Annotated in this window: 51 protein-coding genes (1 of these 51 only partly in view); 32 read left to right on the top strand and 19 right to left on the bottom strand. The window is 69.8% G+C overall.

Translation table 11 applies throughout. The features are described from left to right. Positions 1 to 984, bottom strand: partial view of a LacI family DNA-binding transcriptional regulator gene (locus SSMG_RS13880; protein WP_009076729.1) — the 5' portion only. 42 nt of this gene lie to the left of the window's left edge; only the first 984 of its 1,026 coding nucleotides appear in the window; it begins with the start codon at positions 982 to 984; the stop codon falls past the left edge of the window. A gap of 118 nt (positions 985 to 1,102) precedes the next feature. Here SSMG_RS13880 and SSMG_RS13875 point away from each other — a divergent pair, with 118 nt between their 5' ends. The 3 genes from SSMG_RS13875 (at position 1,103) to SSMG_RS13865 (ending at position 5,117) form a co-directional block, all read left to right on the top strand. Further along, on the top strand, positions 1,103 to 2,539 hold the full coding sequence (locus SSMG_RS13875) for a cytosine permease (RefSeq protein WP_050788176.1): 1,437 nt from the start codon (positions 1,103 to 1,105) through the stop codon (positions 2,537 to 2,539). 95 nt (positions 2,540 to 2,634) lie between these two features. Next, positions 2,635 to 4,227: an amidohydrolase gene (locus SSMG_RS13870; RefSeq protein ID WP_009076723.1), complete on the top strand. Its 1,593-nt coding sequence runs from the start codon at positions 2,635 to 2,637 to the stop codon at positions 4,225 to 4,227. Between the two features lie 32 nt (positions 4,228 to 4,259). Beyond that, on the top strand, positions 4,260 to 5,117 hold the full coding sequence (locus SSMG_RS13865; RefSeq protein WP_037717125.1) for an LLM class flavin-dependent oxidoreductase: 858 nt from the start codon (positions 4,260 to 4,262) through the stop codon (positions 5,115 to 5,117). Between the two features lie 358 nt (positions 5,118 to 5,475). On the opposite strand, the gene SSMG_RS13860 is transcribed toward SSMG_RS13865, so the two are convergent. The 6 genes from SSMG_RS13860 to SSMG_RS13835 form a co-directional block, all read right to left on the bottom strand. Beyond that, on the bottom strand, positions 5,476 to 5,934 hold the full coding sequence (locus SSMG_RS13860; RefSeq protein ID WP_009076720.1) for a MarR family winged helix-turn-helix transcriptional regulator: 459 nt from the start codon (positions 5,932 to 5,934) through the stop codon (positions 5,476 to 5,478). Continuing rightward, the gene (locus SSMG_RS13855; RefSeq protein ID WP_009076718.1) at positions 5,931 to 7,289 is read right to left on the bottom strand and encodes an MFS transporter; all 1,359 of its coding nucleotides are present in this window, start codon (positions 7,287 to 7,289) and stop codon (positions 5,931 to 5,933) included. Before SSMG_RS13855 ends, SSMG_RS13860 begins: the two co-directional genes overlap by 4 nt. 120 nt (positions 7,290 to 7,409) lie before the next feature. Continuing rightward, the gene (locus SSMG_RS13850; protein WP_009076716.1) at positions 7,410 to 7,661 is read right to left on the bottom strand and encodes a hypothetical protein; all 252 of its coding nucleotides are present in this window, start codon (positions 7,659 to 7,661) and stop codon (positions 7,410 to 7,412) included. A gap of 227 nt (positions 7,662 to 7,888) precedes the next feature. After that, positions 7,889 to 9,202 (bottom strand): M14 family zinc carboxypeptidase, encoded by a 1,314-nt coding sequence (locus SSMG_RS13845; RefSeq protein ID WP_009076714.1) that lies wholly within the window; start codon positions 9,200 to 9,202, stop codon positions 7,889 to 7,891. Positions 9,203 to 9,312: 110 nt separating this feature from the next. Beyond that, entirely contained in the window at positions 9,313 to 9,957 is a 645-nt protein-coding gene (locus tag SSMG_RS13840; RefSeq protein WP_037713600.1) for a hypothetical protein, read from the bottom strand. Positions 9,958 to 10,107: 150 nt separating this feature from the next. Beyond that, on the bottom strand, positions 10,108 to 10,965 hold the full coding sequence (locus SSMG_RS13835) for an NAD(+)/NADH kinase (RefSeq protein WP_009076711.1): 858 nt from the start codon (positions 10,963 to 10,965) through the stop codon (positions 10,108 to 10,110). A 65-nt stretch (positions 10,966 to 11,030) separates the two neighbouring features. On the opposite strand from SSMG_RS13835, the gene SSMG_RS13830 reads away from it, so the two are divergent. The 4 genes from SSMG_RS13830 (at position 11,031) to SSMG_RS13815 (ending at position 15,160) form a co-directional block, all read left to right on the top strand. Further along, positions 11,031 to 12,266, top strand: coding sequence for an FAD-binding protein (locus SSMG_RS13830; RefSeq protein WP_009076709.1), 1,236 nt, complete (start codon positions 11,031 to 11,033; stop codon positions 12,264 to 12,266). 223 nt (positions 12,267 to 12,489) lie between these two features. Continuing rightward, on the top strand, positions 12,490 to 13,392 hold the full coding sequence (locus tag SSMG_RS13825) for an amino acid ABC transporter permease (RefSeq protein ID WP_286157047.1): 903 nt from the start codon (positions 12,490 to 12,492) through the stop codon (positions 13,390 to 13,392). Then, positions 13,389 to 14,174 carry an amino acid ABC transporter ATP-binding protein gene (locus tag SSMG_RS13820; RefSeq protein ID WP_009076705.1) on the top strand — a complete coding sequence of 262 codons (786 nt, stop codon included), beginning with the start codon at positions 13,389 to 13,391 and terminating at the stop codon, positions 14,172 to 14,174. The genes SSMG_RS13825 and SSMG_RS13820 overlap by 4 nt, the downstream gene beginning before the upstream one ends. Next, positions 14,171 to 15,160: a transporter substrate-binding domain-containing protein gene (locus SSMG_RS13815; RefSeq protein ID WP_009076703.1), complete on the top strand. Its 990-nt coding sequence runs from the start codon at positions 14,171 to 14,173 to the stop codon at positions 15,158 to 15,160. Before SSMG_RS13820 ends, SSMG_RS13815 begins: the two co-directional genes overlap by 4 nt. Before the next feature lie 46 nt (positions 15,161 to 15,206). Here SSMG_RS13815 and SSMG_RS13810 read toward each other — a convergent pair whose 3' ends face one another. Together SSMG_RS13810 and SSMG_RS13805 are read right to left on the bottom strand one after the other, a co-directional pair. Next, positions 15,207 to 15,914, bottom strand: a complete 708-nt coding sequence (locus SSMG_RS13810; RefSeq protein WP_009076700.1) for a GNAT family N-acetyltransferase — start codon at positions 15,912 to 15,914, stop codon at positions 15,207 to 15,209. Beyond that, positions 15,914 to 17,263 carry an aminotransferase class I/II-fold pyridoxal phosphate-dependent enzyme gene (locus SSMG_RS13805; RefSeq protein ID WP_009076699.1) on the bottom strand — a complete coding sequence of 450 codons (1,350 nt, stop codon included), beginning with the start codon at positions 17,261 to 17,263 and terminating at the stop codon, positions 15,914 to 15,916. The genes SSMG_RS13810 and SSMG_RS13805 overlap by 1 nt, the downstream gene beginning before the upstream one ends. A 188-nt stretch (positions 17,264 to 17,451) precedes the next feature. Here SSMG_RS13805 and SSMG_RS13800 point away from each other — a divergent pair, with 188 nt between their 5' ends. The 4 genes from SSMG_RS13800 to SSMG_RS13785 all read left to right on the top strand — a co-directional run bounded on the left by SSMG_RS13800 (position 17,452) and on the right by SSMG_RS13785 (position 22,736). Beyond that, positions 17,452 to 18,282 (top strand): ABC transporter ATP-binding protein, encoded by an 831-nt coding sequence (locus tag SSMG_RS13800; RefSeq protein WP_037713598.1) that lies wholly within the window; start codon positions 17,452 to 17,454, stop codon positions 18,280 to 18,282. A 31-nt stretch (positions 18,283 to 18,313) separates the two neighbouring features. After that, complete coding sequence (locus tag SSMG_RS13795) at positions 18,314 to 19,318, top strand: ABC transporter substrate-binding protein (protein ID WP_100266783.1); 1,005 nt, start codon at positions 18,314 to 18,316, stop codon at positions 19,316 to 19,318. A 4-nt stretch (positions 19,319 to 19,322) separates the two neighbouring features. Next, positions 19,323 to 21,395 carry an iron ABC transporter permease gene (locus tag SSMG_RS13790; RefSeq protein ID WP_009076692.1) on the top strand — a complete coding sequence of 691 codons (2,073 nt, stop codon included), beginning with the start codon at positions 19,323 to 19,325 and terminating at the stop codon, positions 21,393 to 21,395. A gap of 147 nt (positions 21,396 to 21,542) precedes the next feature. After that, entirely contained in the window at positions 21,543 to 22,736 is a 1,194-nt protein-coding gene (locus SSMG_RS13785) for an NAD(P)/FAD-dependent oxidoreductase (RefSeq protein ID WP_037713596.1), read from the top strand. Between the two features lie 153 nt (positions 22,737 to 22,889). On the opposite strand, the gene SSMG_RS46875 is transcribed toward SSMG_RS13785, so the two are convergent. Then, positions 22,890 to 24,536: a choice-of-anchor A family protein gene (locus SSMG_RS46875; protein WP_037717121.1), complete on the bottom strand. Its 1,647-nt coding sequence runs from the start codon at positions 24,534 to 24,536 to the stop codon at positions 22,890 to 22,892. A gap of 187 nt (positions 24,537 to 24,723) precedes the next feature. Between SSMG_RS46875 and SSMG_RS13775 the strand changes: the two genes are divergently transcribed. Then, positions 24,724 to 25,395 carry a FadR/GntR family transcriptional regulator gene (locus SSMG_RS13775; protein ID WP_009076684.1) on the top strand — a complete coding sequence of 224 codons (672 nt, stop codon included), beginning with the start codon at positions 24,724 to 24,726 and terminating at the stop codon, positions 25,393 to 25,395. After that, positions 25,392 to 26,198: an ABC transporter ATP-binding protein gene (locus SSMG_RS13770; RefSeq protein ID WP_009076681.1), complete on the top strand. Its 807-nt coding sequence runs from the start codon at positions 25,392 to 25,394 to the stop codon at positions 26,196 to 26,198. Before SSMG_RS13775 ends, SSMG_RS13770 begins: the two co-directional genes overlap by 4 nt. Position 26,199: 1 nt before the next feature. Here the strand turns inward: SSMG_RS13770 and SSMG_RS13765 are convergent, their stop codons facing one another. Beyond that, positions 26,200 to 27,423 (bottom strand): MFS transporter, encoded by a 1,224-nt coding sequence (locus SSMG_RS13765; protein ID WP_009076679.1) that lies wholly within the window; start codon positions 27,421 to 27,423, stop codon positions 26,200 to 26,202. Between the two features lie 107 nt (positions 27,424 to 27,530). Here SSMG_RS13765 and SSMG_RS13760 point away from each other — a divergent pair, with 107 nt between their 5' ends. From SSMG_RS13760 to SSMG_RS13750, 3 genes are all read left to right on the top strand, one after another. Next, a complete protein-coding gene (locus tag SSMG_RS13760; protein WP_009076677.1) occupies positions 27,531 to 28,436 on the top strand; it encodes a LysR family transcriptional regulator in 906 nt (301 codons plus the stop codon). An 80-nt stretch (positions 28,437 to 28,516) separates the two neighbouring features. Next, positions 28,517 to 29,014 carry a peptide-methionine (S)-S-oxide reductase MsrA gene (gene msrA, locus SSMG_RS13755; RefSeq protein ID WP_009076675.1) on the top strand — a complete coding sequence of 166 codons (498 nt, stop codon included), beginning with the start codon at positions 28,517 to 28,519 and terminating at the stop codon, positions 29,012 to 29,014. A gap of 3 nt (positions 29,015 to 29,017) precedes the next feature. After that, positions 29,018 to 29,752 (top strand): DUF427 domain-containing protein, encoded by a 735-nt coding sequence (locus SSMG_RS13750; protein ID WP_009076673.1) that lies wholly within the window; start codon positions 29,018 to 29,020, stop codon positions 29,750 to 29,752. On the opposite strand, the gene SSMG_RS13745 is transcribed toward SSMG_RS13750, so the two are convergent. Continuing rightward, a complete protein-coding gene (locus SSMG_RS13745; RefSeq protein WP_009076671.1) occupies positions 29,753 to 32,587 on the bottom strand; it encodes a WS/DGAT domain-containing protein in 2,835 nt (944 codons plus the stop codon). Positions 32,588 to 32,612: 25 nt separating this feature from the next. Continuing rightward, complete coding sequence (locus tag SSMG_RS13740) at positions 32,613 to 33,596, bottom strand: DMT family transporter (protein WP_199785904.1); 984 nt, start codon at positions 33,594 to 33,596, stop codon at positions 32,613 to 32,615. Between the two features lie 98 nt (positions 33,597 to 33,694). Here SSMG_RS13740 and SSMG_RS13735 point away from each other — a divergent pair, with 98 nt between their 5' ends. Then, on the top strand, positions 33,695 to 34,360 hold the full coding sequence (locus SSMG_RS13735; protein ID WP_009076667.1) for a VC0807 family protein: 666 nt from the start codon (positions 33,695 to 33,697) through the stop codon (positions 34,358 to 34,360). Beyond that, on the top strand, positions 34,360 to 35,109 hold the full coding sequence (locus SSMG_RS13730) for an SDR family oxidoreductase (protein ID WP_037713590.1): 750 nt from the start codon (positions 34,360 to 34,362) through the stop codon (positions 35,107 to 35,109). Before SSMG_RS13735 ends, SSMG_RS13730 begins: the two co-directional genes overlap by 1 nt. Positions 35,110 to 35,222: 113 nt before the next feature. On the opposite strand, the gene SSMG_RS13725 is transcribed toward SSMG_RS13730, so the two are convergent. Next, a complete protein-coding gene (locus SSMG_RS13725) occupies positions 35,223 to 36,419 on the bottom strand; it encodes a CdaR family transcriptional regulator (RefSeq protein WP_050788174.1) in 1,197 nt (398 codons plus the stop codon). Here SSMG_RS13725 and hpnC point away from each other — a divergent pair. From hpnC to SSMG_RS45340, 8 genes are all read left to right on the top strand, one after another. Then, positions 36,315 to 37,436: a squalene synthase HpnC gene (gene hpnC / locus SSMG_RS13720; protein ID WP_353611754.1), complete on the top strand. Its 1,122-nt coding sequence runs from the start codon at positions 36,315 to 36,317 to the stop codon at positions 37,434 to 37,436. The genes SSMG_RS13725 and hpnC overlap by 105 nt on opposite strands. After that, on the top strand, positions 37,433 to 38,302 hold the full coding sequence (gene hpnD, locus SSMG_RS13715) for a presqualene diphosphate synthase HpnD (RefSeq protein WP_037713587.1): 870 nt from the start codon (positions 37,433 to 37,435) through the stop codon (positions 38,300 to 38,302). The genes hpnC and hpnD overlap by 4 nt, the downstream gene beginning before the upstream one ends. Continuing rightward, positions 38,299 to 39,636 (top strand): hydroxysqualene dehydroxylase HpnE, encoded by a 1,338-nt coding sequence (gene hpnE, locus SSMG_RS13710; protein WP_009076662.1) that lies wholly within the window; start codon positions 38,299 to 38,301, stop codon positions 39,634 to 39,636. The genes hpnD and hpnE overlap by 4 nt, the downstream gene beginning before the upstream one ends. Continuing rightward, a complete protein-coding gene (locus SSMG_RS13705; RefSeq protein ID WP_009076661.1) occupies positions 39,633 to 40,664 on the top strand; it encodes a polyprenyl synthetase family protein in 1,032 nt (343 codons plus the stop codon). The genes hpnE and SSMG_RS13705 overlap by 4 nt, the downstream gene beginning before the upstream one ends. Then, a complete protein-coding gene (shc, locus tag SSMG_RS13700; protein WP_037713585.1) occupies positions 40,664 to 42,574 on the top strand; it encodes a squalene--hopene cyclase in 1,911 nt (636 codons plus the stop codon). The genes SSMG_RS13705 and shc overlap by 1 nt, the downstream gene beginning before the upstream one ends. Continuing rightward, on the top strand, positions 42,571 to 44,034 hold the full coding sequence (ispH, locus tag SSMG_RS13695) for a 4-hydroxy-3-methylbut-2-enyl diphosphate reductase (protein ID WP_009076659.1): 1,464 nt from the start codon (positions 42,571 to 42,573) through the stop codon (positions 44,032 to 44,034). The genes shc and ispH overlap by 4 nt, the downstream gene beginning before the upstream one ends. A gap of 3 nt (positions 44,035 to 44,037) precedes the next feature. Beyond that, positions 44,038 to 45,039 (top strand): adenosyl-hopene transferase HpnH, encoded by a 1,002-nt coding sequence (gene hpnH / locus SSMG_RS13690; RefSeq protein ID WP_009076658.1) that lies wholly within the window; start codon positions 44,038 to 44,040, stop codon positions 45,037 to 45,039. A gap of 284 nt (positions 45,040 to 45,323) precedes the next feature. Continuing rightward, positions 45,324 to 45,497, top strand: a complete 174-nt coding sequence (locus tag SSMG_RS45340) for a hypothetical protein (RefSeq protein WP_158688024.1) — start codon at positions 45,324 to 45,326, stop codon at positions 45,495 to 45,497. A 106-nt stretch (positions 45,498 to 45,603) separates the two neighbouring features. Here the strand turns inward: SSMG_RS45340 and SSMG_RS13685 are convergent, their stop codons facing one another. Continuing rightward, positions 45,604 to 46,026: a PPOX class F420-dependent oxidoreductase gene (locus SSMG_RS13685; RefSeq protein ID WP_009076657.1), complete on the bottom strand. Its 423-nt coding sequence runs from the start codon at positions 46,024 to 46,026 to the stop codon at positions 45,604 to 45,606. 228 nt (positions 46,027 to 46,254) lie between these two features. Between SSMG_RS13685 and SSMG_RS13680 the strand changes: the two genes are divergently transcribed. Next, positions 46,255 to 47,466 (top strand): IS110 family transposase, encoded by a 1,212-nt coding sequence (locus tag SSMG_RS13680; RefSeq protein ID WP_009076656.1) that lies wholly within the window; start codon positions 46,255 to 46,257, stop codon positions 47,464 to 47,466. Here SSMG_RS13680 and SSMG_RS13675 read toward each other — a convergent pair. Continuing rightward, entirely contained in the window at positions 47,365 to 48,690 is a 1,326-nt protein-coding gene (locus tag SSMG_RS13675) for an MFS transporter (protein WP_009076654.1), read from the bottom strand. The two genes, SSMG_RS13680 and SSMG_RS13675, sit on opposite strands and share 102 nt — an antisense overlap. A gap of 84 nt (positions 48,691 to 48,774) precedes the next feature. Between SSMG_RS13675 and SSMG_RS13670 the strand changes: the two genes are divergently transcribed. The 3 genes from SSMG_RS13670 (at position 48,775) to SSMG_RS13660 (ending at position 52,400) form a co-directional block, all read left to right on the top strand. Continuing rightward, on the top strand, positions 48,775 to 49,725 hold the full coding sequence (locus SSMG_RS13670; RefSeq protein ID WP_009076653.1) for a LysR family transcriptional regulator: 951 nt from the start codon (positions 48,775 to 48,777) through the stop codon (positions 49,723 to 49,725). A 794-nt stretch (positions 49,726 to 50,519) separates the two neighbouring features. Then, complete coding sequence (locus tag SSMG_RS13665; protein WP_009076652.1) at positions 50,520 to 51,038, top strand: lytic polysaccharide monooxygenase auxiliary activity family 9 protein; 519 nt, start codon at positions 50,520 to 50,522, stop codon at positions 51,036 to 51,038. Between the two features lie 189 nt (positions 51,039 to 51,227). Then, complete coding sequence (locus SSMG_RS13660; RefSeq protein ID WP_009076651.1) at positions 51,228 to 52,400, top strand: glycoside hydrolase family 64 protein; 1,173 nt, start codon at positions 51,228 to 51,230, stop codon at positions 52,398 to 52,400. A 40-nt stretch (positions 52,401 to 52,440) separates the two neighbouring features. Here SSMG_RS13660 and SSMG_RS46870 read toward each other — a convergent pair whose 3' ends face one another. Both SSMG_RS46870 and SSMG_RS13655 read right to left on the bottom strand, forming a co-directional pair. Further along, positions 52,441 to 52,569: a hypothetical protein gene (locus SSMG_RS46870; RefSeq protein ID WP_255409869.1), complete on the bottom strand. Its 129-nt coding sequence runs from the start codon at positions 52,567 to 52,569 to the stop codon at positions 52,441 to 52,443. Further along, entirely contained in the window at positions 52,566 to 53,201 is a 636-nt protein-coding gene (locus tag SSMG_RS13655; RefSeq protein WP_037713580.1) for a TetR/AcrR family transcriptional regulator, read from the bottom strand. The genes SSMG_RS46870 and SSMG_RS13655 overlap by 4 nt, the downstream gene beginning before the upstream one ends. An 80-nt stretch (positions 53,202 to 53,281) precedes the next feature. Here SSMG_RS13655 and SSMG_RS13650 point away from each other — a divergent pair, with 80 nt between their 5' ends. After that, positions 53,282 to 54,175 (top strand): NAD(P)H-binding protein, encoded by an 894-nt coding sequence (locus SSMG_RS13650; protein ID WP_009076649.1) that lies wholly within the window; start codon positions 53,282 to 53,284, stop codon positions 54,173 to 54,175. A gap of 469 nt (positions 54,176 to 54,644) precedes the next feature. Here the strand turns inward: SSMG_RS13650 and SSMG_RS13645 are convergent, their stop codons facing one another. After that, positions 54,645 to 55,382 (bottom strand): TetR family transcriptional regulator, encoded by a 738-nt coding sequence (locus tag SSMG_RS13645; protein WP_037713578.1) that lies wholly within the window; start codon positions 55,380 to 55,382, stop codon positions 54,645 to 54,647. An 88-nt stretch (positions 55,383 to 55,470) separates the two neighbouring features. On the opposite strand from SSMG_RS13645, the gene SSMG_RS13640 reads away from it, so the two are divergent. Continuing rightward, positions 55,471 to 55,926 (top strand): hypothetical protein, encoded by a 456-nt coding sequence (locus SSMG_RS13640; RefSeq protein WP_009076646.1) that lies wholly within the window; start codon positions 55,471 to 55,473, stop codon positions 55,924 to 55,926. Positions 55,927 to 56,686 lie beyond the last annotated feature (760 nt).

Here is a 56,686-nt window from a genome sequence, read left to right as displayed (position 1 = left end):
CGGCCCGGGGATCGGCGGCTCGATTCCTTCGACCCGGTCGGCGAGCACCGCGACCGCGGTCCGGGCCAGCTGCACCGGCCGCAGATCGACCGCGGTGATCGGCGGAACGCTCGACCGCGTGTGCTCGGAATCGGAATCCGCGCCGCACGCGATGCGCACGTCGCCGGGCACCGCCCAACCCCGCGCCAGCGCGGCGGCGAGCACCCCGGCCGCGTGCCGTCCGGTCTGGCAGTACACCGCGTCCGGCGGCGAAGCCAGTCCGAACAATTCTTCTCCCGCCTCGCGGCCGCCCGCCTCCCCCGCGACCTCCGCGCGCCGCACCGCGAGCGGCTCCTGCCCGCGAACGCGAACCCAGTCCAGGTAAGCCTTTTCGGCGTCCAGATTCCATTCGTTGCGATCGGTGCCCAGCACCGCCGCGACCCGCGTTCCGCCCGACTCGGCGAGGTGGTCGAGCACCTCGGCGACGATCCGCCCGGTGCCGAGGTCGAGGTAGTCCGGCGACGCGGGCCGCGCCGGATCCCTTCCGACGCCGAGGAACGGCACGCATTCCCGGTCCAGCATCGTGATCAGCGGGTCGTTCTCGACCGGTTCGGTGATCAGGAACCCGTCGCAGGCGAGCCCGACCGCGGGCGCGTCGGCACGCGTCGGATCCGGCACCAGCATCAGCCCGTACCCGCGTTCCACCGCGGCCAGCGCGGCCGACCCGGCGAACCGCAGGAAGTAGTCGACGCCTTCCAGGAACGCGGTGTCCGACGGGTCGAGCGGCCGCACCACCAGCCCGAGCACCCCGAGCCGGCTCGACCGCAGCCCGCGCGCGACCGTGTCCGGCCGGTAGCCCAGCTCGCGCGCCGCCTCCCGCACCCGCTCCGCGGTCTCGGCCGCGACCGTCCCGTTCCCGCTGAAGGCGTGCGACACCGTCGTCGGCGAAACCCCCGCGCGGCGGGCGACGTCCTTGATGGTCGCGCGCGTCCTTTTCCCGGCCATAGCGCAGCAGCCTAACCTCGCCCAAATCGTTTTGGCACGGACTGCGGCGAGAGGATTGCCCAAATCGATTTGGGTCCTTACCGTGGCCCGAGTCGCTTCCCCGGTCCGGAGGTACGCCATGACCGCTCCCGCCACCCCGCCCGTGTCGCCCGGCACGTCCGCGCCGCCCCCTGCCCGGCCCGGGCGCGGCCCCCGCGTGGAAGCCCACGGCATCGACGTCATCGGCGACCACGAACGGCACGGCCGCGCCCGCGACCTGTTCGGGGTGTGGGCGGCGCCCAGCGTCAGCTACCTCAGCCTGGTCGTCGGCGGCGCGCTGGTGCTCAGCGGATTGAGCCTGCCGCAGGCGCTCGCGGTGATCGTCGTGGGCAACCTGTTCTGGGCGCTGGTCGGCCTCGTCGCGGTCAGCGGCCCGGCGGCGGGCGCGCCGAGCGAGGTCATCATGCGGGCCATGTTCGGCACGCGCGGCAACCGGTTCGTGATCGGCCTGAACGGCTGGCTCGTTTCGGTCTGCTACGTGGCGCTGAGCTGGTCCGCGGCCTCGGTGACCGCCTTCAGCCTGTGCGCGCGGCTCGGCATCGGGCTGAACACCCTGGGCAAGGTCCTCGTGATCGTCGCGATCGCCGCCGCGACGCTGGTGATCAGCGTCTACGGCCACTCCGTGATCGTGCGCCTGTACCTTCCGCTGGCCATCGTGACGACCGCGGTTTTCCTGGTGCTGGGCGGATTCCTGATCCGGCACACCGCATGGAGCTACCAGCCCCCGGCACCGCTGCACGGAGTCGCGCTGTGGGCGGCGCTGGCCGGTGGCGTAGCGCTGGTCGCGTCGGCTTCCCTGTCCTACAACAACAGTGCGGACTTCGCGCGCTATCTGCCGCGCGACACCAAACCGTTCGCCGTCGCCGCCTGGACCACCGCTGGAGCGTTCCTGCCGAGCATCGTGTTCACCGCACTCGGCGCGTTCGCGGCGACCACTTTGGACATGAGCGATCCGCAAGCCGCGCTGGAATCCGTTCTGCCGCCGTGGTTTACGCCGATCTTCCTCGTCGCGGTCATCCTCGGCGCGATCGCCAACAACGCGATGACCGTGTACAGCTCGGGCCTCGCGCTGCAGGCGATCGGCGTCCGCCTGCGCCGCTCCCGCAGCGTTCTGCTGGACGGCACCGCCGGGGTCCTGCTCACCCTGTACGCCCTGCTCGTGTCGGACTTTCTCAAGGCAGTCAACGACATGATGCAGCTGATGGTCGTCGTGCTCGCCCCGATGATGGCGATCTACGTGACGGATCTTCTGCTGCGCCGCAACCGCTACGACGGGCACGCACTCGCCGACGAACGCCGCGGCGGCCCGTTCTGGTACGTCGGCGGCGTGCACTGGCCCGGAATCGCCGCCCTCGTCCTCGGCGCGACAGCTTCCGCGTCCTGTCTCGCCGTACCCGGGATGTACACCGGGTTCGTCGCCGGCGCAGCGGGCGGAATCGACTTCTCGCTGCCGGCGGGAATGCTGCTCGCTGCCGGCGTCTACGTACTCACCGGCCGTCCCCGCGCCACTGCCTGACCTCGATCGCAAGGAACAAGCATGCATCTCATAGTCAACGAGCCCGACGCCGCCGCCCGCGAAAAGCGCGGCCTGGCCGAACCGGTGGTGACCCGATGACCCCGGTGCACTACCGCGGCGGCCGGATCTTCACCGCGAGCCCGTCCGGCTGGGCGGAATCCATGGTCGTCCGCGGCGAAACCATCGAATACGTCGGCAGCACCGCGGAGGCCGACCGGCTCGACGCGCGAGCGGTCGAACTGGACGGAGCCTTCGTGCTCCCCGGTTTCGTCGACGCGCACACCCACCTGGTCTCGATGGGCGAAGCCCTGGAGCAGGTCGACCTGTTCTCCGCAACCTCGCCCGAAGACCTCCAGCACCGGCTCGCGCGCGCCGCGGCAGACGATCCGTCCGCGCCGCGAATCCTGGGCCGCAGCTGGCTTTTCGACGCACTCGGCGGCCAAGCACCGCACCGGCAGCTGATCGACGCGGCGGTCCCGGAGCGTCCGGTGTATCTCGCCGCGAACGACCTCCACTCGGCGTGGGTGAACAGCGCCGCGCTGCGCGAACTGGGCATCGACCGCGACACCCCCGACCCGCTCGACGGGCGGATCGGCCGCGACGCTTCCGGCGAACCGGACGGCATGCTCTACGAAACCGCTGCGCTGCAACTGATGCGCCACTTCCTCGAGGATCAGACCAGCGATACCGACCGTGACCGCGCACTGGCCTCCGCGTTCACGCACTACCTCGCGGACGGCGTCACCACTGCGGTCGACATGGCGCTCACCGAGACCGATCTCGCCGCACTGGAACGGGCTCTCGACCACGGTCGGCTTCCCTTGCGCGTCGCCGCGCACTGGCTGATCGAGCGCACCGGAAACACCGAGGACGACCTCCGCCAGGTCGAGCGCGCGGCGGAGTTGAGCGCACGGCTGTCCGGGCCGTGGCTGCGGGTGGCCGGGATCAAAGTGATGGTCGACGGAGTCATCGACACCTGTACTGCGGCCATGAAAAAGCCCTTCGCGGACGGCAGCCACCCCGGACCGTTGTGGCCGTTGGACGCACTGGCCCCAGTCGTCGCGGCGGCGGACGCGGCCGGTTTGCAGGTCGCGATGCACGCCATCGGCGACGAAGCGTCGGACATCGCGCTGTCGGCGCTGGAGCACGCGATCGAGGTCAACGGTCCGCGCGATCGGCGGCATCGTCTCGAACACCTGGAGACCGTGACCCCGGAGAACGTCAAGCGGCTGGCGAAACTCGGTGCTGTCGCGTCGATGCAGCCGGTGCACGCGGACCCGGCGATCCAGGACAACTGGCGCGCGATGCTGGGCGACGACCGCGTACAGCGCGGCTACCCGTGGCCGGAAATGACCGCGGCGGGCGCCGTCCTCGCGTTCGGCTCCGACGCCCCGACCGCGCCGCATCCGCCGCTGCCGAACATGTTCATCGCGACGACCCGCCGGTCCGCCCTGAACCCCGAATTGGAACCCAACCTGCCGGAATACGCCCTGCCCTTGGCCGAAGCCCTCGCCCACGGCACTCGCGACGCCGCGTACGCGTGCCGATGGGACGGTCTGACCGGACAGCTCGCGCCGGGCTTGGCGGCGGATTTCGTCGTGCTGGACGTCGATCCGTTCGCCGAAGCACCGGACGCGCTGCTGCGGGCGCGGGTGCGCCAGACTTTCGTGGCAGGCAAATCCGTTTGACGCGTCCGCCGGGGTTGGGCAGGGTGGTGATCATGCGGTTTTCGGTCTGCATCCCCAACTTCGGCGACTTCGCCGACCCGCGCGCGGTCGCCAAGGTCGCCTCGGCGGCGGAAGAGGCGGGCTGGGACGGCCTGTTCGTCTGGGACCACGTGGTGCTGGACAAACGTCCCGGCCGCCCCTTCGGCGATCCGTGGATTCTGCTGGCCGCGGCGGCACTGGCCACCAGCCGGGTCCGGCTGGGCCCGATGGTCACGCCCGTCGCGCGCCGCCGCCCGCAGCAACTGGCGCGTCTGGTGTCCACTTTGGACAATCTGTCCGGCGGCCGGGTGGTGTTCGGCGTCGGGCTGGGCGCGCCGCTCGACGCGGAGTACGCGGACTTCGGCGAATCCGCCGATCCGAAGGCGATCGCCGAGAAGCTGGACGAGGGCGTCGACCTGATCGCCCGCTTCTGGACCGGCGAACCGGTGACGTTCTCCGGCAAGCACTTCACCGCGCGCGACATCACGCTGCTGCCCGCGCCGGTGCAACGCCCGCGCCCGCCGGTCTGGGTGGCGGGCCGATGGCCCAACCGTCGCCCGATGCGCCGCGCGGCCCGCTGGGACGGGGTGGTGCCGATCTTCGAATCCGCCGGTCCCACGGGTTTGCCGGAACTCGCCGAGGTGCGCGACCTCATCGCGTACATCCGGAGCCAGCGGACCGCGGACGCCCCCTTCGACGTGGTGGTCGGCGGAACGAGCCCGAACGACCCGGCGAAGGCGCGCAGCCTGGTCGCACCGCTGGCCGAGGCCGGGGTGACGTGGTGGGAGGAGAGCCTGCCGTTCGGGAGCGCGGACGAGGACAAGCTGGAGCCCGTACTGCGGCGGGTGGAGGCCGGGCCGCCTGTTCTTTAGACCTGCCCTGGCTGTGATCGTGGCCGGATGGTGCCCGGATTCCACGTTGCGGTGCGCGGGCCATCGCTCGACGGCTGGCGGACTGTTGCTGGCCTGGCTGCACTCGCTGGTTCAGCGCGACCGACCACGACTGACTAAGCACGCGGCCTCGATCGAACGCCCGCCAACGCCGCAATGTCAGACCATCGCCGATCAGGCACCCGCCCGAGATCCAACATCGCAGAGCTGGACCCCCCCTCAGCCCGGCACACAGCGCGACCGACCATGGCTACTCGTCAGCGCCGCCGCGATCGAATGCCGCCCCGCACCTTCACAAACCGGATCACCGCAGGCCTGACCAACCGAAACCCCGGCGGCGTCAGTGTGCCTGCCCCGACTCCGCCAGCGCGTCGATCGCCCCCACCAGCTCGTTCAGCGCGGGCACCGCGGCCGCGATCAGATGCCGCCACGCCGGGTGCACCCCGTCCAGCGCCGCGGCCAGGATCGCGGCGTTGTGGCCCTGCCAGCGCTCGACCGCGGCGCGGCCGGTGTCGGTGAGTTCGAGCGCCACCGTCCGGCGGTCGTCCCCGCCGCTCGTGCGGGTGACCAGGTCCCGCGAACGGAGCCCCGTCACCATCGTCGTCACGGAATTCGGCGCGAGCTTCAGCAGCTGCGCGATCCGGCTCGGCCGCGCGCCCGGGTTTTCGAAGAGGCAGGACAGCAGTTCCAGCTGCGCGACCGACAACGTGTTGTCCGGGTCGGCGGTGCGCGCGGCCCGCCGCATGGCGCGGCGGAGGCGGGCGACGACGTCGGCGAGGGCGGGTTCGGGCGCGGTCACCGGGCCCGCTCCGGGCGTGCGGCCAGCCCGGTCGCCGCGGCCAGTACGCCCGCTCCGGCCAGCACCGCCAGCGCGGCCGGTTCCCCGCCGGTGTGCAGGCACAGTGTCACCAGCGCCACGCCGAGCGCCGTCCCCAGTCCGCGCGCCATGTTCACCAGTCCTCCTCCGGTGGCCGACATCCGCGCCGGGATCGCGCTCATGACAGCCGAGTTGTTGGCTGGAATGAACACTCCCAGACCGAGCCCGGCCACCACCAGCGACACGCCCACCTCCCAAGGAGCGGACGCCGGCCCCAGCGCCGCGCATCCGGCCGCCGCGACGAGCGCGCCCAGCACGGTGCGCCCGCGGGAGCCGAGCCGCTTCGGCAGCACTCGGTCGGCCAGCACCGCGGCCACCGCGAACCCGGCGGGAAGACACGTCAGCACCGCGCCGGTCCCGCCCGCCGTGCCGAGGACCTGCGGCAGCAACGTCAGCGGCCCGAACAGCACGAGGTATCCGCACAGCGCCCCGGCCAGCCCCAGCGACACCACCGGCGGCCGCAGCACCGACAGCTGCAGGATCGGGCTGCTCGCCGCCTTTTCCCGCAGCACGAACCCGATCGCCGCGCAGACCGTCGCCCCGGCCAGCGCGACCAGCAGCCACGTCGGCATGTCCAGGCCGGACACCCCGGAGATCACCAGCAGCAACGCCGTCGAGGCGGTCGCGAGGAGTCCGACGCCAGCGCCGTCGAACCGGCCCAGCGGTGTGCGCTCGCGAGTACGCGGCAGCAGGTAGCGTCCGGCGATCAGCCCGGCCAGCCCGACCGGCGCGTTGACGAGAAAGACCCACCGCCAGCCGACAGTGTCGACCAGCAATCCACCCACCGCGGGCCCAAGCGCGAGCCCCAAGGCCTGCGCCGCCGCCTGCACCCCGAGCGCGGCGCGCGCCCGGTCCTCGCGCACGCTGCGCACGACCAGCGCGACGCTGTTGGCCTGCAACATCGCTGCCCCGATCGCCTGCACGACCCGGAACGCGACCAGCCACCCCAGCGTCGGCGCCAGCCCGCACGCGACGGACGCGACGGTGAACACGCCGAACCCCTGCACGTACGTGAGCTTCCGCCCGACCGCATCGGCCACCCGTCCGACCGCGGCCAGCAATCCCACGAGCGCGAGCAGATATGCCAACGACACCCACTGCACGGCGGCCAGCGGAGCCCCGTACTCGCGCTGCAGCGCGGGAAAGGTGAGCGTGACGATGCTGGCGTCGAGCTGCCCCATGAAGGCCCCGAAACACACCGCGCCGACCGCGAACCACCCAGCCTTCGGATGCTCCCGCACCGCCGCCGGACGAGCCCGCTCCAGGCCGATCGTCACTGCCGCCTCCCGGTCGATTAGTTCTGTTACAGAACTACTGTACGGGATGTACGTACATATGGCAGCCCCGGGATGGTGACGTTTACCTGAGCGGAGGGGTGAGATAGGTCGCCTGCCGAGTTAAGCGAAGGTGACGACGCTTGACCTGACGGGGAGTTCTTCCTCGTCTTCGCTGCTGAAGGCTTGGGCGATGCGCAGCAACCGGTCCAGGAAATCCGGGATGTCCTTCGCGATCTCGCCCGGCCTGATCGACTCGATCGAGCCGTCGTAGACCTGGTTCGCGACGCCGCGCCCGCCGCCGTCCGAGGCGAAGACTGCCAGCCGCTCAGCGGCGACTTCGGGTGCCCAGGCGAGAGTGTCGGAGCGGTGCATAGGCGTTGTGCAGGTTCGCGAGGCTGGCTCCCCTGATGAACGCGTATAGGTCGAGCAGCGACTGCGACCGCCCGTCACTGTGTCCGGCTCAAGGCGGCCTCAACGGCCGAAGATGGCCTGGATGCGAGGCAGATAGCCGTCGATCGCTCAGCGCATGTCGTCAACTCCGCACACGCTACGGTGCACCCAGGCGTCACCGCCCTGAGTGCACCGCCCTCAACCGCACCTCACTGCTGATACGGAGCCGCCGCCGACTGGGCCGCCGTGATCAGCGCGCCCTTGTTCTTCGGCCAGAACGTGCTGTCCACGCACGAATACCGCGGCAAGAACCCGCCGCAGCTGCCGCTTTGCCCGCCGACCTCGAACGTGAAGCTCGCGACTCCCAGTGCGCCGTACGTGAAGTCGTCCGTCGTGCCGCTCGTCGAATAACCCACGGTTTCCGTGTTCGTCCCCACCAGATACCCGTTCGAAGCGCTGAACTTCTCCCCCAGCTTCCGCAGCGCGGCGTCATTCGGCGCGGGGTCCGACGTGAAGCCCCACGGGACAATGATGTCGTTCCCGTAGCTGTGCAGCGTGATCATCGTGCCGCGCGCGGTGTCCGGAGCCGGGTCGTTGTCGTCGCTGCCGCGCTGTTCCGGGTAGATCGCGCGGAAAAACTGCTCCAGCGCCTGCACTTCCGGTTCCGACGCGGCATCCGTGCCCTGGTACGTCTCCGCGCACGGCGAGTTCGAGTCCGCGCCCCAATGGAAGGACGAGTTGCGGTTCAGGTCGATGCCGATGTTCGTCCCGCTGCAATTGCCCCGGCTGGTGTTCGCGTTCTTGCGCTGCAGTTTCGGCGAATTCCCGCCGGACGCGACGATGTCGACGCCGTCCGGGTTCGAGATCGGCACCACCCAGACCTCGGTGGTGTCCAAAATGGACTTGGCGGTGGCGTCGGTGCCGTATCCGTCGGCGAGGTAGTCGATCCAGCGCCAGGCGAGTTCTCCGGTCGAGATCTCCCGCGCGTGAATCTGCGCCATCAGCACGAATTTCGGCTTCGGAGACTTCGCGGACAGCGTGCAGTCGCCGTCCTGTTTCTTGGTCAGGCAGATCGCCTTGATGTCGTGGCCGCCCTTGCCCTGGGTCTTCCGCCACGACTGGCCGAGCGTGTACTCCGTCGCGAGATCCGGATGCGCCGCGGCGACTTTCGCGAGATGTGCTTCCTGCGCCGCCACGGTGCGATAGCCGCCGTAGAACGTGTCGGCCGCAGCCCGCGTCGACACTCCCTTGTAGACAGTGTCGAAGAATTCCGGCGAGTAGCCGCGGTGCCGCAATTGCCCGGCGACCGCCTGGTTGCCGATCACGTAGGCCACGCCGGGACTGGTCCCGGCGACGTCGAACCCGGCGCGCGCCAAGGAAGCCGCCTCGGCGGGCGTCGCGGGTACGCGCCACGAAACCGGATCGTCCGGTGCCGCGGCGGCGGTGGCGGTCGTCGTGCCGCCGAGTGCGGCCAGCACTCCGACGACGCTGAGAGTGAGCCGGATCGAGAACTTGCCCGCCATCGGAGCTCCTCACGCAGCGAAGGAAAGGTCACCACGCGCGGACGGTGACCACTCGGCAGCGCACAGTGTGCCCTTCGGGACGAATCCGGCCCACCTCCGAAAGTCGGGTGTCAGCAGGTGACCGAAACCTTCGCGCCGCGCTCGAACGAAACGTGGACGTGGTCGTAGTGGTTCGCGGTCTCGCCGCCGCGGTCCTCCATCGCCGACCAGCCGCTGCCGTCGTTGTAGCGCTGCTGCCAGATCACGTATTTCGCGCCCAGCTCGTCCTGGTGCGCGAGAACATAAGCCGCCAAAGCACTTCCGGTCTTCGTGTCGACCATGAAGTCCAGCGCGAGACCGGCCGGATGGTCGCTCGCGCCGGACCGTCCGGCCCGTCCGCCGACCGTATCCACCGAAAACTTCTGCTTGAGGAAATTGCCCGCCTGGGCCACCGCGGGCTGCGCACCGGCCAAAGTGGACGAACACGCTTTCGCCGTCGGGGTTTCCGGAGTGCGAGAAGTCGTTTTACTGGCCGAAGAAGGCGTCGGCACCGCACTGGAAGACGTCGTGGGCGGCGTCGAAGTGGTCGACGGAACGGTGCTCGACGGCCGCGGCGCGCTGAACGCGTGCATCTCCGCGGCCGCGGCCGGGAACTGCTGCGGTTCGACCGAACCGGCGGTCAGCCACACCGGCACCGCCAGCGCGCCGACCGCCAGCGCCCCCGCCGCGGTCGGCAGCCGCCACGATTTCGATCCGTCCCGATGTCTACCGGACACCTCGCACCACCATCTCCTCGTTCGGGTCCGCAAAGCCGCCACGACATTACGAACAGGACACGGCAATGTCACCGACAAGTGACAGCGGGCACAGCCCGAACAGCCTAACCGCAGGTCAGGGCGCGATTACCAGGCGAACGCGCGACCTGCTCAGGACAGCGGGATCTCCGCCGAATCGGTGAGCCGCAGCTTGCGCCGGGCGCGCTGGTAGAAGGTCGTCATGCCGAGCCGGACCACGCGGGCCGCGTTCGGCCGGGCGTGCAGGTCGATCGTTTCGCCCGGCCCGACATACCCCGCCACCTGGCCGTCGACCTCCACCGCGAGCCGCCCGCTCGACGGCAGCACCTCCAGCGTCACGGTGTCGTGCACCGACAGCACGACGCCGCGGCTGTACGCCGAGTGCGGCGCGGCGGGCGTGACCAGCAGCGCTTCCACCGCCGGGCTCGTGATCGGCCCTCCTGCGGAGAAGCTGTACGCGGTGGAGCCGGTCGGCGTGGCGACCACGACGGCGTCCGCGGCGTAGCTCACGAACTGTTCGCCGTTCACCAGCACCGCGACCACCGCACTGCCGTCCCCGGGCACGCGCACCACCGCGACGTCGTTGAACGCGGTCTCGATCCGGCCGCCGAAGCGCGCGTCCACCGCCAGCCGCGGCTCGACGGTGAACTCCTCGCGGTCGATCGCGGACAGCGCCAGCGGCAGGTCCGGCACGTCGACCTCGGCGAGGAAACCGAGCTTCCCGAGGTTGACGCCGAGCACCGGCGCGTGCTGCCCGTCGGCGAGCCGCATCGCGCGCAGCATGGTGCCGTCGCCGCCGAGGCTGACCAGCAAATCCGACCGTTTGCCCAGCTCAGCGGGCGGCACCCCGGTCGCCGCGCAATCGACGCGGGCGATCTCGTCGACGATGCCGAGGATCTCGATCCCGCGCCCGGCGGCCCAGCCGAGCACCGCGTCGACGGCGGCTTTCGAATCGCGGCGCGGGTGCAGCACGAGTCCAGCGGAATGCATGTCGGGTCTCCTCGCCTCGGCCTGTCCCCAGTCTGCCGCGCCCGGGCCGGTTAGGCTCGGCGCTCGTGATCGAAAACTGGGCGGGCAATCTCACCTACCGGGCGCGCGAGGTCGTCACCCCGCGCACTCTTTCCGAAGCGCGCGACGTCGTCGCCAGCGCGAACCGGGTCAAAGCCCTCGGCAGCCGGCACAGCTTCACCACGGTCGCCGACAGCCCGGACGGCGTCCAGCTCGATCTCTCGGCGCTCGGCATCGCGCCGGAAATCAACGGCGCGACGCTCACGATCGGCGGCGCGACCCGCTACGGCGACGTGGTCGCGCAGGTCCACGAAGCCGGGTACGCGCTGGCCAACCTGGCATCACTCCCCCACATCACCGTCGCCGGAAGCGTCGCCACCGGCACGCACGGCTCCGGACAGCGCCTGCCCGGCCTGGCCTCGGCAGTATCCGCGGTCGAACTCCTCACCGCCGACGGCTCCCTGCGCACCTTCTCCCGCGCCGACGCTGAGTTCCCCGGAGTGGTGGTGAACGTCGGCGCTCTCGGCGTCCTCACCCGGCTCACTCTCGACCTGGAGCCGACCTTCTCGGTCCGCCAAGACGTTTTCGACGCCCTCCCGTGGTCGGCCGCGCTGGAGCACTTCGGCGAAATCCAAGCCGCGGGCTACAGCGTCAGCCTGTTCACGAACTGGGCGCGCGACGTGGTCGACCAGGTGCTGCTCAAGAACCGCGTCCCGGCGGAGATCCCCGGCTCGCTGTTCGGCGCGCTTCCCGCCGACGGTCCGCGCCACCCCGCCCACGCAGCGGGCATTTCGGCGGAAAACACCACCGTGCAGGGCGGAGTTCCCGGACCGTGGTACGCCCGATTGCCGCATTTCCGCCTGGAATTCGCGCCGAGCGTCGGAGCGGAATTGCAGAGCGAGTACTTCGTGCCGCGCGCTCACGCGGCCGCGGCGTTCGAGGCGTTGCGCAGCATCGGCGACCGGATCGCGCCGCTGCTGGTGGTGTCGGAAATCCGCACCGTCGCCGGTGACGAGCACTGGCTGAGCCCGGCATACGGCGGCGACCGGGTGGCGGCGCACTTCACCTGGCAGCAGCGGCAGCCCGAGGTCGAGGCGGTGCTGCCGCTGATCGAGGAGAAGCTGGCTCCGTTCGGGGTTCGTGCGCACTGGGGGAAGCTGTTCCACGGCGCGGCTCTGGACCTGGACCACCAGGGGGTGCGGCAGTTCCGGGAGCTGGCGGCCGAACTGGATCCGGCCGGGAAGTTCCGGAATCCGTTCCTGGACCGGCACCTGCTCCGCTAGTCCACAGTGGACTGTCCGTAACAAAGCCGGTACAAAACCTCCTTCCGTACCAACGCGCTCACCATGTGGGAGTCCCAAGAGGACACTCGACAGCCGGGAACCCAGCGGGTCACAGTGGCCATCGCCCTCTCCGCGATCCCCTGGAGCCACTGTGAGTTCTCCTCCGACGCTGCGCGCCGTGCCGGCGCCGTCCGCAGGTCCCGAGCCGCCCGGCGAAGCGCGGCTGCGCGAGCTGGCCGCGAAGAAAGTCGCCCCGTTGCGCCGTCCCGGGCGCTGGGTCGCGGCGGCGGTCGTGCTCGTGCTGCTCGCCCAATTGGCGCACGCGCTGATCACCAATCCGGTCTTCCAATGGGACGTTTTCGGCTACTGGTTCTTCCGTCCGGTGGTCCTCGACGGACTGCTGCTCACCCTTGAGCTGACCGGCCTCGCCGCGGTGTTCGGGCTCGTCGGCGGCATTGTGCTGGCGTTGCTCCGGCTTTCGAAAAACCCGCTTCTCCAAGCGGTTTCGTGGGCCTACGTGTGGATCTTCCGCTCGATTCCGTTGATCGTTTTGCTGCTGTTCCTCGCCAACGTGACCGCGCTGTACAGCACGCTGAGCCTCGGCATCCCGTTCGGCCCGTCGTTCTTCAGCTTCAGCGCCACCGACGTGCTGAGCTTCTTCGTCGTCGCGGTGCTCGGCCTGAGCTTGAACGAAGCCGCGTACGCCGCGGAAATCGTGCGTGCCGGGGTGCTCTCGGTGGACCAAGGACAGCTCGAAGCGGCGGCCGCGCTGGGGCTTCCGCGTTCCCGGCAATACCGGCGGATCATCCTGCCGCAGGCCACCCGCGCGATCGTGCCCGCCTACGCGAACCAGCTGATCGGTCTGCTCAAGGGCACTTCGGTCGTCTACATCACGTCACTGCTGGAACTGTTCGGCGTGGTCGAAACGCAGGCCAGCACCAACAGCGGGCAGATCATTCCGCTGCTGCTCGTCGGCACGGTCTGGTACATCATTCTCACCAGCGTCCTGTCGGTGATCCAGTATTACGTCGAACGCTTCTTCTCCCGCGGCGCGTTGCGCACCGTTCCGCCGACGCCGTTCCAGCGGTTCCGCGGCCGATTGCGCACGCTGGGGGTGGTCCGATGAGCGCCGAGGTCCGCGTCCGCAGCGCAGTCAAGACCTACGACGGAATCCGCGTGCTCGACGGCATCGACCTCATCGCGCCCGGCGGGCAGGTGACCGTGGTGCTGGGTCCGTCCGGTTCCGGCAAATCGACTTTGTTGCGCACCATCAACCATCTGGAACGCCTTGACAGCGGCTACGTCAGCATCGACGGCGAACTCGTCGGCGTGCGCGTGCACGGCGACCGGTTCAAGGAACTGAGCGAACGCGCCATTCTGCGGCAGCGGTCCCGGATCGGTTTCGTCTTCCAGAATTTCAACCTCTTCCCGCATCTCACCATTCTCGACAACGTCGTGGAAGCGCCGATCGTGACGCAACGGCTGTCGCGTGCCGAGGCGGAGACACGGGCGAGGGAATTGCTCGCCCGCGTCGGTCTCGAAGACAAGGCCGGCGCGTACCCGCGGCAACTGTCCGGCGGCCAGCAGCAGCGCGTCGCCATTGCCCGGGCGCTCGCGCTCGAACCGCGGCTGATCCTGCTGGACGAGCCGACGTCCGCGCTCGACCCGGAACTGGTCGGCGAAGTGCTGGCGGTGATCCGGGAACTGGCCAGTTCCGGCACGACGATGATCGTGGTGACGCACGAGATCGGGTTCGCCCGCGAGATCGCCGACCACGTCGTGTTCCTCGACGAGGGCCGGGTCATCGAAGAAGGACCGCCGTCGGCCGTCCTCGACCGCCCCCGCCACGACCGGACCCGAGCCTTCCTCGGGAAGGTCGCCCGCCTCGAAACCGTGGAGAACGCATGAAAACCCGCAAGCTCTTGCCCTTCGTCGCCGCAGTCGCGCTCCTCGCGGGCGCATGCGGCGGTGCCACCCAAGCGTCGACCAGCGCGAACGGGTCACAGACCATTTCCGTCGCCGCGAACACCGCGGACGCGCACCCGGTTTCGCTGACCGTCCCCGTCGTCGCCGAGATCCGCGCGCAATTGCCGAAGAAGTTTCTCGACCGGGGCAAGCTGACGATCGGCGTCGGCGCGCTGCCGTCCGGATTCCCGCCGCTGGCCTACGTCGGCGCCGACCAGCGCACCCTGACCGGAGCCGAACCCGACCTCGGCCGCCTCGTCGCCGCGGTGCTGGGCCTCGAACCGGACGTGCAGAACGCTTCGTGGCAGAACCTGTTCGTCCGCCTGCAAAGCGGCCAGTTCGACGCCGGGTTCTCGAACATCACGGTGACCGAACAGCGCAAACAGCAGGGCTTCGATTTCGCCGCCTATCGCGAGGACAACCTCGGTTTCGAGACGAACCGCGCGAGCGCGTGGAACTTCGCCGGGGATTACGAGGTGCTGGCGGGCAAAACGGTGGCCGTCGACAGCGGGACCAACCAGGAGAAAATCCTCCGGGAATGGCAGCGGAAGCTGACCGCCGAGGGCAAGAAGCTCGACGTGCGCAATTTCGCGGACAAGAACAGCACGTACCTGGCGCTGGCGTCCGGCCGGATCGACGCGTACTTCGCGCCGAACCCGGGCATCGCCTACCACGTCGCGCAAACGGCGAAAACTCCGAACCCGACCCGCAGCGCGGGCAAGTACTCCGGTGCCGGAGCCACGCTGCAAGGGCTGATCGCCGCGACGACGAAGAAGGACAACGGTCTCGTGAAACCGGTGGCCGCGGCGATCGATTACCTGATCCAGCACGGCCAGTACGCGAAATGGCTTGCCGCGTACGGACTGGAGAACGAAGCGGTGAAGAAGGCGGACATCAATCCGCCGGGTCTTCCGCTGAGCGATTCCTGAACGTGCGTGCCGGTGCCGGTGAGAACCGGCACCGGCACTCGCCAGGTTAAGCCGCCGCCCGCCAGTCCTCCGGAATGCGCACCCGGCCGAACGCCGTCCTCCGCCTCAGCCGGAAGCCCATCCCCTCATACCGCCGGATCGCATTCGCATTCGCCGCCGCCGCGTGCATGAACGGTGTCTCGCCCCGATCGCGAATGCCCGCGGCCACCGCGCGCACCAACCGTCCGGCCAGGCCGCGATCGCGGTAGGCCGGATCCGTGCACACCGCGCTGATCTCCGTCCACCCCGGCGGGTGCAGCCGCTCCCCCGCCATCGCGACCAGCGCACCCTGGTGCCGGATGCCGAGATAGGTCCCGAGCAGCACAGTGCGCGGCAAGAACGGGCCGGGTTTCGTCCGGGCGATCAGGTCCAGCATCTCCGGCACGTCCGCCACCGTCAGCCGAACCGCCTCCGGGTCGGGCGCGGCGTCGACCCCGGCGTCCACCAGCTGGACCCCGGCCATCTCCTCCAGCAGCTCCCAGCCCGCCGGAGGAGGACCAGCCTGCGCGAAGACCGGCACCACCGCACCCGGACCGGCGAGCGCGGCAACGTCGTCCCACACCGTCGCGGACGGTTCGTCGGGCACCGCCATAAAGACCGAAACGTCGACCGGATAGCGCACGGCTTGCCCGGCCCGCTCGGCGAACCCAGCGTGCGGACCAGTCAGCGAAGACCACGCCGCATTGTCCAAAACCGAACTGTCCACATCAGACATCAAGGCCGCCGGGCCGCCCGGGCGATCATCCGGGCCAGATCGGCCACCAACGCCGGGTCGTCCGGCAGCTGCCCGGTCGCCACGCGAATATGCGGCGTCCCCGGGTTGCCCGCCCGCGTGCCGGATCCGGCGGAAACTCCATTGGCGGCCAGCGTCATCAACGTCCGCGACTCCTCCGGGACCGGCACCCACAACGTCAACCCGTCCCGCGCCCGCACCGAGATCCCGTGCTCCCGCAAGGCTTCCGTCAACGCGGTCCGCCGGTGCGCGTACCGGTGCCGCGCCCGGTTCAGCAGTTCCGCACTGCCGGGATCGGTGAGCAGAAACGCCTGCGCGTCCTGAAGAATCCGGCTCGACCACACCGACCCCGGCCCGCGCTGCTGCCGCACCCGCTCCACCAGCACCGCCGAACCGCCGATCACGCAGCTCCGCAGTTCCAGCCCGAACGCCGTGCAATACGACCGCACCAGCAACACCCGGCCGGGCAAGCGCGTGCCGAGGCTCAGCGAAGGAGCCGAAGCCAGCGGCCCGAAGTCGTCGTCCTCGATCACCGCGGTGTCCTCTTCGGACAGTACGGCGGCGAGTTCCGCGAGCCGGTCCGCCGGAACCGAATGCCCGAGCGGCGACTGCGCGCGCGGCTGATAGACAAACGCGACCGGCCGATGTTCCAATGCCGCGGCCAGCGAGGACGGCAACGGCCCGTTCTCGTCGCACCGCACCGGCACCACGTGGATCCGCGACCGGCGCAGCAGCTCGCGCAGCCACGGCATGGTCGGCGCTTCCAGCGCGATCACGTCGCCCGGTCGCGCGACCGCCTGGCAGGCCAGCAACATCCCGTCCTGCCCGCCGGCCGCGACGGTCCAGGACTCGGCGGCGAACGGCCACGTCGGCTTCACCGCGGCGCGCAACTGCGGCGTGATCGAGTTCTTGACCGGACCGCCGAACCGTTCCGTGTGGACACCCGCCGCGACGGCGTCCTCCAGCGGCGGCAGCAACCCGGGATCCGGGAGGCCGTGTTCCAGGTCGACCGTCTGCCAGCCGGAAAACGCGCGCTCCGGCGGCGGGCTCGACGGCGGTTCCAGCACTATCGTGCCGCGCCGCCGTCCGGTGCCGATCAGCCCGGCCGCGCGCAGCTGCGACCACGCTTCCGCGATCGTCGTGGGACTGACCGAAAGCTCCGCGGCCAGCGCCCGCACCGTGGGCAGCCGCGTGCCCGGCGGCACCTCCCCGTCGCGGATCAGGCCGGACACCGTCCCGGCCACGCCCCGCGCCGTGCGCTCGCCGATGCGGGACCCGAGCCAGCCTGCCCCGACCGGCAGCGTCGTCGTCGCGAGTTCGCCCGTGGCCACGCACCGGCTCCCCTCGTCACCCGGAAATCCGAAAACCTCTGACCCGATCAGAAGCTAGAGCGGCAACGGGACGCGGCAAAGGCGTTTCACATCCTGGCGGGCCCGCCCGGTACAAAACGCCCGTGACGTCCGACACCGCCTCGGTGTCCGGTTTCGGAATTTCATTCGATCAGGTTAGGCTAACCTTCATGAGTCACTCCTGGCCGGAAGCACCGGCGCTCGCCGGCACCGGGCTCTCGCTCGGCTACGGCGCGAAGCCGGTGGTCCAGGACGCCGAGATCGTCCTGCGCGCGGGCGCGGTCACCGTCCTGGTCGGCCCCAACGGCTCCGGAAAGTCGACGCTGCTGCGCTCGCTCGCCCGGCTGCATCCGCTGACCGCGGGCGACGTCACCTTGTCCGGCCAAGACGCACTCGCCTTGTCTCCCAAGGAATTCGCCCGGCACGTCACGCTGCTGACCCAGTCGCGCCCCACGCCCGGCGGCGTGCGCGTGCGCGACGTCGTGTCCTACGGCCGCCATCCCTACCGCGGCCGCTTCGGCTCCGGCGACCCCGAGGGACCGGAGCTGGTCGAGCGGGCCATGCGGCACACCGGCGTCGACGGGATGGCCGAACGCCCGGTCGACGAACTGTCCGGCGGCGAACTCCAGCGCGTCTGGCTGGCCACCTGCTTCGCCCAGGACACCGGCGTCGTCCTGCTTGACGAGCCGACCACCTTCCTCGACCTGAGATACCAGATCGAAACGCTCGACCTCGTCCGCGATCTCGCCGACGAGCACGGCGTCGCGGTCGGCGTCGTACTGCACGACCTCGACCAGGCCGCCGCCGTCGCCGACGAGGTCGTGCTGCTGTGCCGCGGCACCGTCCGCGCGACCGGCCGCCCGGCCGACGTGCTGACCGCCAACCTGCTCAGCGACGTCTACGGCCTGCGCATCGACGTGCACGTCGACGACGAAGGGCACGTCCGCACGCGCCCGGTCGGACGGCACACCTCCCGGCCGCGGCCGGTCCGCTCAGCTTGACCTGTCCCCACTAGTTCAAAGGAAAACCCCCGTGTCCAGTGTGTTTCGTCCTGCCCGCAGGCCGTTCCTCGTCGTCGCGGCTGTGCTCGCCACGTTCGCGCTCGCCGCGTGCGGCACCACCGAAGCCCCCGCCGCCGGGGACCCGGCCGCCGCCGCGAAGCCGGCCGGCCCGGTCCACCTGACCGACGAACGCGGCAAGGTCGACCTGCCGGGCCCGGCCGCGAAGGTCGTGTCGCTGGAATGGGGCCTCACCGAAAACCTGCTCGCGCTGGGCGTGAAGCCGATCGGCGCGGCGGACGTCAAGGGCTACAACACTTACGACAAGGTCATGCCGCTCGCTGCGTCCACTCCGGACGTCGGCACGCGCGGCGAGCCGAGCCTCGACGCGATCGCCGCGCTGCACCCGGATCTGGTGGTCACCACCACCGACCTGCCGGAGAACGTGATCGCGCAGCTGTCGAAGCAGGCGAAGGTGCTGACCCTGCGCGGCTCGGATTCGGCCGACCCGATCGGCTACCTGCGCAAGACCGTGACCACGCTGTCCGAGGCGACCGGAACGCAGGAACAGGGCCGCAAACTGCTGGCGGAATTCGACGCCAAGGTCGCCGAAGGCAAGAAGAAGCTGGCCGACGCGGGCAAATCCGGGGCCAAGTTCGTCATGGCCGACGGCTACTCGACCTCCGGCACGGTCACCGTCCGGATGTACGCGAAGGGCTCGTTCCTCGGCAGCGTCGCCGAGCAGCTCGGCGCCGCCAACCAGTGGACCGAGGCGGGCGACAAAGACTACGGCCTCGCGCCCACCGACGTGGAAGGCCTGACCAAGATCACCGATCCGGCCACTTCGTTCGTCTACGCCGCCAACGCCGCCGAATCCGACGTCTTCACCCAGGACCTCGCGGGCAACGCGGTGTGGAAGCAGCTGCCGTTCGTCAAGGCCGGGAAGCTGCACCGGATCCCGGACGGCATCTGGATGTTCGGCGGCCCGAAGTCGGCGAGCGCCTATGTGGACGCGCTCACCGGCGCTCTGACGCGCTGATCCGATGACCGCCCCCGCACCCGCCCGGCCGCGCGTTTCGCGGCTCACCGCGTCCGTCGTCTTCCTGGCCGGAATCGTCGCGCTGCTCGCCCTGTCCGCCGTGCACCTGCTGCAAGGCACGTCGCACGTCGGGCTCGGCGAACTCCTGCGCGCCGTTTTCCCCGGCACGGACGACGACGCGCGCAGCCAGGCGGTGGCCGTGCTCGTGGCCAGCCGGCTCCCCCGGCTGGCCGCGGCGCTGCTCGTGGGGCTGGCGCTCGGATTCGCTGGCTGCGTGCTGCAGTCGGTCGCGCGGAACCCGCTCACTTCGCCGGACACGCTCGCGGTCAACGCCGGCGCGTACGTCTCGGTGGTCGGCGTCGCGGCGTTCGGGATCTCGCTTCCCTTCTACGTCAACGGAATCGTCGCCTTCGTCGGCGGTCTCGCGGCGGCCGGGCTGGTGTTGCTCGTCGCGCGCAGCAGCAGCGGCGGGGCGGCCCGGCTCGTGCTCGCCGGGTCCGCGATCGCGCTGGCGCTGACCGCGCTCACGTCGGTGCTGCTGATGCTGTTCCAGGAGCGGACCGCGGGCCTGTACGGCTGGGGCAGCGGCACGACTGTCCAATCCGGACTGCGGCAGGTTTCCCTTGCCGCACCGGTGATCGCCGTCGGCGTGGTCGCCACCCTCCTGCTCGCGCACCGGCTCGACGTCCTCAGCCTCGGCGACGACCACGCGCGCGTGCTGGGCATCGACGTCCGCCGCACCCGCACCTTCGCCGTCGTCGCGGCGGTGCTGCTTTCAGCGGTCGCGGTGACCGTCGCCGGACCGATCGGGTTCGTCGGCCTGTGCGCGCCGGTAATCGCACGGCTGCTGGCCAGCCGAGTGCCCGGGCTCGGCAAACATCCGCTGCTGCTGCCGCTTTCCGGATTGACCGGGGCGCTGGTCGTCGTCACCGCCGACGTCCTGCTGCGCGCTCTCGTCCCCGCCGGCAAAGCGGTTTCGGTGCCGACCGGCGTCGTGACGACCCTCGCCGGTGCGACCGTACTGGTCTGGCTGGCGCGACGGCAGCCGTCCGGAACCCCGTCCGCGCGCGGCACGCACGGCACCGTCCGGTCCCGCCGCTGGGTGGCCGGGACCGGCGTCGTGCTGGCGGTCGCGCTCGTCGCCGCGGTGATCGCCGCGCTCCTGCTGGGTGACCGGATCGTGTTGCTCGGCGACGTGCTGAACTGGCTGCGCGGGGTGTCCGGCACCGAGGTGTCGTTCGCGCTCGACCTGCGCTGGCCGCGGATGCTCGCCGCACTGCTCGGCGGGGCGGCCCTGGCCGTCGCGGGCGCGCTGGTGCAGGCGATCTGCCGCAACCCGCTGGCCGAACCGAGTCTGCTCGGCGTGACGCCGGGCGCGAGCGTCGGCGCGATCAGCGTCGTGCTTCTGGCGCCCGGCATCGGAATCTGGCCGATGATGGGCGCGGCGACCGTCGCCGCGTTCGCGACGTTCGCCCTCGTGCACTGGCTCGCCACCGGCAGCGGACTGTCGTCGGACCGCCTGGTGCTGGTCGGCATCGGCGTCAGCGCGGGCGCGCAGGCGATCACGACGCTCGTGGTCGTGCTGACCTCGCCGTGGAACGCGCACCTCGCGCTCACCTGGCTAGCCGGATCGACCTACGGCCGGGAGTTCAGCCAGGTCCTGCCCGTGCTGTTGTGCCTGGTCATCGCCCTGCCGATCGCCCTGTCCAGCGCGCGGACGCTCGACCTGGTCTCGCTGGACGAGGACGTGCCGCGCGTACTCGGCGTCCCGCTGGACCGGTCTCGTCTCGGCTTCGCCGCGCTCGCCGCAGTGCTCACCGCCGCAGCCGCGTGCGCGGTCGGTGCGCTGGGATTCGTCGGACTCGTGGCCCCGCACGCCGCACGCGCTTTGGTGGGTTCCCAGCACGCACGCTCGCTGCCGGTGGCGGCCGCGCTGGGAGCGGTGCTGGTGTGCGTCGCGGACACGTTAGGGCGCACGGTCCTCGCGCCGACCCAGATCGCAGCGGGCCTGGTGACCGCACTGATCGGGGCTCCGTACTTCGGTTGGCTGCTGTGGCGGAGCCGCGCGAGCGTCTAGGCGAACCAGGTGTCGAGCGCGACCGGTTTCAGACCGGAGGCAAATCGTCCATCCGAGGTGCAATGACTTACTAAATTGTACTGTTGCACTTTTTGCATGGTTCCACTTATGCTGGGCAGCGACCACACCGGCACGAGAGGGGAAACCATGAACGAGACACTGCGCATCGCGATCGTCGGGGGCGGCCCGGGCGGGCTGCTCGCCGCGCACGTTCTGCACGGCCACGGCCTCGCCGCGGCTGTGTACGACGCCGACGCCGCCGTGAATGCACGAGACCCCGGCGGCACGCTCGACCTGCACGCGGACAGCGGGCAAATCGCCTTGGAAGACGCCGGGCTGCTGGCCGCTTTCCACGAGTTAGCCCGCGTCGAAGGCCAAGCCATGACCAGACGTGACCACCACGGCACCCTGCTGAAGGAGTTCGCCCCCGCCGACGACGACACCGCCGCCCCCGAAATCGACCGCGGCCAGCTGCGCACCATGCTGTACGAACGGCTCACGCCCGGGACTGTCCACTGGGGACACAAGCTCACCGAACTGACGACCGAAAACGGTGTCCACTGCTTGCATTTCTCCAATGGATCCACAGTGGACGCCGACGTCGTGCTCGGCGCGGACGGCACCTGGTCGAAGGTGCGCCGCCGGCTCACCGACGCGAGGCCGGAATACCTCGGAGTGTCCTATCTGGACATCCGATTCGACGACGTCGAGACCCGGCACCCGGAAGTCGCGGCGCTGGTGGGCGACGGACAGCTGTTCACCGCCGACGGTGCCGGTCGGGCAGTGATCCTGCAGCGCAACAGCAACGGCGTGATCCGCGGCTACGTTGCCTTCCGCGCCGAAGAGGACTGGGCTGCGAAGGAAGGCGTCGATCTTGCTGACCGCGCCTCGGTCCGCGAGTTCCTGCTGCGCGAATTCCGCGGCTGGGGCGAGAAAGTGCTTCCGCTGCTGACCGACAACGACGGCGACTACGTGGCGCGCGCGTTCACCGCACTGCCCGCTCCCCTGACGTGGCAACGGGTTCCGGGCATCACGGTGCTCGGCGACGCCGCGCACGCGATGGCCCCGTTCGGCGGGCACGGCGCGAACCTGGCCCTGCTCGACGGCGCGGAAGTGGCGCACGCGCTGCACGAGGAGCCGGACGTCGAAGCCGCGCTGGCCCGCTACGAGACAGCGATGTTCGCCCGCACCGGCCACCTCGCCGCCGACGCGAACGCGGCACTGCGCGGCTTCTTCGCGGACGGCGCCCCGGAGGACGTGCCCGATCGGGAAGAGGAACTCCGCGCTTACGAGGCTCGAGCCGCCGAGTACCGCGCCGCACGCACGGCCGCCGCCCGCTAGCCGAAACCCTCACCGCCCGTCAGCCACGGTCAGGTCCGTGAGGGCCACCTTCAGGGACTCTGAGTCCCTCAGGGTTCCCCTCACGTACATCGCCGCCGCCCCGAGCTGGCTGCCGATGAAGGTCCCCCTTCAGGAGACCTTCATCGGCTTTCGTCAGGAGCGCTTCCGGCGCACCGCCACGGCCGTCACCAGCGCGCCGCCGATGAGCAGCAGTGCACCGCCGCCGATCAGGTAGCCGCGGATGTCCGCGCCGGTCGAGGCGAGCGGGCCCTGGTCGGACGGGCCGGTTCCGGGGGCCACTCCGCCGGAGTGGTCGCTCGTCGTCGTGATCGGGGCCGGGGCTTCCGAAGACGAGCTGGACGTCGTCGGGCTCGTGCTGCTGGCCGAGGACGTCGGCTGCGAACTCGAGGACGTCGCGCTGGACGACGTCTCCGAGGACGACGTCGGCGCGGTCGACGAGGACGTCTCCGATGGGCTGGTCGACGTGGTGGAGCTGGTCGAGGACGTCGTCGAACTCGTGGACGAGGTGGCGCTCGACGACGTCGTGCTGGAGGAAGTCGTACTGGACGACGTCGTGCTCGTGGGCTCGGTCGTCGTGGAAGAAGTCGACGTGGTGGACGAAGTCGACGTGGTGCTCGACGTGGTCGAACTGGTCGGCTCCGTGCTCGTCGTCGTGGTGGTCGAACTGCTCGGCGCGGTCGACGTCGTGGTGCTGGAGCTGGTCGAGGTCGACGTCGTGCTGGTCGGCGTCGTGGACGTCGTCGCCGGGGCGGTGCAGTCCGGCAGGTCGCCGGTGAACGGATAGGCGTGGAACTCCTGTCCGCCCGCCGCGCCGTCGGAGGTGTGCAGCAGGTTGCCCGCGGTGAAGAACCGGCCGTTGGTGCCCGACGCGGTGACCGTCGTGTCGCTGGCCGGGTTGCCGACCAGCACGCTGCCCTGGAACTGCGCCTGTCCGGCGATCTTCACCTTCGACGCGTCCGGGAAGTTCCACAGCAGCTTCTCGCGCAGGTGGTTGATCGGGTCCTGGTCGGCGAGGTCGCCGGTGTAGGTGTTGATCACGCGGGCGCCGCCGACGAGGTTCACCAGGACCGTCGCGCCCGCCGGGATGCCGGTGAACTCCAGGCCCTGCATGCCGCCGCCGGGGCCGGTGAGGTCGAAGTCGACGTTGAACACCTGCAGCGCGGACTTCCCGTCGCCGGTGAACAGCGTGCGGTAGCCCTCGTTCTTCGCCGTCCCGGTCGCCGCGGACTTGCCGTAGCAGGTGCTGGCTTCCTGCAGCTGCGGCCGGAGCTGCCGGTACGGGTCCGCCGCGTTCGGGTCCTGCTTCAGTGTGCCGGCCACCGTCCCGGTGACGGTGCCGCCGTACCGCACGACGCCGCCCTCCGCGAGCAGCCGCTGGTTCGGCGCGATGGTGACGTTCCTGCCGGTGGTGAGGAAGTCGGCCCCGTCCGGCGGGGGCACGCGCGAGCCGACGCCCACGATGCCCACGTTGTAGACCGAGGACGCGCCCGTCCGCTTGGCCATGTCGAAGCCGCCGAGGACGACGACCCGGCCTTCCGCCTCGGCCGCCGCTTCGCGCACGAGGAAATCGCCGCCGGCGAAGACGTTGATGCCGTTGTCCCGTCCGGCGAACGGCCCGTTGTTGACCGGCGGGTACTTGTCCGGGCAGGCGGTGCCGACGCACGGCCCCAGGCCCCCCGGCAACGGAGCGGCGCTCGCGCCGGGACCGGCCACGAACGCCACCGCACACACCGCCGCGGCGATCGCTCCGCCCACGACGGCCATTTTCCTGGCACGCATGCGGCCGATCTTTGCGCGGACCGGGCGAAATCCGGCAGTCGAAACACCGTAACCCACCCGAACGGGTCAGAAAAACGCCATCTCCTCAGACAAGTAGACTAGTGACGCTCCACACTCGACACCCCGCCGGCAGAATGTCCCGCAGTAGCCTCGCTCTCGCCGCCCCGCCCGACCAGAAAGCCTTCCGATGCCCCCTCTCGTGCACCGGCACCCGCTCGCCGCGCAAGCCGCCGAAGTCCTCCTCGGACGCATTCGTGCCGGCGAATGGCCGCTCGGCCACAAATTGCCCGGGGAAACGACTTTGGCCGCGCAACTGGGCGTCGGCCGTTCGACCTTGCGCGAGGCGATCCGCGAATTGGCGGGCAAAGGCGTGCTGGATTCCCGCCAGGGCTCCGGCGTTTTCGTGACCGCGCTGGACGTCGCCGAGGACTGGGACGCGGTGCTGCGCCGCGCCACCATCGGCGCGGTGATCGAGGCGCGCATCGCCATCGAAGCGGAAGCCGCGGCGCTGGCCGCGCATCGGCGGACGCCGACCGACCTGCGCGCGATCCGCCGCGCGCTCGCCGCCCGCGCGGTCGGCGAGCCGGACGTCGAACTGCTGGTGGACACCGACACCGCGTTCCACCGCACGGTGCTCGTCGCCGCGCACAACGACGTGCTGATCGAATTGTTCGACAGCTTCGTCCCCCGGATCCACCGCGCGATGACGGACATGCTGCGCGCGCGGCCGATCACCGCGCCCGAGGAAGACCAGGCCGCGCACCTGGCGCTGGTCGAAGCGATCGCCGACAAAGACGCGTCCGCCGCGGCGGAACTGAGCCGGGCGCACCTGACCGCCTTGAAGGAGGCACTTTCGTGAGCGAGGTCGTGCTGCGGCTGACCGACGTCGTGTTCCGCAGGCAGGGCAAGGAAATCCTGCACGGCGTGAACCTGACCGTGCGAGCGGGCGAACACTGGGCGCTGCTCGGCCCGAACGGCGCCGGGAAAAGCACGATCCTCGGGTTCTGCGGCGCGGTCACGCATCCGACCACCGGCACCGTCGACGTTCTCGGCGGACGGCTCGGCCAGGTCGAACTTCAGGCGCTGCGCCGCAGTATCGGGCACGTCAACCCGCGGCATCCGCTGCGTTCGCCGCTCACCATCCGCGAAGTCGTGCTGACCGGTGTCACCGGAAGCATCGACACTCCGCCGCGCTGGCAGCCGACCGCGTCGCAGATCGAGCAGGCCGACGAACTCATCGGCCTGCTCGGCCTGGAGGGCAAGGCCGCCGAACGCTGGCCGACCCTGTCCCAAGGCGAACGCGGCCGCGCCCTGATCGCCCGCGCCCTGATCAGCGACCCCCGGCTGCTGCTGCTCGACGAACCGTCCACCGGCTTGGACGTCGCGGCACGCGAGCAGCTGCTGGAAACGATCGACCTGCTGACCCGCACGCATCCCCGGCTCGCCTCCATCGTGGTCACCCACCATCTCGAGGAGCTGCCGGAAACGACGACGCACGCGCTGCTGATCGCCGACGGTTCGGTGGTGTCGTCGGGGCCGATCGACCAGGCGGTGACGACGGCCAGCATCAGCCGCGCCTTCGGTCACCCGATCCGCGTGGACCGCCATGACGGACGGTGGAGCGCCCGCGCCGCCCGGACGCGGTCCACCGAGGTCGCCTGAATCAGGCAGTCCGCAGCACCCGCCAGGCCGAGAAGCCGAGCAACACCAGCTCAGCCGCCGAAAACCCGACCAGCGCGACCGGGCTCGGCACCCACAGCAGCGTCATGCCGACCAGCAGCACCGGCACCACCAGCCCGGCGTAAGCCGCGAGGAAAATCCCGGCCAGCACCTCGCCGCGCGACAGCGGATCGGCCAGCGCCGCCACCGTCCCGACCGCCGCGCGGAAGCCGAGACCCATCCCGCTTCCGGCGATCACCGAGCCAGCAAGGAACAGCGCGAGCGACGGCAGCAACGCGGCCACCGAAAGCACCGCCAGTCCGATCGGCATCAGCACGAACCCCAACCGCAGCTGAGACCGCGAAGCCAGCGACGCGAAGACCACCTGCGCCACCGCCGCCGCGCCCAGCATCGAGCCCGCGGTGATCCCAGCGAGCATCCGGCTGTGTTCGTGCAGGCCTTCGGCGAGCAGGGTCGGCGCGAGCGACATGAACAGCCCGGTGATCGCGAACGCGGCGAACACCCCGATCGCCGCGCCGACGAACGCCGGCCGCGCGCCAGCGGGCAGCGACACCCGCTGCGGCCGGTACGCCGGACGCTCCTCGCGCCGTTCGACAGTCTCCGGCACCAGGCACACCGCGAAGGCCGCCACCAGCAGCACGACCAGGAACACGACGAACGTGCTGGTCAGCGGGCTGCCGATGTACTGCGCGAAGACGCCGCCGACGACCGGGCCGAGCCCGAGACCGCCCATGTTCACCACGGTGGCGATCAGGCCGGAGCGGCCGAGGTCCTGGTCCGGGCGGCTCACGGCCCGCAGCTCCGACAGGTGCGCGGTCGCGGTGGCCGTCAGCGCGCCGATGCCGACGCCGCACACGAACCGGGCGAGCAGCAGACCCGGCACCTCCGGCCAGAGCAGGAACAAAACCGCCGACAGGGCCTCGGCGAGCGTCGAAGCCAGGATCACGCGGCGGCGGCCGAGCCAGTCGCTGACGTGCCCGGCGAGGTAGAGGCTGGCCATCACGCCGACCGCGTACGCCGCGAAAATGACGGTGACCAGGAACGTCGCGAACCCGTCCCGCTGCTGGTAGAGCGCGTACAGCGGGGTGGGCACGGTGGAGAACGCGAGGCACGCGGCGAACGCGAACGCGATGACCCGGAATCCCCAGCCGTGGCTGACGCGCCATCCGGCCGGCGCGGTGAAAGCGGGCGGAGCTGTGGTGACCATGTCGACCTTCCGAGCGGGAACCTACCCCCGAAACGATCCCCCGTCCCACTCATCAAGTCCAACGAAAAGTACTGGTCACAGTTATCGGGATCCGCGATAATCGGGGCATGGAGACGCGGCAGCTGGAGCACTTCGTGGCGGTCGCCGAGGAGCTGAGCTTCACGCGGGCGGCACAGCGGCTGTTCGCCACGCAGTCCACGGTCTCGGCGACGATCCGCGCGCTGGAGACCGACCTCGGCGCGACGCTGTTCGACCGGTCGACCCGCCGGGTCGCGCTGTCCACCGCGGGCGAGCTGTTCCTGCCCGAGGCGAAAGCGGCGCTGGAAGCGGTGGAGCGGGCACGCGAGGTGGTGCAGCAGGCGTCCGCCGGACTGCGCGGAAGCCTCCGGATCGGCACGCTGACCAGCATGAACGCGTTCGACCTGCCGGTGCTGCTCGGCGCGTTCCACCGCAGGCACCCGCTGGTCGACCTGCATCTGACGGTGTCCCTCACCGGCTCGTCCGGCCTGGCCGACGACGTCCGCCACGGCCGGCTCGACGTCGCGTTGCTCGGCCTCTCCCGGGCCGAGCTGGGCGGCCTCGACGCGACGCAGCTGGCCAGCGTGCCGTACTACGCCGTGCTGCCGGACAGCCATCCGCTCGCCGAGCAAGCGTCGGTCCGGCTGCCGGAACTGGACGGCGAACTGTTCGTCGACTGTCCGCGCGGCTTCGGGAACCGGATCGCGGTCGACCGGGAGTTCGCCGCGCTCGGGCTTTCGCGCCGGGTCGCCGTCGAGGTCGCCGACATGCGGACGGTGCCGCGCTATGTCGCGGCCGGGCTCGGCGTCGCGGTCCTGCCCGGCACCGCCCGGCTGGACCTCCCGGGCGTCGTGCCGATCCCGCTCGCCGACACGTCGCTGACCTGGCCGCTCACCGTCGTCGTCTCCGCGAAACGGCCGCCGTCGCAAGCCTTGCGGACGCTGCAGGAGCTGTTCGTCGCGGCCGCGGCGGAGGAAGACATTACGGAGTTCTGACCGGGCCCCGGGCGACCGGAATAGCGACCGGCTCCGCAGCGTCCTCCTGTACACGGATTCCCTCGACGGAAGAGAAGGAAATGACGGAAAAAGCGATCCTGGCCGGCGGGTGTTTCTGGGGCATGGAGGAGCTGTTCCGCCACCAGCCCGGCGTGACCGCCACCCGCGTCGGCTACAGCGGCGGCGACGTCCCCCACGCCACCTACCGCAACCACGGCACCCACGCCGAAACCATCGAAGTCACCTACGACCCGGACCAGACCGACTTCCGCGCCCTGCTCGAGTTCTTCTTCCAGGTCCACGACCCCACCACGAAGAACCGCCAAGGCAACGACATCGGCACCAGCTACCGCTCCGCCATCTTCTACACCACCGACGAGCAGAAGCGGATCGCCGAAGACACCATCGCCGACGTCGACGCCTCCGGCCTCTGGCCCGGCAAGGTCGTCACCGAAGTCACCCCCGCCGGAGACTTCTGGGAAGCCGAACCGGAGCACCAGAACTACCTGCAGAACTACCCCAACGGCTACACCTGCCACTTCCCGCGCCCCGGCTGGAAACTCCCGAAGCGCGCCTGACCGATGCCCGATTATCCAGCGGCAGCAGTAGAAACCGGACATGTCGAACCGGTCCCCCGGCGAGTACGCGGAATGCTCGCCGGGAAGACCATTGTGGACAGCACGCGGGCTAAATACGTCTGGGAATGGCCCTACTATCCGCAGTTCTACTTCCCGCTCGACGACGTTCTCCCCGGCGCGCTCGTACCGGAGGAAGAAGCCGGTCGGCACTCGCTGCACGTCGGCGAGGTCGAAAAGCCCGCTGCCGCTTGGGTAACCGACTCTGTCCTGCCCGGACACGTCCGGTTCGCGTGGGACGCGCTGGACGCCTGGTTCGAAGAGGACGAACAGGTTTTCGTCCACCCGCGCAACCCGTACACGCGGGTGGACGCTTTGCGCTCCACCCGACATGTCCGAGTTCGGTTAGACGGGGTAACGCTGGCAGAATCGTCGTCACCGGTGCTGCTCTTCGAAACCGGCCTCCCGACGCGCTATTACTTCAACCGCACCGAAGTCGATTTCACGCACCTCGTCGCCGAGCCTGACATGGTCACCGCCTGTCCGTACAAGGGCGAGACGTCCGGCTACTGGTCCGTCCGCGTCGGCGACGTCCTGCACGAGCACCTGGCGTGGACGTACGCCTACCCGACCGTGGCGGTCCAGGCCATCGCCGGTCTCGTGGCGTTCTACAACGAGATGGTGGATATCGAAGTGGACGGCGAACTTCTCCCCCGTCCGCGCACGCACTTCTCGCAGTGACTACACCCGGCCGAACGCCTCGACGACCGCGGCCGCCAGCCGGTCCCCGCGCTCGTCTTGTCCGGCGGGCACGGTGAAGCAGACGGTGAACCGGTCCGCCCACGTCATGATGCCGACCGCCACCGGAACCCCGGGCGCGAGCGACAACACCGGATACACCGTGCGGACGAGCGCCCCGTTGAGCACCACCGGCGACCGCGCGCCGGGAAGCACCGACGCGATCACGCTGAACCACGTGCCGCGGTAGACGAGCTTCGCCGCCCGGCGGTGCAGCGCCGGAGGCAGAATCCCGAGCACGCGCACGACCGCGTTGCCCGCGCGGGGCGCGCCGCGGCCGACCTGGTCGGACAGCATCCGGTCGGTCGCCCGTACCCGCTCCGACAGCGACATCGCGCCCGTCGGCAGGTCCACCGACGCCGCGCCGGTGTGGTTGCCGAGCTGCCGGAAGGTCCCGGTGTCGCGGACCGACATCGGAATCAACACCCGAAGCCGCTCCGGCGCGCTCCCGCCCAGCTCTCGATGCAAGGCCTCGGCGACGAGCGCGAGCACGAGGTTGGTCGTCGGCACCCCCATCCGCCGCGCGGCCTTCCGGACCTCTGGAGCGGAAAGGTGCGCCCGCGCGAAATGCCTTCGGGGACTGTCGATCCGCTTGTCCCAGCCCACCCGGGGCGCGGCACCAGCCCGGGCGAGAGCCCAGACGCCACGCGCCAACTCGACGGCTTGGGTGCGGGTTTTGCCGCTGGGACTCGAGCGTGCGGACTCGGCGCTGCCGGACGCTCCCGTCGGCCGGGCAAGCCCGTGCCACACCGGCCCCCCCACCCGAGCAAGCACCCCGCGCACCAGTCCGACAGCTTGAGTGCGGGTTTTGCCGCTTGGACTCGAGCGCACGGACTCGCCGCCGCCGGACGCTCCCGTCGACCGATCAAGCCCGTGCCACACCGGGCCCGCCACGCGAGCGAGCATCCCGCGAGCAAGTCCGACAGCTTGGTCACGGCCTTTGCCGCCAGAGTTCGAGCGCGCCGACTCGACGCCGCCTGACCGTGCGGCCGATCCCGTCGACCGATCAAGCAACCCGCGCACCGGCCCCGCCAGTCCGGCAAGTCCCGCCCGCATCGCACCTCGCCGGGGTCGAGACCCGTTGCGCCCCAATGCCACTTTGGGTGCGTCAGACGCACCCAAAGTGGCATTCGCTGCGTCAGATGCACCCAAAGTGGCATTGGGGCGGCTCGGCCACCCCTTCCGCCGGGGAACCGCCGCCGGGACCAGCGGCTCCTTCCCCCGCGTCTGCCCCACCAGCGCACTGATCACCGCGATCCCGTCGCTGGCCGCGTGGTGCAGTGCGATCAGCAACGCCCCCTGCTCCCCCTCGATGCCGGTCACCAGCCGCGCCCGCACCGGTCGTTCCGGTGACACCGGCGTGGAGAAGAACGCGTCCATCTCCCGCGTCAACGCCGCGTCCAACGGTGCGTCCGGACCGATGCGCACCGAAGTCAGCACATCCGCCGACGTCCGTCCCGGGTCTTCCTGCCACCGCGCCCGCCACAAGCCGCTGCCGGGCAGCAAGCGCGTCCGCAAGCCGGGCGTCGCGGCCAGCAGGTGCTCGGCGTCCGCGGGGGTGACCGGCGAACCGTCGGCCTTGGGGTCGAACACCAGCACCGCCCCGACCTGCTGCGGCACCTCCGGCGTGGCCACGTGCACGAACAGCGCGTCCTCCGGCCGGAGCCGCTGCGTCGGCGGGTTCAACGGCGCGGACACCAGCGATTCCAGCGCCTCCACCAGCGGCGTGGCCGTCTCGCAATGCCGGGCGACCGCTTCCGCCATCTCCTTGAGCCGTTCCGGTTCGGCCAGCAGCCCGCGCACCGTCTCGGCCAGCTCACCATCCTTTGTGGACACCAGGGCGAGCCCGGCGGCGGCCATCAGGCGGGCGTTCGCCTTGCCGTGCGCGGCGATCGGGTGGTGCATCAGCACCGGGCGGCCGCACGCCAGCGCCTCCAGCGAGGTCGCGCCGCCCGCGTTCGTCACCACGACGTCCGCCGCCAGCGTGTACCGCTCCGGCTGGTCCGTCCACCCGACCACGCGCAACCGCGGTTCGTTCAGCGCGCGCAGCCGGTCAGCCACCGCGTCGTTGCGCCCGCAGATCGCGATCGGCACCACCGACTGGTCCGCCGCCAGCAACTCCCGCACCGTGGTCTCGATTTCGCCGAAACCCAGCGAGCCGCACGAAACCAGCGGCACGAAGGCGTCCGGCGGCAGGTCCAGTTCCTGCCGCGCCGCCGTCTGGTCCCCGGGCCGGAACACCGCGCGCACCGGAGGCGCGGACACTCCGACGTGCGCCGACGGCGACGAGCGCAGCGCGGGCGCGACCGCGACGTCGTGCATCACCATGGTGAGATCGGCCGCGCCGTAAACCCAGAACGGATGCGGTGCGAAGTCCGAAACCCACGCACCGATCGGCACGGACAGCTTTCCCTTGCGGCGCAGCCACGCCAGGCCCGCGGTGCCCATCGGATACGTCGACAGCACCAGGTCCGGCGCGAATTCCGCGACCGGTTTCGCCAGCCGCCGCCCGCACCAAGCGGCGGTAAACCACCGGGACGCGGCGGCGAACCACGGAATCCGCCAGATCGCGCCGTAAAAGAACTCGTAAAGCCACGGGACGCTTTCCACGTTGGCGACGTAAATCCGCTGGAAAAGGCCTTCGAAACCGGGGCCGAGCCGTTCCAGCGCGTTGACCCACCGCACGGTCGCGTCCGGCCAGCGCCGCCGTATCGCGTCCTCGAGCGCGCGTCCCGTGGCGTTGTGCCCCTGCCCCATGTTCGCGGACACGATCAGCACGCGCTCCAACGCTGCCCCCTTATCGCTAGCAGGCGGTCCCGGCGAGCCCGTACCCGTCGTCCGGGTCCGAATCGGGCCGTTCGCCGGATTCTTCCGATGCGGTTTCGTCTTCGGCGGACGGCGTTTCCGATTCCGCCGACAAATGCGACGCGCGCGTGGACAGCAGCGCGATCCCGACCACGATCACCAGACCGGCCAGCGCCTCGCCGAACAGCGCGAGCGGCCTCCCGTCGGCCGACTCCCCCATCCACGACAGCCCGATCGCCACGCCGACCAGCGGATCCAGCGCGGTGATGACGGCGAGCGCGGGCGTCAGGAACCGGCCCTGCTGGAACGTGTTCTGGCTCAACAGGAACCCCAGCGGCCCCACGACGCACACCAGATACAGCGTCCAGTGCCGGAACGGCTCGTCGATCCCGGCGCGGAACTGGCCCGCGACCACCTTCATCAGCCCGGCAGTGAGGCCGTACAGGACGCCGGTGGCGACGGCCAGCCCGAGCACCCGCCACGACCCGGAATTCGTTGACGCGGCAACAACAAGCGAGACCAGGGTCACCGCGGCGAGCGCGATGCCGAGCGGCAGCAGGGCACCGCCGCTGACGAGCGTGTCGCTGTTGCCGCTGGGGCGGGCGATCACGAGGAACGCGGCGAGCCCGGCGACGCACAGCAGGCCGCCGACGCTCATCGTGCGGTCCGGGCGGCGGCGCTCCAGCCGCGCGGACGCCAGGCCGGCGAACATGAGCGACGTCACGAGCAGCGGCTGGACCAGCAGCAACGGCCCGAACGCGAGCGCGACGAGCTGCAGGACGAGCCCCAGGATGGTCGCGGCGATCCCGATGAGCCACAATGGTCGTCCGACGAGCCGCTTGAAGAGCGTCAGGTCGAGCGGTTTGCCGGTTTCCACCTCTTTGGTCGCCCTGGCCTGCGCTGCGCTCGCGAGTCCCATGCACGCCGCGCCGGCGACGGCGGCGGGGACCGCCACGACCAGCGACATCCCCGTAACTGTCACGGACTCCTCACCTCACACCGTCCCCATCCGCCGTGCTTATGCTCAAGCCTTGTCCGAGGCCGAGTCGCCCGGTTGGCACCGGAGGCAGCAGAACCCGCATGCGACACCCCCATACGATCGACCTCCCCTCGTTCCGCAGTCTCGTGGTGGACGGGGGCCGGCACCTCCTGGAATCGACGCTGGTCCCGGCCGGCCTGTTCTATCTCCTGCTGACCCTGGTGAGCTTCGACAGCGGGGTCATCGCCGCCCTGTGCTGGTCGGTCGCCGTCGTCGGCGCCCGGCTCGCGCTGCGCAAGAAGATCCCCGCCGTGCTGCTGCTGACCACGGCTCTGCTGGTCGCGCGCACTGTGCTGGGCCTGGCCACCGGCAGCGCATTCCTGTACTTCCTGCAGCCGACTCTACAGAATTTCCTCGTCGCCAGCCTGTTCCTGGTCTCCGCGCCGTTCAACAAACCGCTGCTCGCGCGGCTGGCGGGCGATTTCTGCGCATTCCCGGAAACGCTCTCCGGACATCCCGGAATGCGCCGGTTCTTCCAGCGCGTGTCGGTGCTGTGGGGGCTCGTGTTCGCGGTGAACGGCGGCGTGACGCTGCTGATGCTCGCGCGCGAAACGGTCGGCAGCTTCCTCATGGCGAGCACCGCCGGCTCGTACTCGCTCATCGGGCTGGCCATCGCCGGTTCGCTGTGGTGGTTCCGGCGTTCGCTGCGCTCGGCGGGCATCACGCTGCGCATGGGCCACCGCCCGGCCGCGCTGCCCGCCGCCTGATGGCCCGCACCGCGCTCGTCACCGGCGCGTCGTCCGGCATCGGAGCCGCCGCCGCGCGCAAGCTTGCCCGCTCCGGCGTCCACGTGCTGCTGCACGGGCGGAACGAGGACCGGCTCGCCGCCGTCGCCAAGGAAACCGGCGGCACCGCGCTCACCGCCGACCTCGCGCATCTCGGCGCCGCCGCGGAGCTCGCCGAACGCGCGTTGGCGATCACCGGATCGGTGGATCTGCTCGTCAACAACGCCGGTCTCGGCTGGGCCGGTCCCCTTCCGGACCTGACCGAGAAACGCCTGCGGCACCTCGTCGCGGTGAACCTGACCGCGCCGCTCGAGCTGACCCGTGCGCTGCTGCCCGCGATGCTGGAACGCGACCGCGGGCAGATCGTCTTCGTCTCGTCGATCGCCGGGCGCACCGGCGTCGGCGGGGAAGCCGTGTACGCGGCGGCGAAGTCCGGTGTGGACGCTTTCGCCGACAGCCTGCGATTCGAGTTGCACGGCACCGGCGTAACGGTCGGAATCGTAGTTCCCGGCGTGGTGCGCACGGAATTCTTCGAGCGCCGCGGCCGTCCCTACACCCGCGGCACGCCTCGTCCGGTGAGCGCCGAACGCGTGGCCGCCGCCGTCGTGCGCGCCGCCGCGCATCCGGGCGACTACTACGTGCCGCGCTGGCTGCGGTTCCCCGTCGCCCTGCGCGGTACGGCACCCGGCCTGTACCGCGCGCTCGCGGCGCGTTTCGGCGCCGAAAGCTGACGGAGCCACGCGAACCTCCTCCCCCGGGCACCGTTCCCGGTTCTCGCCGGGGTACCCCCGCTCCCCCGAGCCAAGCACGTCCATTGTGCTGCCGCATCAGGGGAATTCCCCGATCAGGCGGTTTCGTCCGCTTCCCCGGGCGGACCCCAGGCCAGCGCCAGCACCAGCGTCGCGCGCACGGCCGGGTCGTCCAGCGACGGCCCGAACAGGTCGTGCAGGCGGCCCAGCCGGTACGACACGGTCTGCGGATGGATGTGCAGATCCTCCGCGACCGCCTTGCGGTCCCCCAGATGCAGCAGCCACGACGTGAGCGTGGTGGACAGCCGTTCCCGCGCGGATTCGTTCAGCTCGGCCAGCGGGGCGAGCGCCTGTCTTCTCAGCACGTCGAGCAGCCGGTCGTCGCGGTGCACGATGATCGCGTCGAGGTGCTCGTCGGCGAACACCGGATCGTCGCTGAGCAGATGGTCCCGGCGCAGCCGCGCGGTCACCTCGGCGATGCGCAGGCTCGCCGGGAGCCGGTCGAGCGGCACCGTCGCGCCGACCACGGCGCCGCCGCCGCGCAACGCGCGAGCGAGCCACGCGCGTCTGCCGGGACCGCCCGGATCCGGGACGATCGCCACGACCACGCCGGGACGGCGCAGCCGCAGGCAGCTGTCTTCGAGCCGGAACACCAATTCCCGGCCCAGCTCGTTGTCGTCCTCCACCAGCACGACCGCGGCGTGCTTCGGCAACCGCCAGTCCGCCCGCGCCGCGGCGGCGCGCACCGCGGCCTTGTCCGCTCGGTCGGACAACAACAGCGCGGTCAGTTCGTCGCGCAATCTTTCGCGCGCGCGTACCGCATCCGACTGCTCCTGCAGGTAACCGCGAAGTGAAGATTCCGAAAGCTGGTCCACCAGAGCGAACACGGTGGTCGCGAGCGAGGCGAACAATTCGGCGGGCACCTGGAGATCGAGCGCGGCTTCCGAAACGTGCCGCCACGCCACGCGCGCGCCGACGCGGTACGCGGACAGCAGGCTCGTGACGCGCCTCCCCTGCTGGTATTGCGCGCGCCCGATTTCCTCGAACACCGTCTGTTCGACGCCGGACCCCAGTTCCGGCAGCCGTTCGTCGGGCTCGGCCGCCATGTCGATCAGCCGCCGCACGAATCCCGCGCTGGCGGCGACGAGGTCGGCGAGTTCTTCGGTCAGGAACTCCGCGTAGTCGGGATGCTCGTCCGCGAGCTGGTCGCGGACCTCGTTGAGCATGGCGGGCAGCCGGCGGGTCACCACCGTTTCCAGTTCGTCAAGCCGGGTCACCTGATCTGGTCCCATGTGTCCGGGAGTCCTTCCGTCGCAGGCAGCGGTCTCGGGTCGCCTCGGGACATCCTGTCCCCACTTTGGCCTCTCGTGCCAAGTCGAAGCCACCGAAATTCGCTTTCCGGCGGCAGAAGCCGCCCGTCCGGGGGCGCGACACTGGCGGGGATGAGAGCAACCTCGGGAGTCCGTCACGCTCCGGATACGTCAGGACTGCGAGAGAAACGGCGCGCGGAAAACTTCCCGGTGGCCCTGCGGGTGCTGCCGGAACAGCTGCGCGCCGACCTGGTCGCGGTCTATTCCGTCGCGCGCACTGTGGACGATCTGGGCGACGAAGCCGAGGGCGACCGGGTCGCGCAGCTCGAGGCGTTTTCCTCCGAACTGTCCGCGGCGTTCGGCAACGGGGAACCGGAAGATCCCGCTGTCCGTGGACTTCTCCCGGCGATCCGCGCCGGACGGCTGACCGAGGAACCGTTCCAGCGGCTTGTCCAGGCGAACATCCAGGACCAGCGGGTGCACCGTTATCCGGTCTTCGCGGACTTGCTGGCGTACTGCCGGCTTTCCGCCGATCCGGTCGGGCGCATCGTGCTCGACCTGCTCGGCGTGGCCGACCCGGCCGCCGCCGGGCTGTCCGACCGGATCTGCACCGGGCTCCAGCTGGTGGAGCACTGGCAGGACGTCGGCGAGGACTACCGCAACGGGCGGATCTACCTGCCGCAGGAGGACCTCGCCGAGTTCGGCGTCGCCGAGGAGGAACTGGGCGCCGCGCACGCGTCGCCCCGCTTGAAAGCGCTGATGCGATGGGAAACCGGCCGCGCCGCCGCTCTGCTGGGCAGCGGCGCGGATTTGCTCGGGTACCTGTCCGGCTGGGGACGGTTCGCGGTGAGCGGGTTTCTGGCGGGCGGGCTCGCGACGGTCGACGCGCTGCGCGCGAGCGGCGGCGACGTGCTGTCCGCACCGGTCCGGCCGAGCCGGGCCGGACTGCTGAGTTGGCTGGGGTGGCTGCAAGTCGGCACGAGGAGGCGGTCCGGATGACGGCACTGGGCACAGTGGACGAGGCCTACGCGCACTGCGCGGCGGTCACCAAGGAACAGGCGCGCAATTTCTACTATGGGATCCGGTTGCTGCCGCCGGGCAAACGGGCGGCGTTGTGCGCGGTGTACGCGCTGGCCCGGATCATCGACGACATCGGCGACGACACCGCGGCGTCGGCCGAGACCAAGCTGCAGGGACTCGCCGGAGTGCGGAAAGCGCTCGGCGACCTGTCCTCGACCGCCGACCCGGTGTACGTCGCGGTCGCCGACGCGGCGCGCCGGTACCCGATTCCGCTGGGCGCGTTCGAGGAATTGCTCGACGGCGTCGAGATGGACGTGACCGGCCGCGAGTACGTGCGGTTCGAGGAACTGGTCGAGTACTGCCGGTGCGTGGCGGGTTCGGTCGGGCGGCTGTGCCTCGGCGTGTTCGGCAGCCGTCCGGAGCCGAACGCGCCGGTGTACGCCGACGAGCTGGGAATCGCCTTGCAGCAGACCAATATCCTGCGCGACATCCGCGAGGATCTGCTCAACGGGCGGGTGTATCTGCCCAAAGAGGACCTCGACCGGTTCGGCGTCGAACTGTCCGTCGGCCCGGACGGCAAGCTGGCCGATCCCGAAGGCGGCCTCGCCGCGCTGATCCACGACAGCGCGACGCGCGCCCGGGACTGGTACGCCCGCGGGCTTCGGCTGGTGCCCTCTTTGGACGGTCGCAGCGCCGCGTGCTGCACCGCGATGTCGGGCATCTACCGCACCCTGCTGGACCGGATCGACGAACAGCCCGCGCGCGTGTTCGACCGGAGGCTTTCGTTGTCCGGCCGGGAAAAGGCGGTGGTGGCGTTCCGAGCGCTGACCGGGATCGGCCGATGACCGCCCCGGTCGCGGTGGTCGGCGGCGGGCTCGCGGGCATCGCCGCCGCGCTCGCGTGCGCCGACGCCGGACGTCCGGTCACGCTGTTCGAGGCGCGGCCGCAGCTGGGCGGGCTCACGCATTCGTTCACGCGCGGAGAGCTGCGGGTCGACAATGGACAGCACGTGTTCCTCCGTTGCTGCACCGCGTATCGCGCGCTGCTGGACCGTCTCGGGGTCGCGGACCGGGTGGTGTTGCAGCCGCGGCTGGAGATCCCGATCCGCCTGCCGGGCGCGACGGAGCCGACCTGGCTGCGGCGCGACGACCTGCCCGCGCCGCTGCACCTGGCCACCTCGCTGTTGCGTTACGAACCGCTGCGCCCGCTCGACCGGGCCCGGTTCGCGCTCGCCGCGCTCGCGTTGCGCCGGGTCGACCCGAAGGCGGACCGCACGGATCGCCAGTCCTTCGGGGAATGGCTGCGGCGGCACGGGCAGAGCGCGGCGGCGATCGAAGCGTTGTGGGATCTGGTCGGCGTGGCAACGCTGAACGCGACGGCCGACGACGCGTCGCTCAGCCTCGCCGCGACGGTGTTCCAAGAGGGTCTGCTCACCGACCCGGCCGCCGCCGACATCGGCTGGTCGCTGGTCCCGTTGCGGGAACTGCACGGCGACCCCGCGCGCGAGCGGCTGATCGAGGCCGGGGCGGACGTCCGGGTCGGCACGAAGGTGCGCGCGATCAGCGAAGGCTGGCGGGTGGTCACGGATCGCGGCGAGGAGGAGTTCAGCCAGGTCGTGCTCGCCACTCCGCCGCCGGTGACCGAACAGCTCGCGCCGACCGGGGCGATCGGGTTGCCGCCGGGCTGGTCCGGCGGGCTCGGCAGCTCGCCGATCGTGAACGTGCACGTCGTTCTCGACCGGAAAGTGCTCGACGAACCGTTCGTCGCGGGCGTGCGCACGCCGGTGCAGTGGGTGTTCGACCGAACGCGACAGTCCGGTTTGGACTCCGGGCAGTACCTCGCGATGTCGCTGTCCGCCGCGGACGCGCAGATCGACTTGCCCACCGCGAAACTGCGCGAGCAGCTGCTCCCCGAGCTGCTGACGCTGCTGCCCGAGGCACGCGGCGCGCAGGTGCTCGACTTCTTCGTCACCCGCGAGCGGCACGCCACGTTCCGGCCCGGTCCCGGCACCGCCTCGCTGCGCCCGCCCGCGCGCACCGCTCTGCCCGGGCTGTACCTGGCGGGCGCGTGGACCGCGACCGGATGGCCCGCGACCATGGAGGGCGCCGCGCGCAGTGGCGCGACCGCGGCCGCCGCCCTCCTTCAGCACAACGGTAAGAGGGAGGGAGTCGGAGCATGACCGCCAATCTGTTTTCTGCCGAGAAAACCCGCTCCGCGGTGCCGCCGGTGCTCGGCAGTGCCCGGGACGTCGTGCAGCCCGCGTTGCGCGCCGCCGTCGACCGGCTGGACGACACCAGCCGCGCGATCAGCGCCTACCACCTCGGCTGGACCGACCCGAACGGCGTCCCGGTGCGCGGCAACGGCGGCAAAGCGGTGCGTTCGGCGCTCGCCGTGGTGTCCGCGCAGGCCGCGGGCGCGCCGGTGGAAGTCGGCGTGCCCGGCGCGGTCGCGGTCGAACTGGTGCACAACTTCTCGCTCGTCCACGACGACCTGATGGACGGCGACACCGAGCGCAGGCACCGGCCGACGGTGTGGGCGCTGTGGGGGTCCGCGAGCGCGATCCTGACCGGGGACGCGATGCTCGCGCTCGCCCAGGAAGTGGTGCTGGACAGCGGTTCCCCGCACGCGGTCGCGGCCGGCCGGCTGCTCACCGAGACCACGCGGCGGCTCATCCACGGCCAGTTCCTGGACGTCGCGTTCGAGCAGCGCGACGACGTCGGGCTCGCCGAATGCGTGACGATGGCCGCCGGGAAAACGGGCGCGCTGCTGTCCGCCAGCGCCGCGATCGGGGCGGTGCTCGCCGGAGCGCCCGCCGAGGTGGTCGACGCGCTGTCGGTGTTCGGCGAGGAGATCGGCCTGGCGTTCCAGCTCGTCGACGACGTGCTCGGCATCTGGGGCGACCCGGCGGTCACCGGGAAATCGGTGTACTCCGACCTGCAGGCGCGCAAGAAGTCCCTGCCGATCACCTACGCCACCACGCACGGCGGCGCGGCGGGCCGGCGGCTCGCCGAGTGGCTGGCCGGGGACGACGACACCGACCTCGCGCGGATCGCCGCGCTGGTGGACGACGCGGGCGGCCGCGCATGGGCCACCGCGGAAGCGGCGCGGCACGTCGCCACCGCGGAGCAAGCCCTGGCCGCCCTCCCGCCGGGCCCGCGCGCCGACCTCGTATCGATCGCCCGATTCATCGCCGGAAGGGAAGCGTGATGACCCAGACCGTCCCCCGGACCGCCGCCTCCGCGCCCGCCGCCCGCACCGCCGCCGACACGGTCGCCGCGGCGGTCCAGTTCCTGCGCCGCGAGCAGGACCGTGCCGGATGGTGGAAGGGCGAACTCGCCACCAACGTCACGATGGACGCCGAAGACCTGCTGCTGCGGCATTTCCTCGGGATCCTCACGCCGCAGATCGCCGAGGAGTCGGCGCGCTGGATCCGCTCGCAGCAGCGCGCCGACGGCACCTGGGCGAACTTCCCGGACGGCCCGGCTGACCTCTCCACGACGGTCGAGGCGTGGGTCGCGCTGCGGCTGGCCGGCGACCCGGCGGACGCCCCGTGGCTGGCCACGGCCGCGGAGTGGATCCGCGAGCACGGCGGGATCGAGGCGACCCGGGTGTTCACCCGGATCTGGCTCGCGATGGTCGGCCAGTGGTCGTGGGACGACCTGCCGAGCCTGCCGCCGGAGCTGATCTTCCTGCCGTCGTGGTTCCCGCTCAACGTCTACGACTTCGCGTGCTGGGCCCGGCAGACCATCGTGCCGCTGACCATCGTCGGCACGCTGCGCCCGGCGCGGAAGCTGCCCTTCGATGTCGCCGAGCTGCGCACCGGCAAGCGACCGCCGAAGCCGCGCGCGCCGTGGACGTGGGACGGCGTGTTCCAGAATCTCGACACCGCGCTGCACGCGTACGCGAAACTGCCGCTCAACCCGGTGCGGAAGCTCGCGCTCAAGCAGGCGGCGGAGTGGATTCTCGCGCGGCAGGAGGCCGACGGTTCGTGGGGCGGGATCCAGCCGCCGTGGGTGTACTCGATCCTCGCGCTGCACCTGCTCGGCTATTCGCTCGACCATCCCGCGCTCAAGGCCGGGATCGCCGGGCTCGACGGATTCACCATCCGGGAGAAGACCGACCAGGGCTGGGTGCGGCGGCTCGAAGCGTGCCAGTCGCCGGTGTGGGACACCGCGCTGGCGATGACCGCGCTGCTCGACGCGGGCGTGTCCCCCGGCGACGAAAGCCTGGTCCGGGCCGCGGAGTGGATGCTGGGCGAGGAAATCCGGGTCCCGGGAGACTGGGCGGTGCGGCGGCCTTCGCTGAAGCCCGGCGGGTTCGCGTTCGAGTTCGCCAACGACGGCTACCCGGACACCGACGACACCGCCGAGGTGGTGCTCGCGCTGCGGCGGATGGGCAAACCGGATCACCTGCGGATCCGCGAGGCGGTCGACCGGAGCGTCGCGTGGCTGGAGGGGATGCAGTCCAGCGACGGCGGCTGGGGCGCGTTCGACGCGGACAACACACAGGTGCTGACGACGCGGTTGCCGTTCTGCGATTTCGGCGCGGTGATCGACCCGCCGTCGGCGGACGTGACCGCGCACGTGGTCGAAATGCTGGCCGCGGAAGGGAAAGCGGACACCCGCGAATGCCGTCGCGGGATCCGGTGGCTATGGGACAACCAGGAGGCGGACGGTTCGTGGTTCGGCCGGTGGGGCGCGAACTACGTGTACGGCACGGGCGCGGTGGTGCCCGCGCTGGTCGCGGCCGGGGTCCCCGGGACCGATCCGCGGATCCGGCGGGCGGTGCGGTGGCTGGCCGAGCACCAGAACGACGATGGCGGATGGGGCGAGGACCTGCGGTCGTACGACGATCGATCGTGGGCCGGACGTGGTGATTCGACGCCTTCGCAGACGGCGTGGGCATTGCTGGCGTTGCTGGCTGCCGGAGAGCGAGAGTCCACAGTGGTCGCCCGGGGCGTCGAGTGGCTGTGCGAACGGCAGCGTCCAGACGGTGGCTGGGACGAGGACAAGCACACCGGGACCGGCTTCCCGGGCGACTTTTACCTGTCGTATCACCTGTATCGCGTGGTGTTCCCGCTGTCCGCGCTCGGCCGGTACGTACGGGGCGGGTCATGACGCCGATCGTCTGCACCCCGTTGCGGATCGAGCAGGCCGCGGTGCGCGGTCCGCGGACAGTCCACACCGGACTCGGGCCACGCCGGGCCGCCGCCGCTGCGGCCCGGCTCCCGTCCGGACCGCGAATCGTCGCGGGGGTCGGGGGCGGGCTCACACCTTCGGTACGGCCGGGGGACGTCGTCGTCGCCACCGAGGTGCGTGGTCCGTCCGGCGTGGTGCCGGTGCCGTCCGCGCCGTTGCTGGCGGGTGCGTTGCGACGGCTCGGTCTCACTGTCCATCTCGGACCGGTGATCGGCAGTTCGCACGTGGTGCGGGAGCGGGAACGGGCTGCGCTGGCTGCCAGCGGCGCGCTGGCGGTTGACATGGAGTCTGCGTGGCTTGCGGCCAGCGGCGAACCATTCGCGGTGGTTCGCGCCATTGTGGACACTGTCGGTGCGCCGTTGCTCCGGCCTTCGACTGTCTCGAATGGACTCGCTGGGTTGCGGAGTCTGCGCCGCGCCGCCCCCGCGCTCGCGGCGTGGACCGAAGCGGTGCGTCCGCGCACGGTGTTGCTCGCGAGCCCGCGGTCGTTCTGTGCCGGGGTGGAGCGGGCGATCGATATCGTCGAGCGAGCCCTGGAAAAGCATGGCGCACCGGTGTACGTGCGTCGGCAGATCGTGCACAACACCCACGTCGTGCATCGGTTGCAGGGTCGCGGTGCGGTGTTCGTGGACGAGGTGGAGGAAGTTCCGGAAGGCGCGACGCTGGTGTTCGCCGCCCACGGAGTCTCCCCCGCTGTTCGTCGTGCCGCAGCAGGCCGCGGACTGTCCGTAGTGGACGCGACGTGTCCGTTGGTGACCAAGGTGCACAACGAAGTCCGCCGTTACACCGGTCGCGGCGAGACGGTGTTCCTCATTGGACACGCTGAGCACGAGGAGGTCGAAGGAACCGTCGGAGAAGCGCCGGAGAATGTGGTGGTCGTCGGCGATGTCGCAGCCGCGCGGACGGTGACCGTGCGCGATCCGTCGCGGACCGCGTACACCATGCAGACCACCCTGGCGGTCGACGAGGCCGAGGAGATCGCGTCCGTGCTGCGCGAACGATTCCCCGGACTTTCCGCGCCGCGCAAGGACGACATCTGCTACGCCACCACCAACCGGCAGCAGGCTTTGCGCGCGATCGCCCGCGAGGTCGATCTGGTGCTGGTCGTGGGTTCCGGGAATTCGTCGAACTCGCGGCGGCTGGTGGAAGTCTCCGAACGCGAGGGGACCCCGGCGGTGCTGGTGGACGGCTGCGGCGACGTCGACCTGCGCCGGCTCGCCGGGGCCGGGCGGATCGGGCTCACCGCGGGAGCGTCGGCACCGCCGCATCTCGTCGCCGAAGTGGTCGAAGCCCTGCACGGATTGGGACCGGTCAGCGTCGCGGAAAACACGCTGACAGAAGAAGAAATGACGTTCACCCTACCTCGGGAGGTGCTCTGAGCGATGGCCATGCCGTTGCGCCAGTCTCTTCGACTGGGCGGTTATCTGATGAAGCAGAAGCTGCTGCGCAAGGAGAAATTCCCGCTCCTGGTCGAGCTGGAACCGCTGTTCGCGTGCAACCTCAAATGCGGCGGCTGCGGCAAGATCGCACAGCCGCACACGCTGCTGAAACAGCGGATGCCGGTGGAGCAGGCGGTCGGGGCGATCGAGGAGAGCGGCGCGCCGATGGTGTCCATCGCGGGCGGCGAACCGCTGATGCATCCGCAGATCGACGAGATCACCCGGCAGCTGCTCGCCCGCAACAAGATCATTTTCCTGTGCACCAACGCGCTCCTGCTGCCCAAGCACATCCACAAATTCAAGCCGCACCGCAATTTCGCGTGGATGGTGCACATCGACGGTCTCGAAGAACGGCACGACGCGTCGGTGCGCAAGGAGGGCGGTTTCCAGGCGGCGGTCGACGCGATCAAGCTCGCCAAGGAAAAGGGCTTCCGCGTCATGACGAACACGACGTTCTTCACCGGGGACACCCCGCAGGACGTCATCGACGTGCTCGACTACCTCAACGACCTCGGCGTCGACAACATGCAGATTTCACCCGGGTACGCGTACGAGAAAGCCCCCGACCAGGACCACTGGCTCGGCGTGCAGCAGACCCGGGAACTGTTCGCCAAGGCCTTCGGCGGCGGCAACCGGAAACGCTGGCGGCTCAACCATTCGCCGGTGTTCCTCGATTTCCTCGAGGGCAAACGCGACCTGGAATGCACGCCGTGGGGCATCCCGTCCTATTCGCTGCTGGGCTGGCAGCGTCCGTGCTACCTGCTCGACGACGGCTACGCGAAGACGTACCGGGAACTCATCGAAACCACCGAATGGGAGAACTTCGGCCGCGGCAAGGACCCGCGCTGCTCGAACTGCATGGCGCACTGCGGCTACGAACCCACCGCGGTGATCGCAACACTCGGCTCGCTCAAGGAATCCGTCCGGGCCGCCGTCGGCCACTGACCCACGGTCCGTGAAGGGCTCCTTGAGGGAATCTGATTCCCTCAAGGAGCCCTTCACGGACTCTGAGTCCCTCAGTGCCCCGCACGTACCGCACATAGGGGTTTGCTCGTCCATCGTGCGGCGTGCCATGATGGCTTCATGCGTGCGCAGCGATTTCTCCGCCCCCGGGCAGTGCCCGGGGGTTGCGCGTGCGCGCCGGGCTCCGCCCGCTGACGTCCGCGTCTCCCCTCGCTGCCCGGGGGTGAAGTCCAGAACTTCACGCTCCGAAGCGAGGAGCCCTTCCCGTGGACACTCTTGACCCCGTCTCGATGCTGCGCCGGATCACCGCGCTGACCGAGGCCGCACTCGCCGACCTCGCCCAGGCCCGCACACCGGCCGCCGTCGCCGCCGTGCGCCGTTCCGTGCTCGGCAAATCCAGTCCGCTCGCCGCCGTGCGCCGCGAACTCGGCCGCCCGTAAGCAACTCGGCCTGGCGCTTTCCCAAGCAAACCAGCGCATTACCGCGGCACTGGAGGAAAGCTCGTCGCGGAAACCGCGCTGGAGCCCCCGCTCGACCCGCCGAAACTCAGCCGAGACCGGATTGGGCGATGACGTGCGCGATGCCGATCCGCACCGCGGTGAATCCACCGTGGACAAACGATTCCGCGAGGTCCACTGCGGACTGACCGGGGTAGTAACGTTCGGCGATTCCCGCCGCCACCCGCCTGATCTGGTCCGGCTCGGCAGAGATCCGGGCCTGTCCTTCGACGGTCACGAAGCTGTACGGCTGCCGCTCGTCGCTGACGCAGACCGCCACCCGTCCGTCCCGCGCAAGGCTTTTGCCTTTGACACTCCCCGGTGACAGGGCGAAGGCGAGTTCGTCTCCGTCGAGGACGAAACAAATCGGGGTGACGTGCGGACGCCCGTCCGCCCGCGCGAGAGCAAGGTGGGCAAGTCTGGTTCCCTCGGCAAGGAAAGCGCGCCATTCGGTGTCGGTCATGGTTGTCATCGGTCTGTTCCCTAAGTTTGTGGGTGTCTGGGGTTGGTGCCCTGGATGCCCGGGGCGGTGGGGTGTAGCTGATCGGTTGTTGCCTGTTGTCGAGGCTCGAAAGGACTGGCTGCCCCGCCGTGCTGGACGCTCCGTTCGCTGATTGAGAGCTGTTGCGGGTCGTCGCTGTTTAGGGATCTGTCGGCGGGGTTGTCCACGGGCGTGACCTGCAATGACAGGAGTGGATGGGTGGCGATTCGCCTTGAGGTCTGGGTCGGGATCGATGTCGGCAAATCGATGCATCACGCGTGTGCGATCGACACCGACGGGAAGGTGCTGTTCAGTCAGAAACTCGGGAATGATCAGCGCGCGATCGAGCAGTTGATCGCTCGTGCCAGTGCGGCCGCTCAGCGGGCGCAGTGGGCGATCGATTTGACGAGTCCGATGGCGTTGCTGCTGATCACGGCGCTGCTGGCTGCCGACCAGTCGGTGACCTATGTGCCGGGCCGGGTCGTGAACACGATGACCCACGGATTCCGAGGCGAAGGAAAAACCGACGCCAAAGACGCTCGGGTGATCGCCGAAACCGCCCGGCTGCGAAGGGATCTGACCGAGGTCACGATGCCCGATGAGCTGGCGGTCTCGCTGACCCAGCTGACCAGCTACCGCGCCGACCTGATGTCGGACTGGGTGGCCGGGATCAACCGGCTGCGGGCGCTGCTGGGCTCGATCTTCCCCGCTCTGGAGGCCGCGTTCGACTACTCCAACCGAACCCCGCTGATCCTGGTCGCCGGGATGTGCACCCCCGCCGAGATCCGCACCGCCGGAATCGGCGGTGTCACAACCCATCTCACCGACAACAAGGCATGGGGTCCGGCGATCGGCAAGACCGCCGCGACCGCGGTCGCCGCCGCCGACGCCCAGGACCTGGTGCTGCCCGGCGAAGCCGATGCCGCGATGCTCGTCAAACGCATCGCCCGCAAGCTGCTCGACCTCGACCGCGAGATCAAAGACACCGACAAGCTGATCACCGCCCGATTCCGGCGACATCCGTGGGCGAGGATCATCGAGTCCCTGCCCGGCATGGGCCCTGGACTGGGCGCCGAATTTCTCGCCAGCACCGGCGGTGACCTGGCGACCTTCGCGACCGCCGGCCGCTTGGCGTCCTATGCCGGATTGGTGCCGGTGCCACGCGACTCCGGTCGTGTCAGCGGAAACCTGCGCCGTCCCAAACGCTACAACCGACGCCTGCGCAGGGTCTTCTACATGGCCGCCCTGTCCAGCCTGCGCACGCAAGGCCCGTCCAGGCGGTTCTACGACAAGAAGCGCGCCGAACGACTCATCCATACCCAAGCCCTCCTAGCGCTGGCCCGGCGACTCGTCGACGTGCTCTGGGCACTGCTGCGCGACGGCCGCGAATTCACCCTCGACACACCGAATCCGGTCACTGTTGCGGCTTGACACGGTCATTGAGAGTCCTTTCTCGGCGAGCTGACCAGCCTGCTGCTCGCGAAGACGTACCGCGACGGACTGCTGGGCAAGGAAAAGCAGAATTCCGGCAGCGAAAGCCACGACGCTCAGCCAAGTTCGGCCAGCCTGCTGCAGCAACGCCGTGCCAAGCACCGGTCCGAGCACCGCGCCAAGACTCCACGCACTCGACGCGACACCCAGGTACCGGCTGCGCAGATCTGGCGGCGCGAGAGCCGCGAACGTCGCACCGAACTGGACCGCCAGTCCGATTTGCCCAAGGCTGACAACGAGGATCGCAATGGCGTAGCCAGCAATGCTTTGGCTCACGGCGGCCAAACCGCCGCCAAGCCCCACCAGCAACATCGAGGTCGCGAGCACCGACCCCCGGTCGCGATTCGCCAGCACCGCGACAGCCAACGGTTGCAGGACAACGATGGCGACCCCGTTGAGCGCAAGCACACCGCCGTACGTCGCGGAACTGAACTGCTGCGCGGTCATCAGCAACGGCAAAGTCGCGAAAGCCAGCATTAGCAAGGTAAAGCAGCCGACATGAATCAGCGTCATGGTGATCATCAAACGGTCCACCCGCAACACCGGCAGCAGCGCGCGTCTCTGGCGACTCGCACCCGAGCGGGTTTCCGGCACCGCAGCCACCACGATCAACGCCGCTACGAGCATCGCGACCGCGTTCAACCAGAACAGCAGCCCGTAGCCGTGACTCGCCAGTACCCCGGCAACCGTTGCGGCGACGGCGTATCCGAGATTCGCCGCCCAATAAAGCAGACTGTACGCCCGCACCCGCTGCTCCGGCGGAAGATCCGCCACCGCCGCCGATCCCGCCGGCCGGAAGAGCCCGCCAGCGAGTCCGTAGCCCACCGCCGTGGCCCAGATGACCGGCGTCGCTTCGGCGGATCCCAAGGCAACCAAGGCGATCGCCGTCCCGAGAAACCCGAGCAGCATCGTCCTCCGCCGCCCGACCCGGTCCCCGAGCCAGCCGCCGAGCAACTGCGACCCGAAGTCGCCGATGCCGATCGCGGCCACCACGGCCCCCGCCGCGGTCGGAGACATCCGCTGTTCCTGCGTCAGATACAGCACCAGCATCGGCGACACGAACGCCCCGCCCCGGGCGACGAGGTGGCACGCCCCCAGTGCCCACGCTAGCGACGGCAACCTGCGAGCCGAAGTTCTCTCCGCGGTGATCGTTGCGACTGTCATGCCAATGACGCTAAGAGTGCCGGAAGTTTAAGAAAAGCGATTGTTTACGATGATATCCATCGCGATCTGTAATACTCTGGATTCATGGCCGACCTGGACCTGCGACAACTCACGACCCTGCTCGCGGTCGCCGAGGAGGGCACGTTCTCCCGGGCAGCGACCCGGCTGGGCTACACGCAATCGAGCGTGAGCCAGCACATCGCAGCCTTGGAACGCTCCGTCGGCGGCGCGGTCTTCGACCGGCCGGGCGGCCCGCGCCCCGTGCGGATCACTCCCCTTGGCGCCGTGGTACTCGAACACGGCCGGGAGGTCCTGGCGAAGGCCAACGCCCTGACCCAAGCGGTCGATCGGTTCAAGGCAGGCGAAGGCCGCATCGACGTCGGCACCCTGCAGAGCGTCTCGCACGCGATCCTGCCGACAGTGCTGCGCCGGCTCCGCGAGGAGCACCCGCGCTGCGAGATCCGCCTCTCGGAACCCGACGAACCTCGGCTGGGCGAACTGGACCTGCTGTTTTACGACGGCCTGATCAGCGACGACACGGAACATGTCCGGCTGATGGAAGACCCGTACCTGGCAGTCGCCCGGCCCGGCACCCTGCCGTCCGGCCCGGTGCCCGCGCGGGAACTGGACGGCAAACCCATGGTTGCCTGGCCGTCGACCTGCGACCAGCCCAGACTGGAGCAATCCCTCGCGGCCGCCGGCGCGCACCCGCGCATCGTGTTCCGCTCCGCGGGCAGCGAAACGATCCTGTCGATGGTGCGCGCCGGAATGGGACTGGCCGTCCTGCCCTGGCTGGCGATCCACCAGGTCGTCTGCCGCGACTGCGGCGCGATCCACGGCCCGGAGGGATGGCCGGATCTGCAGGTGCACGACCTCGACCCGACCCCGGCGCGCTCGATCTACCTGCACTGGCCGCGCGGCCGCGGCGAGGAGTCCCCGCTTGCCGCGCGAACCATCGAGGTGGCGGTGGAAGTGGCGCGGGAGTTGGCTGGGCAGGCCCCGGCTGCTCGGGGTTCCGTGCCCTCAGCTGAATGACCCCTCGGCCATCGCTGCACCCGCCACCAGCACCGCAGACCCGACCCGGTGGATCGAAGACGCTCCCTCGATCCCCGATCACCGCCGAATTGCCCTGGTCAAGCCGCCGTCGCGTCCACCGTGACCTCTATGCTCCCGCCCAGCGCCTTCGAGTACGGGCAAGTCTGGTGCGCGGCCAGCTCGTCAGCGGTCGTCCTCGTCGTGGTGCAGCATCACATCCGCTGACTGTCTCCCGGCAGTCCTGAGGTTCAGCACCCGACCTAGCCGGAATTCTCGCCCCCGGCCAGCCGAACGCAAGCTCGCCGCGCCTCGAAACACAAACCGCCCCGCAAACACGCCAACCACCCAGTTGAGCATTCCCCGTCGATTCCTTTCAACCCTCCGGAAGTCGGGGATCGCGAAGGCCGGGCAAAAACGCTGCACCGGACCGCCTCTCCCGGCCGCTTTCCGTGCGCCCGCGCAGCTTCACACTGTCCACTATAGACAGTACAGGGCGGAGGAAATCACGCTGGGTGGCCATGATCCGCGCTTCGCCACCCGACCGGCGCAATCCCCGGAAACCCGTCCGGCAAGCACCACAAGAGACAGTGGTCCTGCCTGACAACGTTGACTGATAACCGCGGCTCCGCCTTTCTTTGCCAGCTGTTGACCTTTCCCGAACCCCGGGCGTATGGTCTAGACCAAGAAGCCCACCCCCTTCGCTCGACACCCCGTGCGGGCCGGCTCCCGGAAAGCCGGCGCGTCGCTTTGTCGTACCCGCACCAGGAAACGAGCATTCCCCGAAGGAGCTGTTCATGAAAGCGAACCGGAAACTCGTCGCGGCCGCCGTCGGCACGGCGATCGCGCCGGTGCTCGTGCTGCTCAGCCCGGCAGGCATCGCCAGCGCGCACGGGTACGTCAACGCGCCGGCGAGCCGGCAGGCCCAGTGCGCGCAGGGCGTCGTGTCCTGCGGCCAGATCAAGTGGGAACCGCAGAGCGTCGAAGGGCCGAAGGGGCTGCACAGCTGCAGCGGCGGCAACGCCCAGTTCGCCGAACTGAACGACAACAACAAGGGCTGGAAGGCGACGCCGGTCGGCTCGTCGGTGGCCTTCACCTGGAAGTTCACCGCCCGGCACCGCACTTCCAACTACGAGTACTGGATCGGCAACGACAAGATCGCCACCGTGGACGGCGGCGGCCAGCAGCCCCCGGCGACGGTCACCCACAACGTGAACCTCAAGGGGCACACCGGAAGGCAGACGGTGCTCGCCGTCTGGAACATCGCGGACACCGCGAACGCCTTCTACGCCTGCATCGACCTGCAGGTGAGCTGACCCGAAAGTCCACATCGGACACTGAGGCACGGGCCGTGGCGGCGGCCCGTGCCTCAGTGCGCGTCCGGAGCGTTCCGCCGGAAATGACAAAACCAGCCAATTTCCCGCGCACTCGTTGACCCGCTTTCCCGGCCGTGACTAGCGTGCCGGTCACCGGAAAAAGGGTACGACTCCAGGAGGCGGTTTTCCTTGATTTCCCGGCGGGCATTCCTCTGCGCATCCGCGGCAGCCGCGACATTTCCACTCTGGAATACCGCGTTCGCCTCCGCGACCACTCCCGACACCGCGAAGGTCGCTTTCGACGACCAGTCCGGCGCCAGCCAGACCTACGCGTACCTCACCGGCACCACGCTGGACAACCGGCTCGTCATCCTGAAAGCCGACGGCACGCCGTATTATCCGCCGTCCCCGGGCAGCGACCACACGCCGCTCGGCGAGGACTGCGCGATCCCGCTGAAGTCGCTTTCCCAGGTCACCGTCCCGAAAATGTACGCGGCCCGGATCTATGTCGCGCTCGACAGCAAACTGGACTTTTTCGTCAACCAGGGCCCGGCGCTCGTGCACCCGAGCTTCCTCGCCGCCGACGACCCGAACTACAACCGGAACTGGTCGTTCTGCGAATTCACCTTCAACAACGACGTGCTGTTCGCCAACATCAGCTACGTCGACTTCGTCGCGATCCCGCTCGGCCTGCATCTCACCACGACCGGCTCCGGCGACCAGACCGTCCCCGGCCTCCCGGCCCGCTCGCTCGACCCGATCTGCGCCGCGCTCAACGCCCAGGGCGGCAAATGGGGCACGCTCATCGAAACCGGCGACGACGGAAAGCCTTTGCGCGCCCTGTCCGCGCATTACCGTGCCGACCAATTCGGCGGATACCTCGACGGCTACCTCGACGAGGTCTGGCAGAAATACACCAGCGAAACGCTCACCGTCGACACCCAGGTACCCGGCCTCGGCGCGTTCACCGGCCAGGTCGGCGCGGACGGCGTCCTCGCCTTCAACAACGGCGAACGCTTCGCCAAACCAGCCACACCGGACGTGTGGAGCTGCGACAGCGGCCCGTTCGCCATCAAACAAGGCGACAGCGACGCCCGCAAAGCGATCATCCCCCGGCTAGCGGCGGCCTTGAACCGCACCACCCTGCGCGACAACCCGAAACAGCCGACCGGCGAGGACCCGGCGAGGTTCTACCAAAACCCGGAAACCAACCACTACGCGCGCATCGTGCACAGCAAACTTCCGGACAATCGCGGCTACGCCTTCCCCTACGACGACGTCTCCCCCGGCCCCGATTTCAGCGGCGCTGTGCAGGCAGGCGACCCGGACACTCTGACCATCACCGTGAACGCCTTGCGCTGAGCCAAACCCGTGCTGCGGTCCACTTCGGACCGCAGCACTGTCATCCGGTGAGATCGCCTTCCTCGCGCGGAATCCGCACCTTCGCGCGAACCTGGCTCCTCCCCTCGATCCTCGCGCACGAGGCCTCGAGGTACTCCAGATCCAGTTCCTCAGTACCGGCGATCTTCATCCTCGCTGTCCCAACGCCGCCGCAACGACAAGCCGAATCGATTCCAGCTCAACGTTTTCCACCGTCGCCTCCGCCCCGGGCATTTCCTCGATCGCGGGCTCGGCCTTCAACAACACTCGAAACACTCGCGGCAGCACAGTCCGTCCGACAAGATCCTCCGCGAGCGCCGCCGCCTCTGGATCGTCCATTTTATACTGCGCGGCCAGATACTCGGCGAGCCGCGCGTACATCACCGCGAACATCGCTTCGTAGTACGCCTTCGCGCTGTCCGGCAACCGCTCGGCAGCCGAAATGCACAGTCGGCACGTCCGGGCCTGCGATTCCCAGGTCAGCAACTGCTGGAACCGCCCGCAGAACAACGCGACCGCCTCGGCCGGGTCGTCCGCGTAGGCGTCCGGGGTCATCAGCTTGCCGAGGTACAGCTCGCGGACCAGGTCGAGCACCGCGAGGAACAGCTTGTCCTTGCTCTCGAAGTGCGCGTACAGCGACCGCTTCGAGGTCCCCGCGCTGGCCGCGACCGCGTCCATCGACGCGCGCTCGAATCCGGTCTCGAGGAACACGTTCTTCGCCGCCAGCAGGATGTGCTTGCGCAACTCCGCACCCCGAAGCTGCGAACCGCCTTCACGCGCCATCCTTGCCTCCGCCAAAAGTAAACGGTACGGTAGAGTTTACTTCTTCCTCCACCTGTTCGACAGTCTCCTGGAGTGCCCGCATGATCGTCGTCACCGCCCCCACCGGAAACATCGGCAGCCGCGTCCTCGCCGAGGTCGCCGACGGTGCGCGCCCCGTCCGCGCGATTGTCCGCGATCCCGCGAAACTGCCCGCTGACCTGCGTGAACGCGTCGAAGTCCACGCGGGTTCGCACAGCGATCCGGACGTACTCGCCCGCGCCTTCGACGGCGCGGACACCGTGTTCTGGCTAGTCCCGCCCGACCGTCAAGCCCCCAGCCCCGACGAGGCCTACTCCGGTTTCGCGCGCCCCGCCGTCGAGGCCATCCGCACCCACGGCGTCCGCCGAGTGGTGTCGATCAGCGCGCTGGGCCGCGGCACCGCCTCCGCCGCACGGGCCGGACACGTCACCGCGACGCTGGCGATGGACGACCTCATCGCCGCCACCGGCGTCGCCTTCCGCGCGGTAGCGTGTCCGACCTTTATGGACAACCTGCTGCGCCAAACTTCGGCCATCAAACACCAAGGCGCGTTCTACGACGTCCTGCCTCCGGACTACGCCGCGCCCACCGCCTGCACCCGCGACATCGCCGGGGTCGCTTCCCGGCTGCTGCTGGATCCTTTGTGGACCGGCCGCGACGAGGTGCCCGTGCTGGGCCCGGAAGACCTTTCGCCCGACCAGGAAGCCGAGATCATGAGCGAGGTGCTCGGGATTTCGGTTAAGTACCAGCAAATCCCCGTCTCGGCGCTCGGTGCCCAAGTCCTCGCGAACGGGCTTTCCGAGGCGATGGCACAGTCCATGATGGACATGGCGACCGCGAAACTGAACCATCTGGACGAAGGCGTTGTCCGCACTCCGCACCATGCCACGGAGACGCCGACGACCTTCCGGCAGTGGTGCGAGGAAGTCCTCAAACCCGAGGTGGCCAAGTCCTGACCCGGCCGGAGCGCCGGGGCCTGCCCTCGGCGCTCCCCCGCCCGGCATGTGCACCGGCGCCTTGCCTGGCACTGAGCCGCCGTTGCACCGGACAGCCCGTCCTCCGCATCAGGCCGCCGCCGCCGTCACGGCCGCCGATGGGCGTCGGCTCGCTGCTTCGAAGCCGCTTAGCCAGGTCGCCCCTACGCTCCAGCCGAGAACCGCCGCGTGCAAGATCCATTCTCGTGGTCAGTCGCCACCTCGCCGAACGACCGCCCCAGACCCGCCGATGCCCGCGCACCGCAGCCAATCCCAGGATCCGGTCACCCCGGGGCCCGCCTCCGCCGATCCCGGTCATGCTGCACCCCACCCGGTGCCGCACCCGTTCCCTGGAACCGGGCTGCTCCGGCAGCCCTGAACAGCCCGGCGTACCAGCCACGATCGGACCCAATGGCACTCAGTGCACTTCACTTGCCGATCGGCAAGCACCTCACCGGGACTCGGCCTCCCGCAGCGCAGCGCCGATCCGGGTCACGACCTCGTGCAACGGCGTCGCAGTGCTGAGCACCGCCACCACCGTGCCCGGCTCCGCGTCGGCCGATGGCTTGCCGCCGGACGTCCGGAACGCGTCCGCGACCAGGGTGAACGCCTCCGTCGCCGCGGCCTCGATGTCGTCGCGGCCGCCGCTGCGGAGCCAGCGGCGCAGGACGTGGTTGTTGGCCGCCGCGATCGCCGCCGCGGCCACTGCGGCACGGAGCGTCGCCGCCTCGTCGCCAGCAGCGGCGAAGCGGTCCTGGAGGTAGCGAGCGAGAACGCGCTGGTACCGGTCGACGGTCGCGACTTCCTTGTCCCGCAACGACGGCACCGTGCGGGTGAGGGTGAACCGCTTGAGCGAGACGTCCAGCTCCGCGGCGTAGGACTCCAGCACGAGCGACACCGCCGCGGTCGCCACCTCGATCGGGTCGCGCGCCGGGTCGGCGGTCTGGAAGACCTGCTCCATCTCGGCGACGATCTCGTCGTGGTTGGCGAAGAGAACGTCGTCCTTGCTGTCGAAGTACCGGAAAAACGTCCGCCGCCCGACGCCCGCCGCCGCGGCGATGTCGTCGATGGTCGTCGCCTCGTACCCGTTGGCGGCGAACAGGTCCACGGCCGCCGTGGCGAGCGCGCGACGCAACTGCCGCCGCCCGGCCGGCGTGGCCCCGACCCGGGTGCGCGGCGTCTCGGTCATTCCCGGAACGGTAGCAGCCCGGCTTGCTAGTGGCACTGAGTGCCGTTAGCATGGGTCGGCACCCCCTTGCGAGCGGAAGGCGTCGACGATGACTCTCGACCAGCAACTGCGGCCCGACCACCACACCGGCCCAGACCCGGCAGACGCGTACTACGGCGGGGTGTTCGGCTGGTCCGTCCGACGGCAAGGCGCGCGGCTGTTCCTCGCCCTGGAAAACGGCCTGTGCGCGGTCACCCTCCCGAAACTCACCTCGGGCCCCGTGCGCCACCACCTGTCCGCCCTGGGCTGCGAAGGCCCGTCCCTGATCCTCCCGACCCAGCACGGCCCGCGCCTGGCAATCCTCGCCGAAACCGACGGCGAACTCCTCCTGCGAGGCACCCTGCCGGCAGACGTCACCGTCCTGGACAGCGGCGCGCTCCTCCCCCTGCCGACCGGTCAGCAGGCCCCCGGATTGGGCCCGGAATGGCTGACCGCGCCGGACCCGAGGCAGCGGTGGCTGCCGAGCGTGAGCGCAGTCCTGGCCGGAGTACGCCAGCGCCCCTGACCCGACGCTCGTACAGGTTCCGAATGCGGTGAAGCCGCCCGCCCTCGGCCGCTTCCCTTTGACTGCACCGGCTCTCGCGAGGCAACCGCGCCTGGCTAGAAGTCCGTGAGGGCCACCTTCACGGACTCTGATTCCGTCAGGGTTCCCCTCACGACCTTCCGCAGCCCGTGAGGGGTCCCTTCACTGACGCAGGTTCCGGCAAAGAGTCCTCCGCAGTTCTCGCACGCGGAGCCGTGCTCAACCCTCGCCCTCCGCGATGCACCCAATGTGGCATTGGGTGCATCCCACGCACCCAATGCCCCATTGGAGTTCTCTCAGTCGCGGATTGCCCGGTTGGCGAGCACACGCGCAGAGGCCACCCGCCGAGTTCGCTGCGGCGGCTCCCGTACGCGACGCGAAGCACGCTTCTCTCCAGGGAAAGCCATCCCGCACCCGGCCCGTCGCGGCAGGCACCCCGCGCACCCCACCCCAACGCGCCAAGCCCCCGCGCACCGACCGCGCCGCCGACCCCTAACCCAGCAACCCCCACCCTGCGTCCCCAAGAAACCCGCAGCCTCCGCACCCAACCCATCCAGGCACCCACACTCCCCCGCCCCCGATACACAGCCGAAAACACGGCGCTGGGTTTATTTATATGTATATATTTATATCTATATATATATATATATATATATATATATATATATATATATATATATATATATATATATATATATATATATATATATATATATATATATATATATATATATATATATAT

The organism is Streptomyces sp. AA4, assembly GCF_000158875.1.
Lineage (GTDB): Bacteria > Actinomycetota > Actinomycetes > Mycobacteriales > Pseudonocardiaceae > Amycolatopsis.
The sequence above is the reverse complement of the archived record's forward strand: the minus strand, read 5'-3'. Positions and strand labels throughout refer to the sequence as shown.

Coding starts and splice junctions, on each gene's coding strand:
- SSMG_RS13865 (WP_037717125.1), top strand. CDS start 4,260: ATGCGGTTTTCGGTCTGCATCCCCAACTTCGGCGACTTCGCCGACCCG.
- hpnH (WP_009076658.1), top strand. CDS start 44,038: ATGGCCATGCCGTTGCGCCAGTCTCTTCGACTGGGCGGTTATCTGATG.
- SSMG_RS13640 (WP_009076646.1), top strand. CDS start 55,471: ATGACTCTCGACCAGCAACTGCGGCCCGACCACCACACCGGCCCAGAC.
- SSMG_RS13765 (WP_009076679.1), bottom strand. CDS start 27,423: ATGGTCACCACAGCTCCGCCCGCTTTCACCGCGCCGGCCGGATGGCGC.
- SSMG_RS13800 (WP_037713598.1), top strand. CDS start 17,452: ATGAGTCACTCCTGGCCGGAAGCACCGGCGCTCGCCGGCACCGGGCTC.
- SSMG_RS13775 (WP_009076684.1), top strand. CDS start 24,724: ATGCCCCCTCTCGTGCACCGGCACCCGCTCGCCGCGCAAGCCGCCGAA.
- SSMG_RS13810 (WP_009076700.1), bottom strand. CDS start 15,914: ATGTCTGATGTGGACAGTTCGGTTTTGGACAATGCGGCGTGGTCTTCG.
- SSMG_RS13790 (WP_009076692.1), top strand. CDS start 19,323: ATGACCGCCCCCGCACCCGCCCGGCCGCGCGTTTCGCGGCTCACCGCG.
- SSMG_RS13835 (WP_009076711.1), bottom strand. CDS start 10,965: ATGCATTCCGCTGGACTCGTGCTGCACCCGCGCCGCGATTCGAAAGCC.
- shc (WP_037713585.1), top strand. CDS start 40,664: ATGACCCAGACCGTCCCCCGGACCGCCGCCTCCGCGCCCGCCGCCCGC.
- hpnE (WP_009076662.1), top strand. CDS start 38,299: ATGACCGCCCCGGTCGCGGTGGTCGGCGGCGGGCTCGCGGGCATCGCC.
- msrA (WP_009076675.1), top strand. CDS start 28,517: ATGACGGAAAAAGCGATCCTGGCCGGCGGGTGTTTCTGGGGCATGGAG.
- SSMG_RS13650 (WP_009076649.1), top strand. CDS start 53,282: ATGATCGTCGTCACCGCCCCCACCGGAAACATCGGCAGCCGCGTCCTC.
- SSMG_RS13735 (WP_009076667.1), top strand. CDS start 33,695: ATGCGACACCCCCATACGATCGACCTCCCCTCGTTCCGCAGTCTCGTG.
- SSMG_RS13685 (WP_009076657.1), bottom strand. CDS start 46,026: ATGACAACCATGACCGACACCGAATGGCGCGCTTTCCTTGCCGAGGGA.
- SSMG_RS13705 (WP_009076661.1), top strand. CDS start 39,633: ATGACCGCCAATCTGTTTTCTGCCGAGAAAACCCGCTCCGCGGTGCCG.
- hpnD (WP_037713587.1), top strand. CDS start 37,433: ATGACGGCACTGGGCACAGTGGACGAGGCCTACGCGCACTGCGCGGCG.
- SSMG_RS13655 (WP_037713580.1), bottom strand. CDS start 53,201: ATGGCGCGTGAAGGCGGTTCGCAGCTTCGGGGTGCGGAGTTGCGCAAG.
- ispH (WP_009076659.1), top strand. CDS start 42,571: ATGACGCCGATCGTCTGCACCCCGTTGCGGATCGAGCAGGCCGCGGTG.
- SSMG_RS13665 (WP_009076652.1), top strand. CDS start 50,520: ATGAAAGCGAACCGGAAACTCGTCGCGGCCGCCGTCGGCACGGCGATC.
- hpnC (WP_353611754.1), top strand. CDS start 36,315: ATGCTCGTCCGCGAGCTGGTCGCGGACCTCGTTGAGCATGGCGGGCAG.
- SSMG_RS13850 (WP_009076716.1), bottom strand. CDS start 7,661: ATGCACCGCTCCGACACTCTCGCCTGGGCACCCGAAGTCGCCGCTGAG.
- SSMG_RS13785 (WP_037713596.1), top strand. CDS start 21,543: ATGAACGAGACACTGCGCATCGCGATCGTCGGGGGCGGCCCGGGCGGG.
- SSMG_RS13725 (WP_050788174.1), bottom strand. CDS start 36,419: ATGGGACCAGATCAGGTGACCCGGCTTGACGAACTGGAAACGGTGGTG.
- SSMG_RS13730 (WP_037713590.1), top strand. CDS start 34,360: ATGGCCCGCACCGCGCTCGTCACCGGCGCGTCGTCCGGCATCGGAGCC.
- SSMG_RS13760 (WP_009076677.1), top strand. CDS start 27,531: ATGGAGACGCGGCAGCTGGAGCACTTCGTGGCGGTCGCCGAGGAGCTG.
- SSMG_RS13875 (WP_050788176.1), top strand. CDS start 1,103: ATGACCGCTCCCGCCACCCCGCCCGTGTCGCCCGGCACGTCCGCGCCG.
- SSMG_RS13870 (WP_009076723.1), top strand. CDS start 2,635: ATGACCCCGGTGCACTACCGCGGCGGCCGGATCTTCACCGCGAGCCCG.
- SSMG_RS13670 (WP_009076653.1), top strand. CDS start 48,775: ATGGCCGACCTGGACCTGCGACAACTCACGACCCTGCTCGCGGTCGCC.
- SSMG_RS46875 (WP_037717121.1), bottom strand. CDS start 24,536: ATGCGTGCCAGGAAAATGGCCGTCGTGGGCGGAGCGATCGCCGCGGCG.
- SSMG_RS13845 (WP_009076714.1), bottom strand. CDS start 9,202: ATGGCGGGCAAGTTCTCGATCCGGCTCACTCTCAGCGTCGTCGGAGTG.
- SSMG_RS13675 (WP_009076654.1), bottom strand. CDS start 48,690: ATGACAGTCGCAACGATCACCGCGGAGAGAACTTCGGCTCGCAGGTTG.
- SSMG_RS13820 (WP_009076705.1), top strand. CDS start 13,389: ATGAGCGCCGAGGTCCGCGTCCGCAGCGCAGTCAAGACCTACGACGGA.
- SSMG_RS13750 (WP_009076673.1), top strand. CDS start 29,018: ATGCCCGATTATCCAGCGGCAGCAGTAGAAACCGGACATGTCGAACCG.
- SSMG_RS13645 (WP_037713578.1), bottom strand. CDS start 55,382: ATGACCGAGACGCCGCGCACCCGGGTCGGGGCCACGCCGGCCGGGCGG.
- SSMG_RS46870 (WP_255409869.1), bottom strand. CDS start 52,569: ATGAAGATCGCCGGTACTGAGGAACTGGATCTGGAGTACCTCGAGGCC.
- SSMG_RS13815 (WP_009076703.1), top strand. CDS start 14,171: ATGAAAACCCGCAAGCTCTTGCCCTTCGTCGCCGCAGTCGCGCTCCTC.